Genomic DNA, 57671 nt, shown 5'->3' on the forward strand with positions numbered 1-57671 from the left:
GGCCAATATGGACGTGTTTGCCAACCATCTTGTTCTGGGTGAACGTAAAGCGGGTTTGACGAATATTCGGGTTATTAATCAGAAAACAAAGGTCGATGAATACCTCGATTTTGGCGAACCCGCCTATGTCGCTGGTATTAGCTATAATCCTGATTTCAACACGAATATCCTACGGTATAGCTACTCGTCGCTGACAACTCCCAACTCGACCTTCGACTATAACATGGATACGAAGGAGAAAACCCTGAAGAAACAGCAGGAAGTGCTGGGGGGCTTTGATAAGAACAACTATGTGTCGGAACGGGTGTATGCAACCGCTCGCGATGGGGTAAAAGTGCCGGTTTCATTAGTGTATCGGAAGGGCACGAAGAAGGATGGTTCTTCGCCCTTGCTGCAATACTCCTATGGCTCTTATGGCTACTCAACCGATCCGGGCTTTAGCTCGACGCGCCTGAGTTTGCTGGATCGGGGCTTTATTTTTGCCATTGCGCACATTCGGGGTGGGCAGGAAATGGGCCGCCGATGGTACGAAGACGGTAAGATGCTCAAGAAGAAAAATACATTTAACGACTTCGTGGATGTGTCGGAGTACCTCATCAAAAACAACTACACCAGTGCCGATAAGCTTTTTGCTATGGGCGGTAGCGCAGGTGGTTTGCTCATGGGGGCAATTATTAATCAGGCACCTCAACTGTACCGGGGTGTTGTTGCGGCTGTACCTTTTGTGGATGTAGTTACGACGATGCTCGACGAAAGTATTCCGCTCACAACTGGCGAATTTGAAGAATGGGGCAACCCGAAAAATAAGGAGTATTACGACTACATGCTGTCGTATTCGCCTTACGACAATGTTGAGAAGAAAGCCTATCCCAATATGCTGGTAACCACCGGACTGCATGATTCGCAGGTGCAGTACTGGGAGCCAGCCAAATGGGTAGCCAAGCTTCGGGCCATGAAAACGGACACCAATCAGTTGTTGCTTCATACCAATATGGAAGCCGGACATGGTGGTGCATCGGGGCGTTTCCAGGCATTAAAAGAGATCGCCCTGGAGTATGCATTTATGCTGAATTTAGTAGGGGAGCGGCAGTAGTTAGATATCTGTAGAACGCTGATTTTTATGATCAATATGATACTGTTATGATTTTAAAATCATAACAGTATCATATTGATCATAAAAATCAGCGTTCTATTTTTTGCGAAATTTATTTTTGCTGCGATAATGATCTTTACAAACCGATCTCTTTCTCAATATTATAGCTGGTTTCTGCCCGTTGCGGCCATTGGCATAATCGTCGGTAGTTGCCAATCCGGTAATGATGCAGCCCTAAATGACCCTTTACTAGCAGAAGGAAAACGGTTGGCAGAAAGGCATTGTGCCTCATGCCATGCGTTGCCATCGCCCGATTTGCTGGATAAAGGAACCTGGGTAAAGCATGTTCTACCCGCAATGGCGCCAAACCTGGGTCTGGAGGTCTATCCTGGAAATCTGTATTACGTCGGACCAAAAGCGGCTATTTCGCACAACAATTGGGAGAAGTTAATGGCCTATTATCAAGCGCTTGCTCCCAACGTACTGAAACCTATTGATAAGCCTGAAGCCGTTGTGAGCGACTGGGCTGTGTTTTCGGTAGAAAAACCACAAGTCGATACGTCGCAAACGGCTATGACAACGCTGGTGGCTATGGATACCATCGGGCACCAGTTGTACTCAAGTGATGCGTTTCGAAGCGACTTAACCCGTTGGGACCGGCATCTAAAACCGACGTTGTTTAAACAGCTTCATTCCGCAACTGTCGATGCGCGATTTTTTCGCGATGCAACCGGCAACGAACGCGGGCTGTTCACTACGTTAGGTACGATGCGGGCCGCCGACATCTCGAAAGGGGAACTGATTACCCTCGAACTGTCTGGCCGGAAGGGTGTTGATTCATTAACGGTTGCTACGGATTTGCCCCGACCGCTCCAATCGATACCCGCCGATTTTAACAAAGATGGGTTGACCGACTGGCTGGTTTGCGGATTTGGGCATTTGAAAGGTGGTCTGTATTGGCTGAAGCAGCAGCCGAATCACCAGTTTACGAAACTGCCAATTAAGGAAGTGCCCGGAGCCAGTCAGGCGGTGGTCAGGGATTTTAATGCCGATGGCTGGCCCGATCTGATGGTTTTATTTGCTCATGCCGACGAGGGTGTCTGGCTGTTTCTAAATGACAAAAAAGGGGGATTCACCGAACGAAATCTGCTTCGGTTCCCGTCGGTGTATGGGTCAACCAGTTTCCAGTTGGTCGATTTTAACAAAGATGGTCGTCTGGATATTTTGTACACCTGTGGTGATAACAGCGATTATTCGAAAGTCCTGAAGCCCTATCACGGTGTATATATTTACATCAACCAGGGTGATTTTCATTATAAGCAGGCTTATTTCTACCCTATCAATGGCTGTACCAAAGCCGTCGCTACTGATTTCGATCAGGATGGCGATTTGGATATTGCAACGATTGCTTTCTTCGCTGATTTTAAGAATAATCCGTCTGAAAGTTGTCTGATTTTTGACCAGCAAAAGCCGTTACAATTTCGTCCGCATGCCATGCCAGTTAGTGCCTACGGGCGTTGGATTTGCATGGATGTAAACGACGTCGATCAGGATGGCGATGCAGATGTAGTGCTCGGCAACTTCTCGAAGACATTTATCATTCAGGAAGGTTTGAAACCAACCTGGGATACGCATTTGCCGTTGATTGTGTTGAGGAATAAGACGCGGTTGAACTAGAAACGTTTTTGTCATGCTGACAATAGGAAGCATCTTCGGTAGGAGACCTTAAGATGCTTCCTATCGTCAGCATGACAAAAACGTTTCTAGTTCAACCAACCACCCGTAAACCCAGCGCGTTGCAATCCTTTACGAATGTGTGGGTTACGCTTCATCAGGTTCCAGACGAAGTTTGTTCGGGCGTTTTCGGCCATTAACAAAATCGGACCCTGGTCGATGCCAAGGTAATCTATGTCAAACCATCCTTTAGCTGTAGACCCATTCGCGTAGGCCGATGGATAGCGATAGGTTGGATTGAAGGCATCTCGAAAACCATATTGACCATATAGCTTACTACCATACTTTGTTTTCATCGCTTTAAGGGCAGGCAGACAAATTTCAGGAGCGAAGGCGACCGAACCTCCGGCCGCCGTAGGCGCAATAGTGCCATCATCGACAATTTGCTGAATAGCAGCTCCCCGCGCTCGATAGGAGAAGAAATTTCGGCCAGATACGGTCGTATCTTTTGGACCATCGCAGGCGGTCAGGCCCCAGATGGTCGGGCCGTAGTCTTGCCACCTGGCTGGATTGGCTATACAATAAGCGCGGTTGGCGTAGGTGGCCCGACGGGAGTTTTCGGCATAATCGATCCCTTTCGTTTGCATGTATTTATCCTTAATACCCCGGAAATCAATCCAGACGTGAGAGTACTGGTGGCCAAACAAAGGGTCGAAATTTACGTGGGCTTGCCCTTGGAAGTTGGCCCAATTGTAGCTTTTAGTCCAGGCGGTCCATACATCGTTGCCAACCGGGTGCGTAGGCGACCCCAACGCCAGCACGTAAAGCAACATGGCTTCGTTATAGCCTTTCCAGTCAGCCTGAATGAAGCCTTTTTCGGGATGCCACCCCATTGATACAAACGGTGGGCGCGCCTGAATCCAGGTCCAGTCTACGCGTCCATAAATCTGTTCGGCCAATTGACGGATCTCGATTTCAACGGGTGTATTCTTGTCGAAATAGGTTTGACTGCTTAAAATGCCGCCCAACAAGAGGGCTGTATCAATGGTGGACAATTCGACCTGCTTGAAACGCTCTCCAGTTTTCATATCCAGAAAATGGTAGAAAAAGCCTTTATAGCCTGTTACGCCCGTTGCTTTGTCGGATTGTGGAGCTTTTGCAAAAAAACGAAGTGTTTTTAGTGTTCGTTCGGCAGCCTGTGCACGGGTGATATAGCCGCGTTCGACACCCACCAGGTATGATGTCAGGCCGAAGCCCACAGCGGCAATGCTGGCAAATGAGGGAGTGGGAGCACGGTCAGGAATCAGCCCATTTTCGGGATTGGTGGTGTCCCAGAAATACCGGAATGTGTCATGTTCCAGACTGTCTAAAAACGCATTATCTGTTGCCGTTAACCGGTAAGGCGGTTTCGATTGGGCAAAGGCAATGCTAAGGGTCAAGAAAAAGAGAAAGAATGTTTTCATAGGTCGTTTTTGGGTAAACACAGAGATACAGAGGGTTTTACGGAGAAAACAGAGATACTTTATGCGCTCTGTGAAATCCTCTGTATCTCTGTGTTTAAACTAATCAGTTCAGGTTTGGGCTTTGGAACCCCAAGCCTTTCATTCCCTTTTTGACTTCGGGGCAGCTCATGAATAATTTCCAGAGCAGTTGCGAACGCTGGTTTTCGATCATCACAATAATTGGCCCCTGATCGATGGCTAGATAGGAGTTAGCAAACCAGATATTGGTCAGGTTGAAGGCGTCAACGAAGCCCTGGTCTTTCCAGATTTTATCGCCCAGTTTGTAATAGAAAAACCGGAGTGCCTGCATAGACTCGGTAGGCGTGTACGGCATGGACGACAAGGCTGCCGTTGGGGCAATGGTACCGTTGTCGTTTGTTGGGTCACGGGCTGAGTAACCATCCTGTTGATCGCTGGCGGTTAGCCCCCAGCAATCCTGACTATAGCCACTATATTGTTTTGGGTTGGTTTTGCAATACGTGTAGTTAATCTGCGAATGGGCGGTGTTTTGTTGCCAGTAATCGGCATAAGTATCCGTCAGGTCATGCGGATTGATCCCTAAAAAAGAATACTGCGAGAAGAACAACGGGCCACCATAAGCGGGCCCCAGCGGGAGTTTAATGCCGTAGTAGCTATTGCCATTGGCTATCTTCCCGTTCTGCGCCCAACTGATATCGTAAACGGTTTTCGGGATTGGCGAGGTGTTCGATGAAGCCGCCAGTACATAGGTAATCAGGGCTTCGTTCCAGCCGCGAATGGGCAAATTCATATCCCAATTATAGTTAGGTGACCAATGCCAGTACAGGTTGGTTTCGGTACCACTCTTGGTAAACCAATTCCATTCGACGCCATCCCAGAGCGCGTTTATAGTTTTTCGTAAGGCAATTTCATCTGCATTCGTCGAACTGTTGAAATACTGCCGGGCGGTCAATAAGCCCTGCATCAGATATGACGTTTCGACCAGATCGGCTCCGTCGTCTTTGGCACTAAAGGGAACCGTTGCGCCCGTTGCGCCATTAAGCCAGTGTGGAAAAGCCCCATGATACCGTTTCGCATTGTTGGTCAGGAAATTCGTGATTGTTGTCAGTCGGGTTAGTCCCTGCTGGCGAGTGATAAAATTCCGATTTACACCAACCAGAATCGCCATAATTCCGAAACCACTCCCGCCCGACGTGACCACATCGCCCGACGAATTCCGCTCACGAGCCAACCCTGAAACGGGATGCCCAAAATCCCAGAAGTATTTAAACGTCTGTTTTTGAACCAGATCAAGCAGGAGGGAATCGCTGATGCGGGGGAATTTGTCGGTGTTATCGAAGGAGGTTGTCAGGCTGGCGTTTACCGTTGAATTCAGAACCGAATTTCGGACTGATTTCAGGGTTGGCTGTACTGTAAACTGATAGGCTGTCAGTGCGCTAAGCGAATTTTGAGGAGTTACCGTTACAATTGTATCGCCACTGGACACGGTATAGTTCAGCGGGATAGAGACCCCCGTTGATTTTTGTGTTAGTTGAATAGCTGAAGAAACGGATTCTTTCTGAACAGGTGCCGAAAAAGACACCGTTATCACTGGATTTGTACTACTATTCTGAAAGTTCGCACTAGCCGATGATTGGCCATCTACCTGAATGGTGTGGTAGTAAAATGATTCGGGCGGCTCAATATCCTGCGTTTTTTTACAGGATAGGCTCGTAGCTACCAGGAGCAGCACGATTAATTTAGTCGTATTCATATCGGCGTTTTTCAGAACGTTAGTAATAAGGGCTGTTCTCCAGAAGAAAACAGCCCCTGATGGTACTTTTATTGGGATTAGCGTCCTGCAGATTCGAGTTGATATAAATAGCCGATATCAGTACCTGACAAGGCTTTGTTATAGACACGAATTTCGTCTATTGACCCATTAAATAAACCCTGCCATGCCTGAGCTGCAGATTGGGTATAGCCAGCATTTGCGTTGGGCCACGCACCGATTACAACTTGAGTAGGCGTTGCTAACGTGATAGGTCCAATACCTACACCATTTACAGTCCTGTTTCTATACGTACTGTTCGATACCAACTGGCCATTGGCATATAAATCAATATTAGAGCTTGAACCATCATACACCATGACGTAATGAACCCATTTATTAGCTCCTTTTACAATCTGGTAGGTTTTTCCTGCATCTGCAAGCCCAAAACCAGTAACATTATCACCTCCAGTGCTATAGTTGCCATTTAAAAATGTATGGAAAGCACTGTGTAGCTGTAAAGTATCACTGGCAGCCTTGTATGCACCTGTTTCAACATACATATTTAGGGGTCCCTGGTTCCAGTCTCCTTGTGCAGATAACGCCTGCGTTAAGGCAAATACAGAAGAAGCGGTAGTTCCATTATTAGCTACTTTAACCCACGAACTTACCGTTACACTTGGTATAGCACTCGCACTACTCAAAGCTGTTATAGTAGGATACAGCAGATAGCCAGAATTTAGTTGAAGAGCCTGGCCTTTAGTTCCTGTTGTAAATGAAGCATTGCTACTGTTCGATGGAGCAGTTCCCGAAATCGTTTCATTATTGGTTCCATCAAACGTCCAGTGAGCTTTCAGGTTGGATGCCGCTACATCATTTGATGTGTTATACCCACCAATAGGAGGCAAGGTAGCCACATCATCGTCTTTTTTGCAGGAGGTAAAAGCCGCACTCATTACCAGCCCTGCCATCACCCACGCTGAGATTTGTCTCGTTTTCATGATAAATTGGTTTTAATTGTACTTGGAAATTGGGATTGTATTGTGCTTGGAAAATTCTTGTTAAGATTGTCATCTCTATTTTTTTGTCCTGCTGACGAAGGAAGCATGACAAAACCAAAATCAATAGCCTGGATTTTGGTCTAGTTTGCCACCACTTAATTGGATTTGCAGACTCGGTACGGGCAATAATTCGTTTTTGCCCGCGACGAAATTCTTTCCAGCCGCCTGCATCACCTGAGCGGCCCGCCCTGTTCGAACTAAGTCGAAGAAGCGGTCGTGTTCCATAGCCAGCTCGATCCGGCGCTCTTGCCAGATGGCCGTACGTAGGTCGGTTTGTGAAGCGGCTTTGGTGGCGGCTAATCCGGCGCGGGTTCGTATCTGGTTCAGGTAAGTAATAGCGGTTCCCGATTGGCCTAGCTCGTTATTGGCTTCGGCGTTCATCAACAGCACATCCGCATAGCGCAACAAACGCACATTTTTCTGCTTTTTGTCGCGGTTGCCCAGATAGGGTTCAATACTTGGATTCTCGCTGGCGTAGGCTTTGTAGTTGTAGTAGAGGTTCTGTACTGAATCGGCACTGGGAATGCGGAAACCATCATACAGTACCGTTCCAACGTGTTTTCCACTGTTATCAATGGTGATAATGGTAGAGGCTCTGCGCTTGTCACCCGCTTCATAAGCATTTACCAAATTCTGGCTCGGCGTATCAAAGCCAAAGCCTAAATCAGTCCAACCACCTTTGCCACCTACGCGTGGGCCCTGCCAGGTGGCATAACCACCAACAGCTATATCGCCATTGTTGAACGTGCCACTCTGGGTTTCGAAAATCGACTCGCTGCTGTTATTGCCTACGTATCGCCAGATGATCGTATAATCCGGTACCAGCGAATACTGGCCAGAATTAATCACCTCCTGGGTTAGAGCCTGTACTTGCTGCCAGTTCTTACGATACAGATAGGTTTTGGCCAAAAGCGCCTGAGCTGCCCCTTTATTGGCATGACCTACACCTGCCTGTGCCCGCAAGGGTAAATTATTGATGGCGAATTGGAGATCCTGCGTGATAACAGAATAGATCGTATCGACTGGGGCGCGGGTCTGAAAAGCGGGATCTGTGTTAGCGTCCTGCGCATCTTTTGGCACCCGAACAACTTTGGGCACTTTGCCGAAAAAGCGAACCAGATTGAAGTAGTAATAACCGCGAATAAACCGGACTTCGCCAATGAGTCGGGTTTTTGTCGCTTGGTCGATTGAGGCTGTTTCTAAAGCAGCCAGTGCCTGATTGGCACGGGAAATACCGCTGTAATAGCCATTCCATAAAGCGGCCACGAAATTATTGGTTGGCGTCGTCGTGAAATTGTCGATGTCCTTCAGGCTCGGCTGGTCACTATCGAAGCTGCCTTTGTCGGCGTCATCGGAAATAATATTCGTCGCGGCAATGAAGCTGATACCGTGGACATCGCCCCCATCGCCCCCAAATGCCTCGCTGTTATAGAGGCTATTATATACGCCCGTTACTAGGTTGATTGCCAGATTAGGGTCGGTAGCGGTCGTGGCCTGCCCTTGTACGGGCACATCCAGAAAACTTTTCTGGCAGGAAGCCGTCAGAAATAAGGCTGCAAAGCCCGTGCTTATATAAAGGAATGGATTGCGTTTCATGTTTGTCGAGTCAGTTAAAAGCCAATGTTTAGCCCAGCGACAAGCGTACTGGGCATTGGATAGGCGTTTAATTCAATGCCCTGGGTGGTTGGGCTACCTGTTGTTACAATACCGGCGCTGCTGGTGGCATTAAAGCCGGGCAGTTCTGCCGTGAAGCCGCTGTATTTTTTGAGTGTGAATAAATTCTGCCCCGTTACAAAGACACGCACGTTGCTAGCACCTATTTTTTTCAACACCGCATCAGGTATGCGATACCCCAGCGTCAGGTTGTTGATCCGCGCGAAATTTCCCGATTCAATGAAGTAAGTAGAAGGAGGAAGGTTGCCGCTGTTGGCTGCTGGTTCGGTCTGGATACCACTACCCGCCGACCAGCGCTTATACGCAACGGATTTTTCGACATTGTCCAGTGCGCCCTGACGGAATGCGCGTTTGCCATTGTAAATCTGGTTGCCCACGTTGCCGTAGAAATCAACACTGAGATCGAAGCTTTTGTAAGTCAGCCCCAGATTTAGGCCGAAATACGCTTTTGGCTGGTACGATCCGGCAAATACCCGGTCGTTATCATCGATCTTGCCGTCACCGTTGGTATCCTGGTATTTGAAATCACCCGCATTGGCCGAGGGTTGAATGACCTGGCCCGTTGCGTTTTTGTAATTGGCTATTTCATCGGCATTCTGGAAAACACCCAGTACCTGCAATACATAAAAGCTACCTACAGGTTGGCCGTTATCGGTTCGGGTGGTGTACTGCTGATTGGCTCCAATTCCCCCGTCGAGAATCGGTTGTCCGCCGTTCAGGCCAATCACTTTGTTTTGATTCAGGGTGGCATTACCCCCGATACGGTAGGAGAGATCATTCGTGATTTTTCCCCGCCAATTCAGCGTAAATTCAAATCCCTGATTCTGAATCGAGGCCGCATTTGTCAGAACCACACCATCGGCATCCCCCGATACGGAGGGGACTTTGACGTTGATCAGCAAATCTCTGGACTTCTTATTGTAATAGTTGACTTCGCCGGTAAGTTTACCGTTCAGGGCCGTGAATTCAACGCCTAAGTCAGCTTCTTCGGTGGTTTCCCACTTCACATTCGGGTCTTTAATTTGCGTAATGGCGCTTCCGGGCGTTGCAATGCCACCACCAAAGGGATAGGCCAGATTGGGCGCTACGGTTACGGTGTAAGCATCGGTTGGAATCCGATCGTTGCCCACTTTACCCCAACTGGCCCGCACTTTAAGCAGGTCGAAAATCTGCTGACTAGCCATGAAGCTTTCGTTGCTGATTACCCAGCCCGCGCCTACCGACGGGAAATATCCCCAGCGATTCTGGGCCGGGAAACGGGATGATCCATCGGCCCGAATCGTTGCCGTGAACAGATATCGGTCGTTGTAATTGTAATTCACCCGACCGATGTACGAATTGCGATTGTATTGATCGCCCGATCCATCGTTGGTCGATGTGTTGGCGTTTCCGGTGTTGATATACCACAGATTCTGCGCAGCTGGAACATCTTTCCGGAAGGCTGTAAAGCTGGTAAGCGTGTATTTCTCCGCGGTTGTACCAACCAGCACGGTCAACGCATGTTTATCAAACTTCTTGTTGAAGGTGATCAGGTTATCCCATGTCCAGTGGAAGGTTCGGGTATTGATGAACTTCAGGTTGCTGTTGGGATTCCGCTGATTACCACCGGGATTGATAAAGGTGGTTGTATCGTTGTTGAACTGGTAATTGTACTCGCGCGTATTCAGGTTAACCCAGTCGCCCCCAATGTTGGTGCGGTATGTAATCCAGTCAACAGGCTTGATTTCGAGGTAAGCCGATCCTAACAACCGGTTGTCTGTGGCGTGGTTGTTATTTTTCTCGATGTCCAGTAGTGGGTTGCCTACATTCTGATAAACCGAGGTGTTACCATACTTACCATTTTCCTTCGATTGAATGAGCGGGGCAGCCCGGTAGGCATCATTGTAAGCCGTTCCGAGGTTGGCAATCTGGTTATCGCCGTTAGCGTAGGAGGCCGATATGCCTATTTTGACGTATTTGTTGAACGTGAAATCGTTGTTGGCCCGAATCGAGAACCGTTTGTATTGATTGTCGATCACAAGTCCCTGATCGGTGTAGTAACCAGCGCTCAGGAAGTAGGTCGATTTGTCGGTGCCGCCGTTTATGGAAATGCCATGATTTTGCTGAAAGCCGTTTCTCAGGATCTGTTTGTACCAATCGGTAGAAGTCGTACCTGGACTAACGATGTTGCCCGTGGCCGCACTAACGTAGTTGGCATACTCCGTGGAGTTGGCCATCGGGACCAAGTACGAAGGTATCCGAAAACCCGCATTGCCCGAATAATTCACGGTCATTTTGCCAACCGTGCCGCGCTTGGTAGTAATGATCACTACCCCGTTTGCCCCGCGTGAGCCATAAATAGCGGTGGCCGATGCATCTTTCAGAACGTCAACATTCACAATGTCGGCCGTATTGATATTCGAAATGTCATCAGTTAACACACCGTCGACAACGAACAGCGCAGCGGTACCACCCAGAGCACTGCCCGTACCCCGAATCCGAACAACGGGCGAACTGCCCGGTTGGCCACTACTAATGATCTGGACCCCAGCGGCCTTACCCTGAAGGGCCTGGGTAGCCGTCAGTACGGGTTGCTTTATCAATTCCTCGCCTTTTATAGTGACCGTTGCCCCCGTCACATCCGATTTGCGTTGCGTGCCATAACCGACCACAACTACTTCGTTCAATGATTTAGTGTCTTCTACTAAAGGGACATTGATCGTTGTTCGGCCACCGATAGCGATTTCTATTTTCTGATAGCCAATGCTGGAAAAGACTAACGTTGCGTTGTCATCTGCCTGAATGATATATGTTCCGGTGCCGTCAGTGACTGTACCGGTTGTGGTTCCTTTTACCTGTATGGTAACGCCTGGCAATCCTACACTTGAAGTGCCGTCTGTAACTTTTCCTGTTATTCGAATAGGGGCAACTCCAGCCAGAGCGGAGTTAATTGTTAACAAGAACAGTAGCTCTGCAAGCAATAGCGGAAGCACTGTTGATTTCCTATAAAGTGAACGTTTTTTCATAACTGATCTGAGTAAAGCCGTTGCCAATGCAGATTCAATACTTGATTTTGTTACTTAGGTACCTTTGCCTACTTAACAAAAAATAGCACTAACTTTCCTATATTTTTTTGCACAAAAGTAGGGTGATCATGATTCGGCTCCTAAAATAAGCCTACATCATTACCACATCATAATGCCCTTTTTAAGCTAATTTTGATGCTTTTGATCACATCATACCTTTATTTCCGTGTTTGCCATGAGTGGATTTAAGGGCCGTTCCATAGTGCCTGGTTTTATACGAATTATTATTTGTTCTCTGCTGGTTTTTGGAGGTCGATCTGTGCAGGCTCAATCGCCGTATAGTTTTTGTCGGCCAGAGTTAATTCAGTATACCAAGCAGGTGTATGGAGCCTATAATCAGAATTGGGGGGTGGCTCAATATCGGAAAACCCGGTTTTTATATTTTGCCAATTCAAAGGGATTGCTTGAATTTGATGGGAGTAACTGGCAGGTTTATGAATTGCCCCGGAAACAACGCGTTCGGTCAGTAGCCGTTGACGAAGAGGGGCGAATTTACACGGGCGCTCTTGGCGAGTTTGGATATTGGTTTCCTAATGAACAAGGTGAGTTAGTGTATCACTCGTTAGTCTCGCTAATTCGGGAGCAGGCTTTTCGGAATGAAGAGATCTGGAACATTCTGGTTACTCCCCAAGGGGTTATTTTTCAATCGTTTGCCTTTATCTATCGGTATCAGCAGGGGAAGGTAACGTTACTGCAACCTCCTGCAACGGTTCTGTTTGTACATCAGGTTCGTAATCGACTATTACTGGAAGTACTAAAGCAGGGCCTTTATGAATTACAAGGTGATCAGTATACGCTGGTGAAAGGAAGTGAATTTTTGGGTGCTGAAACGGTCAATTCTATCTTACCCATCGGTGATCGGGATATTTTAATCGGTACGGAACGGACTATTTATCGGTATGACGGCAATCAGTTTAGGCCTTTTAACGCTCAAATAAACGCCTTCATGCAGCAAAACCGCCTTAATCGTGGACTGCTGATTGGGCCTGACCTCTATGCATTTGGGACGCTATTGAATGGCGTACTCATTGCTACTGCTGATGGGCAGATACGCTATCATTTCAATCAGAAGAACGGGTTGCAAAATGGCACTGTCCTATCAATGTGCCAGGATGTCGATCATAATTTATGGGTTGGTTTAGATAAAGGGATTGACCTGATCAACCTCAGTTCGCCCATTCGCTATTTTATCGATCATGAAGATGACCTGGGGACTGTATATGATATGGCCCGATACCGAGATAATTTGTACTTGGGCACCAATCAAGGTGTTTATTATAAGTCGCTGAAGCAGGCTGATGGGCTGTTTCAATTGATTCCGGGCACGCAGGGACAGATATGGGACTTGACAGTAGTGGATGATCAGCTCCTGTGTGGGCACAATAAAGGCACGTTTCGAATTGAAGGAGCCCAGGCTCAGTTGCTATCGGGTATTACGGGTGGCTGGGTGTTGGCACGCCTGAAACACCATCCGGATAAACTCGTTCAAGGAACGTATACCAATCTGTGCATCTATCAGAAAGATGCGTATGGAAAATGGGTTTTTTCGCATACTGTCGAAGGGTTTTCGGCTCCGGTTCGACAATTGGATGAAGATGGGGAGGGCAATATTTGGGTCAACAAAGCAGCGAATCAGGGCTTACAGCGCCTGCAATTATCGGCCGATTTACGCCGGGTAGATGTGAGTAAGACGTATGCAGATGCGGAATTTCATAGCCCTGTTCTTAATTTATGCCGGGTTCAGAATCGGGTGGTTGTTACATCAACCAAAGGCTTACGCGTATACGATCCGCAACATGATCGGTTTGTTCCTGCGCAAACGAGTTACCCATGGGCTGAATCGAGTATCCGAAAAATTTTTCCGATGCCTGATTCCACTTTGTTCCTGCTACGCCAGGATGGGTCGGTGGCCTGGACACAGCCTCAGGGACGTGTATCCAATGATATTGCTGTTAAGACTAATCAATGGGTTGAGGACTTTGAAAAAATTGTGCCGCTTGATACAGGTTACATTGCGTTTTGTCGCGAAAATGGCTTTGCCCTACTGCCCCGTACCGAATTTAGTCATCTGAGTGGCTCAGTTCCTAAGCCGGTTATCCGAACCATTATACCCGTAGATGATCCTGGTATAAGCTACACGTTTCGGGGAATTTCGGTGCTACCTCTACTGTCTTTTTCACATGCACAGTCAAACCTGCTTATCAGTTTCTGTACACCATATTACACGCAGCCCGTCAAGTACAGTTACTGGCTTGAGAACAGCATGAAAGCCTGGTCTTCGTATGCAGTTCTGCAGCAAAAAGAGTTTAACAATCTGCCGCCAGGGAACTATGTGTTTCACCTGAAATCGAATCTGAGCGCCCATGAAAGTGTACTGGCATTTGAGATCAGACCCCCCTGGTACTGGAATAACTGGAGTCGGTTACTCTATCTGTTGTTCCTGGGCTGCCTGTGCTGGTTCCTGTATCAATTGCACCTAAGACGCGTTGCGGTACAGCAGAATCGAATCCAGAAAAAACTGGAACGAAAGCTGCGCCAGCAGGAGGAGCGAAGCCAGCAGAAAATTATTTTGCTTCAGAAGGAGCAGCTAGAGCAGGGCCTTATTCAAAAATCGGAAGAGCTGGCCAACTCAACAATGGCGCTCATTCAGAAAAACGAGTTACTGGTTCAGTTAAAAGAAGAGCTGAATCGCGTGAAAAACCGCTCGGGAAGCCGGTTGCCAGGCGATGATTTTCAGCGCATCAATACGTTGATCGATACTAATATTTCGAGTGAGCAGGACTGGAAACTGTTTGAGTCGAATTTCAATAAAGTGCACGAGCAGTTTCTGAAGCACCTGTTGGAGAAGTACCCTGATCTTGGGCAGGGCGATCTGAAACTTGCGGCTTATTTGCGGATGAACCTGTCTACCAAAGAGATTGCGCAGCTGCTGAATATCACCTCGCGCAGTGTTGAATTAAAACGGTATCGACTCCGAAAAAAACTTAATCTGGAGGCCGATATGAACCTGAGTGAATTTATGATTAAGTACTAGCTTGTCGTTTGACGTTTTTAGTCTGAGGTTCGAAGTTTCCGTACAGGCTAACTTCGAACCTCAGACTAAAAACGTCAAACGACAGCTATATCAAATCCCAGCCTTTTCGGTACTCACGCGACAGGAGTGCATTGGCAGCGGAATTATGCCTGAATTTCTCTTTTCGGGCGTTCCACTCTAAGGGTTGTCCGAGCCGGTACGAAATCAGGCCAAGGTGCATAGGCATGGTCATTTGCCGGGCGTAGGCTAAATTCGATTCGGGCTGTTTACGGGATTTGACGGAGTTAATAAAGTTTTGCTGATGCCCCGGTGATCGCTCGATTGTGATCGGAATTTCGGGTATATCATTCATTACAATTCCATTAATTGTAATTTCCCTCGTATTGTAGTCGCATAGAAGCGTCCCCTTATCACCTTCAAAATAGGCACCAATCCCTTTTTTCTCCGCACCTGGCACATTGGGCGGTGTGCTGGTCCAGTGTAACGACAGATTCTCGAACTCGTAATCAATATCGATCCACTTAGGGGCATCACCAATACCTTCGGGAGCTTCCCCTTTTGCGCTTATGCTTTTCAGGCCGGTAGGATTAATAGCCCACCAGACTACATCGGCAATGTGGCACCAGAAGTCCTGAAACACGCCACCTGAGTAATCTAGAAAATAGCGGTACGTAAAATGGCAGCGTTCTGGTGTATAGAGGGACACGGGTGCGGGCCCCTGCCACATATCCCAATTCAGGGTAGACGGGGGCGTCTGGTAATTTGCCGGACCAAGCACGGGTGGAAATCCTGTTTTCCAAAGCCGTACGGTTTTTACGTTACCTATAGCACCAGATTTAATGATTTCTACAACTCGATGGTAATTGTCGCCCGCATGAATTTGGGTACCCAATTGAAAAATTCGATCGTAGCGATTTAGGGCTTTTAGCATCTTCTGCCCTTCCCGAACACTGTAGGAGAGCGGTTTTTCACCATATACGTCTTTCCCGGCCTGAAACGCCATAATGGCTACCTGAGCATGCCAATGATCGGGGGTGGCGCAGGTAATAGCGTCGATGTCATTGCGGTCGAGCAGATAACGGAAATCGGAGTACGTTTTGGCGACGGTATTGGGCTGAAGAGTTTGTAAGGTAGCCAACGCTTTGTTCAGATGAGTTTCATCCACATCACATAAACCGACTACCTCTACATCTGGCAATTTGGCAAACCAGTTCAGGTGATTCGTCCCCATTCCGTTAAGGCCAATGTGGGCCACACGAACGCGGTCGCTGGGAGCAACTTTACGTTTCAGGCTCGGAAATAGGGTCATACTAAGGGCAGCCGCGCTCCCCTGCTTCAGAAACTCACGGCGATTGGGTTGGTGGGTCATAGGATAAGGACAGAGCCAATATAGTCGTTGTCAATTACTTGCTACATCAAATACCAGAGAGGAGAATAATCTACTGATTAAGGCTTATTAGCTATAAATAGGATTATGTGTTGATACATTTAAAGTGGTTACACTTAGGTTGCCGAATAATATGTTTTTTTTCTTTGGGGTAACAGTAATCTACTTTTATGGCACTGAACAATCTAATTAGTAAATTAAATCAAGATTTAGTTTATGGATTAATTGATCTAGTTACCGTTTCCACAAAACTCATCTCTTTTAAATGACTAACGTTTATGAAACAAATTTTCACTTCCTTACTCAAGGAGCGCTTTTTTTACTGCCTCACCTGGGTTGCTCTCCCTTTATTACTATGTCTGGGTTTTCAGGTTAAGGCCCAGCAAAGTAGCTTAGGCGCGCCCAATTCGTTAACATCAACACCTTTTGTTAATACGCCTTTCTCCGTTACCCAAGCGCATGCCAGTACGCTTGCCAGCTGTTGGGAGGGAGACGTAGGCCTTTGTGTTCTAGGCCCCAATGTTCCAGACAGGGCGATAGACAATGACTTAACCAACTTTGCGAGGACAAACATCGCTGTTAGTGCAATTTCCTCTCTTACAGTTGGTGATAACAATCCGGCAACTATTTATAATGCCAAAAACTTTGCTGGCTTTGTTATAAGCAACTCGTCCCTTTTGGAAGCTACTTTATTTGGCTCAGTAACTATAAGAACGTATAAAAATGGCGTGTTCCGTGAAGCAAGCACTAGTGCTAATCTGTTGGGAGTAAGTTCGAGTTTAATTTCTGGCGCTTATGAAGTAGGCTTCTATACAACACTGGATTTCAATCAGATATCCATAACATTTACTAACCCGTTAACAGTGGTTACTTCGTATGATGTATACTATGCGGTTATGAGGAGGTATGGTCCTGACAATACACCACTAGCCTGTAATACGTCTACCCCGATGAATAGTCCAACCTTCCCCGCTATTGTCAATCCTGACAACACCGGTTTTGGCGGGTTATTAAGCGTTGGGACTATAATCAATCCAGACAATGCAGTTAGTCCCAGTACCAATGATGCCGCATCACTGGCAATAACGGCATCTGCTTTAGGGACTGGTTATTTCTCTATAAAGCTTCAGGATCAGGTCTTCAACTCAACAACAAATGCGCTTGATGATGGCTACCCAGCAGGTACATTTGCGGGTATTGACCTTAGTAATCCGTCATTGCTAGAACTTGGCGTAGGAAGTGGCTTCATTGTACAGACTTACTATCATGGAACACCTACCGCTGATATTGCTGCTAGTGGTGGCCTTTTTGTAGCAGGCAATACGGCATTACTAACGGGTACAGGGCGTCGAACGCTTGGGTTAGTAACAACAACGAAATTTGATGAAATAAAATTAACTGTAACAGGAACAGGTGCTAACGTTGGTACTGTGCTTATTTATGGAGCCGTTGTTAAACGTTTGTGTGATGCGCAACCACTTGTGTGTAACACAACATACCCATTGAGTAATACCGCCTTTCCGACAATTATTGATCCGGCAAGAACCGGCTTAACGGGGGTACTTGGGGTGGGGGCATCCATTCAAGATGAGGGAAATGTAATCAGCACTAGTACAACCGATTTTGCCACAATTACCAATACCGCATCAGTTGCAACGGTTGCTTCAATAGCCGTCCTAAATCCAATTAGTTCATATCCCGCGGGTACGTTTGCTGGTTTTACCGTCAACAAAGTCGCCGGAGTACTTGCTCTCGAATTATTTGATCGGTTAACCATTACTACCTATAGAAGTGGGACACTCGTTGAATCCAGAAGCGCGGGCAACTTACTTGATTTAGCTGTAACGTTGTTTGGCCCAACCAACAACTTTTTCAATGTAGGTTTTGTAACCACACAACCATTCGACGAAATACAGTTAAGTGTGGCTCCGTTGGTAGGTGCAGGTGTGGGCACCAGCTTGGCAAATCTGTCGGGTTCGCTACGAGTATACGGCGCATTTATTGATACGCGCACATCGGTAGGTGGTGGTTTGGTTTGTGCACTAAACACGAATCCAGACTTTGCCGTTACCAACAAGAACATACCTGTCACGAGCAGTGTCAAAACTAACGATAAGGTACCCGCTGGCACTACGTATGGCACCAGCCCTACACTGACAAGCTCGCCTGGTGGCTCTGTACCATCACTGGTAATGAGCAGTAATGGTACGTATACATTCAGTAGCGCAACACCAGGCGTATATGTTTACTCGGTTCCCGTTTGTTTGAGTGCTATTTGCATTTCGCAAACACTAACCATCACGGTTCTTGACCCAACGGTAAACACCAACAATCCAGTCGCGAATCCAGATATTGCCTCTACCGCCGGAGCATCTACGAACCCTGCATCGTTGACAGTCAATGTTAGAGTAAATGATGGGCCTGGCAATCCGGGTGGTACGCTGGCAAACCCAACTATTGTTGTTAATCCAACCAATGGGTCAGCCAGTGTAAATGGTAGTGGCAATGTGGTTTACACACCGAATGCTGGTTTTTATGGAACTGATATATTGACCTATCAGGTCTGCGAAACACCTAGTACACCTGCTTGCGGTACAGCTACGGTAACCATCACCGTTGTAGCACCAGGTAGCAACAATAGTACGGTAGCTGCCGATGATTACATTAGTACCTATCAGGGTGCGGCTGTTTCTGGTAATGTTAAAACCAATGACACTGATCCTGAAGGGAATACCCAGACGATAACTACCCAGAATACAACTATTCCAGGTGTAGGTACGTTGGTTGTAGCGGCTGATGGTGCATACACATTCACGCCAGTAGCTGGTGCTACGGGGCCGGTTGACTTTTCGTATACCACTACCGACAATGGCTCCCCGTCAGCCTCTGCGAATGGAACATTACACATACTAATCAATCCGTTTAATCCGAATCCGGACTTCAACGTTACTGATATTAATGTACCAGTTCCGGGTAATGTTAAAACAAACGATGTAGTACCTGTAGGAACTACCTACGGTACGGCTACCCTGACCAGCTCGCCTGGTAGCGCAACGCTGACGCTAACACCAACGGGCAGCTATACCTTCACTGCCAGCACACCAGGCGTATACACATACAATGTGCCTGTCTGCGTTACGGGAACACCCCCTGTCTGTACAACGCAGACATTGGCGATCACAGTGCTTGATCCGGCTGTGAATACGAACAACCCAGTAGCAAATCCAGACTTTGCAACGACCACCGGCGCGCCTATCAGCCCAACGGCATTGACAGTTAACATAAAGGTTAACGATGGACCAGGAAATCCAGGAGGTGCGTTACAAAATCCAACGATTCCTACTCAGCCTGCTCATGGTACTGCCAGTATTAATGGAAGTGGAAATCTGGTTTACACGCCAACGGCAGGGTATTATGGAACAGATGTTGTGACTTATCAAATCTGTGAAACACCTAGTACACCTGCATGTGCTACCGCCACCGTAACCATCACGGTTAAAGCGCCAGGTAGCCCAGCGGCTGTATCCGCCAACGATGACTATATATCTACATCAGGAGGAAGCCCTGCCAGTGGTAATGTACTCGACAACGATCTGGGAACTGGCCTGTCCGTATCAAATGCGGGAACAACAGTAACCTCATCGGGTACACTCGTATTGACTTCCTCAGGTAGCTATACATTTACTCCTGCGCCGGGTGCTACGGGTCCTGTTGACTTTACTTATACCGCCTGCGATAATAATACACCGTCGACCTGCGCCAGTGCAACGTTGCATGTGCTGATTAATCAGGGTACTCCTGATTTAACGCCAGTCATTGATTTGCCTCAGGCCAACTTTGCCGCAACGAGCCCGGATAATACGAGAAGCTTTGTGGTAAATATATTTGAAGTTGGTGGGCAACCTACCTCTAGTGGAAATGTAGCTATCACGCTCTCAGCGCCAGCTGGTTATACAATTGCTTTCTCAAGTTCGATCACCAGTATTAGCGTTTCCGGAGGTACTACTACCCCAGTAGATAATACAAAGTGGACTGAGACTAGTAATAATGGGTTACAGATTTCACTAACGATTAAGGCTGGACAATTTATAGCTGCTAATGCCACTGCCAAGCTGGGTTTCACGATAACCCGCACAACGGCTAATTCTGGAAGCGCGTCAAATATCACAGTAAATGTAAACGACGACGCTACACATACGTATGATGGAAATCCATTAAATAACGTTTACGCCAGAATTATCACTGGTTTGTAAAGTTTTTCTTGCCCCAAATATCTTTTTATAGATATTTGGGGCAAATTAGTAGTCCACAGTTGAATTTTCTAAACTTTGTATTCACGATTATGACCAGAAAACTTTTACTTATGCTTTTGACGGTCTTGTGCAGCAGCTATGCCGCCTTCGCCCAGGATCCCTCCGTGGGAGGAATCGTCATTAGCCCCAACCCCATCCAGGTTGGACAAGCCGCTAGTCTCACCGCCAGCTTTGGCAATGGTAGCTCCACCGATATCCCTCAATCCGCTACCGCTACCTATACCGTTAACCTGCCCCCCAATATTGGCGTAACCGGCTCCTCAGTCGTGGTTATCTCGCCTGTGGCGGGCACCACGGCCAACCTGTCGGTTACCGTGGGCGCTTATGATGGAACCAATGGCACCATTGTTACTGTCCGCAGCAATAACGGGCCCGTGCCCGGTAATGCCATCTATGATCTGCGCTTAGCCATCGTTGGCGTACGCGTAACGGGAGGCTTGCCGCCCAATGTGCTGAGCAATGCCCTCTCCAGTGGTATCGGTACCAACAACCCCAACAACGACAATGCCAGCACGCCCGTGGCGGTAACGGCGGGTGCTTTACCCGTAGCCCTGGTTTCCTTCACGGCCAAAGCCCAGGAGGATCGCACGGTTGCCCTGGCCTGGACCACCTCGCTGGAAACCAACAACAAGGGCTTTCTGATCGAGCGCAGCAAGGATCTGAAAGGTTTTGAGAAAGTGGGCGAAGTAACGGAGTTGGGTGCCAACAGCAATTCGCTGAAGAATTACCACCTGATTGACCAAACGCCTTACGCGGGTACGAGCTACTATCGGCTGACCCAGATGGATCTGGATGGCAAGTCGACGGTATTCCCGGTGGTGTCGGTGGTGCTGCGGGAAGGTGCCTATGGCGTGTTCCCCAATCCGGTGCTCAATGATCAGCAGTTCCGGTTGAGTCTGGATGAGCCCGAGACGGCACAGATCAATTTTTATGGCGCAGATGGTCGTTTGATGCCGGTTCAGAAGATGGGTGTCGAGTCGGGGAATCTGTTGTTAAAGGTGACGGGTAAGCTCTCGACGGGGGTGTACATTCTGACGGTGGATGAACGTGGTCAGACTCGTAAGCATCGCTTAATTGTCGAATAGATTTGTTACGATGCTTGCCTCAGCTCGCAGAGTTGAGTGGCGACCGTAAGGTTGCAGAATCGGCACCTGATTTCACAACAGTTAAATTCCTTGGCACATGAAAACAAAGTCCAACCATATATCGAATACAGCGTCGAAAAGGACGTATCAAACCCCCCGTGTTAAATCGCTGGGTAATGTAAAGAAACTGACGCTGAAGACGGGCTCGAACGTCGATGGCTTTGGCGGTACGTTCACGTTTAGTTCTTAAATTATAAGGCTCTTTTCGCCTGATATGTACTAGCTTGGTTCGTCTTCTTAGAAGATGAACCAAGCTTTTTTTTGTCCATCCAGGTCGATTTAACTCAAATAAGAGTTGACCACCCCAGAGAAAAAGGCTACCTTAGTCAAGTCGTACGCTACATAAATCATCCTAATTTTATTTATTTCTCTTTTCTTAAATGACTATCACATCTGATACCCGAATTCAACTGGTACCAAATCAATCTTCATCTGTTCTTGGAAAGGAAACGGTATTATTAAATTATGAACTGGGTAATTATTATGAACTGAATGAAGTTGGGGGCTTTATCTGGTCTCTTTTACAGAATCATAAAGAAATGTCCGTTGGCGAAATTCAGGAAAGCATACTCAATGAGTTTGATGTAGAACCCGCTGTTTGTAACGAAGAATTAAGGCTATTTATCGAAAATCTATTGCGAGAGAAGTTGATCGAGGCAACCCCCTAGTGTGGTGAAAATTATATAGGTGTCATCAAACGGATTTTGCGCAGATAGTCATAGTTTAGTTATCCGTACTAAATCGAGTTATCCTTGCTGAGCAAGCTACTCAGGTATTCGAGCTGATTTTATAATGGAATTGACCAGATATTATTATACTGCGTACGGGCTTACTATTGGTTCTGAGATTCAGCTCCCTCCCCTCAAAGAAATAACTCCTAAGCCAGTTGATGTAGTTATTAGACGGGGAGCATTACCCGAAAGCCCACCGTTGCAGCCTACAAAAATTTATCGTGCTGGATTGCAAGCCAAATTTGCCCAAAATGGGCCACAGCAGTTATGGCTCAACTGGGCACCCATCCTATCATTTATGGTCGTAAACGGCCAGGAACTCGTTCTGGATACAACTCAAACCGATGAGGATCTGCTCTCTCTGTTTACGTTAAGTGAAGCGCTTGGTCTTATCCTGTTTCAACGGGGTTACTTTTTGTTACATGGCAGTGCTATTCACCTCAATGGGAAAGGGGTTGTATTCCTGGGGGAACCAGGGGCTGGCAAATCAACCACAGTAGCAGCTTTTGCGCAAGGAGGGGTTAGCGTGATTAGTGATGATATGGTATGTATCCAAGTCAATGCAACAGGGCCGTCTTTAGTACTACCCGCCTTTCCACAAATCAAAATCTGGGAAAATAGCGTGACTGGCTTACAGATTAAGAAAGATGGACTCACGGCAGTGCGAGAGGGGGTTAACAAATTTTCCTGGCATGATTCAATCGTCTTTAATGAAAACCCTGTGACGTTAGACCAGATTTTTGTTCTAACAGCGCCCAACGAATTAGCTGGTACGAGCTTCCAAGTCCCTAAACACCAGATACCAATTGAATTGATTAGCTATTTTCCCCTGGCCGATTCACTACTACAAGGCACACCATTGAAAGATTATTTTGAAAAAAGCACTACCCTAGCTCACAGTGTTCCAGTTATTAAGCTAAGCCGCCCAGCTGACTTTAGTCGACTACACGCATTTGTTGACGATCTAAAAACGACATTTTAGATGAAGCACTCACCCGAAATTTCGTTGTTGCTGATGGCCTGTGCGGTTGAGCCAACGGAGAACAAAAGAGCGCAGATTACCCTGTTTTTAGAACAGCATCAAGTAGACTGGGATCGACTTTATAAACTGGCGGCTCGCCATAAGGTAACGCCGTTTTTGTACCGAACCCTTCAGGCCATTCCCTTCGTTGCTGAATCGTTTTTGACTACCCTACAGAACGATTGCCGGACAATAGCTACTGATAATTTACTGAAGCTACATCAATATAAGTTGTTAGATAAACGATTTGCTGATAATGAAATTGACTATGTTCCACTCAAAGGAATTTATCTGGCAGCTAACTGCTATCCTGATAGTAGCCTTCGGACTATTGGAGACCTGGATGTTTTAGTAGCAAAAGAAGATATTTTTAAAACGATACGCCTTTTAGAAGCCGATAGTTATCTAGTAGATCAAAAATCGACGCTTTACATGAAGTATGAGCAGAAAGTTATTTTTTCTGATTTGTATGAGGTTAGCCTAATGAAGCCATTTTTTAACAATAGCTATTTTGATCTTGATCTACACTGGGAATTTGTATGTTTTAATAAGCAGTATAAAGTTTATAGCGTACAGGAAGTTCTTTCCAGTCCAACCTTATATACAGAATACCAGATTGTTTTACTTGTAGCTCACCATGGTATAACGGCCATTTGGCAAACAATTAATTATATCAACGATCTCTATTTCTTAATAAATGATAAGGTAATTGACTGGGCGTGGCTATTGCAGGAGCTAGGTCAGAATGGCCTTGAACGAGTTTTTCTTTCGGGCTTGCTCTGGTGTCAACAGATTTGGAATTTATCGTTGCCTTCCACTATTCAGGAAATGTTGGTGACTCAGCGTATCCAATTAGTAGCCAATGCGTATGAGAAAAACTGGGAAACCAGCGAGCCGCTTTCGTCCAGTTCCCTAATTTTTAGTCAATTAATGTTTTTCTTTAAAGCGCAAACGCAACTAAGCAAGAAGTTGAAAATCATAGTTACGTTTTGCACCAGCCGGATCATTCGTTACAGCACGTTTAAGGTTGGGAAACGCATTGTATACGTGCCGAAACAATTTGGCATCATCACGTTTTTTATTCGGGGGCTTCGCTCGCTGCTACGCTTTATTCCTGCTTTACGTGAGCCGCTACGTTAGCTGTACTGTTTGAGTGAATTAAGCCAGAGCGCCAGATAGATAATTCGGCTTACAAGCCAATTATAACGGGTTTTTTTCTTGATGGGGAAACGTGGGTTAAAAACAATAGCAACAATCCTGGAAAATAGTTGCCGGTCAATGACCTCCCAGATCGGATGACCGGGTGTACTGAACTGCTCGTGAGTGGCCTGATACAGTTGTTGCGCTGATAATGTGCTGTATTCAACGAAGTTGGCTTTTGTCAGTCGAGATACAATCGAGGACGGCAGTATATCCTGTAGTCCGTTGCGGATCAATCCTCGCCCACGCCCTTTGTTAAAATGGACCTCTAAAGGTGTTGCTAACCCTAACTCAACAATAGTCTTGTCGAAGAACGGGAACGAATACTGATGCCCATAATAGGCACCGATGTGGTTCATCTGCTCGTTACAAATGACATTGGTTGTATGAACAATTTGGTTGATTGGCGCCTTATGTTCTGCTGATAGATTCCTAATCAGTTCGTTTGTCGATTGTTGCTGTCGTTGGAGTATTCGTTGTTTAAAATCAGTACTCAGTGCATTATTGAGTAAATCTCGATGAGCCAGTTTATCCTGAACTCGTTTGACCAAATAGGCGACGATGGCCGTAGTGGAGAGCCCGAAAATTCGTTTCTGATCGCGCAGCATGCTAAGAAAAGAAACGCCTGATTGTTTACTAAGCCGTTTTTTTAGATCGCTCCCAATAATGTATAGAACGTATTTTTCGTACTTAGCCTGATCGCTGAGCTGTTGCCAGTCGGCACTTAAAAAGCTCATGTTACGCTCACGAAACGAAACCATTTGCTGACAGGCTATTTGTAATTGCTCCCAGTCGTTAGCGTCGAGGAGCTGGTCCAGAAAATCAAATCCGGTGGGAATGGTACTGTCGCCGTCATGCCCGGTTAAGAGGATATCGCAACCCATCTGCTGGGCTTCCAATGATACGCTGAGGTGAAAACTGGAAGGAATAATGAAATGCTCAGGCCGGTCGAACTGATGGTTTATTGTTAATACGGAGTCGAGCACATCGGCTACCGGACGGACCCGGTGATGCTGCGAATGCCATTGGTCAACCAACGCCTGTACATACGCCTGCTCATCGGCCGAAGGCTGTTCTGTATCGATATTAAAGGTGTGTAAAGAAGGCCGATGCTGCTGGAGTAATAACGATTGGGCAACGCCACTGATCGATGACGAATCCAGCCCGCCAGACAAATGGGCACCTACAAGCTTTTTGCCCTGTATCCGTCTATCTACCGCTTCAATAAAGTAGTCGTGAAATAAGGAGGCATATTCATCTGGATTGGTCAATCCGCTAAACTGGTTTAAGTCGGGTTGCCAGTATGGCTGTATGTGCACATCCTGCGAAGTCACCCGGAGGTAGTGGCCCGGTAAAACGCTGTAAATGGTTTCGTAGAATGTTTCGGCACTATAAGGAACGTAAGCCGTGGTCCAGGTCAGGTACTCTCTGTATTTATGCTGGTTTGGTTTTACGTTGACTTCGTTAAGAGCCAGCAATGCTTTGATTTCGGAGGCAAAGGCAAAAAAGCGATCCGGCTGATGTACGTAATAAAGCGGTTTTATGCCCAAAGGATCTCGCGCACAGTAAAGTTGTTGCTGATGGCTATCCCAGATAGCTACCGCAAAATCGGCGTTCAGGGTATTAAAGGAGGCAGGACCTTGCAGTCCGTAGTTTGTGACGAAAGGCTGTTGCGGGGTAGATTTGGAAAATACATCAGCATCGACAGCAGCATAGAGCTGATTCGCTGAGTTGATCTCCACTGGGCCGTCAAAGGACATCAAAATTCCCTGGTTAATGGCCTGACTTGAAATGGCTCCCCGGTGTTTTAATCGTTCTATCACGTTTTGCTGATCAGTAGAAGATACCTCCTGTCCGTCAAATCGAATCATTCCTGCAATTCCACTCATACTTGGTCAATTTCTAAAGCGTTAACAAACTGGTCTATTTCGTATCTTCGCTTTTGGTGATCTGTGATCGACAAATTCAGGATTTATAAAGCTACTCAACACCTTCGCGAACGCCGTCAAATGCTCAAAAAAAGCAGCTCTTACATAATCAACCTACTGATTTTACTGGGTATGGGCATTGGTTGTAAACAAACGTCAACCGATCCTGTCCCCGATGATTCAGCTTATTTCCCGCTGCAAACCGGCGATTACTGGATTTATCAGGTAACTCAGGAAACCTACTCGCTCACCAATCCAGCTACTAAACGGATTTACCAGCTACAGGAAAAAGTTGGCAACTCATTCACTCAAAATGGACAGTTGTTTTTTCTTGTTGAAGAGTCGATAAAACCATCGTCCCAATCCGATTGGCAAATCAACGCTATTCATACCGTATATAAAAACCTATCGGAAGTGGTTAGTCAGGAAAGTAATGTGCCTACACTTCGACTGGTTTTTCCTATATCGTCGGCAACTTCCTGGAACGTTAATACGTACAACGCCAACCCCGATACGCTGTTGAGCTATCAGAACGACGGACGTCCATTTATACTAGGTAATCAAACATTTGACCGTACGGTTTCAGTTGTTGGTAAGAACGATTCAACGTTAATAAATCAACAGAAATACCAACGGGTTTACGCGCAGAACGTGGGCTTGATTTATCGGGAGGATGCATCGCTGGCGTTTTGTCAATCGACACCAGATTGTATTGGTAAAGGCATAATTTCATCAGGCAACCGACTAAAATGGGAATTAGTGGCCAGTAATCGGTTGAAATGAGCCATAACTAGGGTTGCCAGATCACCCTACCTGTATGTGTCTCTGTTCGACCGTCTTTCCAGATTAATTGGAGCGAGTACGGGTAAAGACCCGGATTAACGCCTTGCCAGAGCAGTGAATTTTTTCCGGTTGATACAGAAAAGCTATCGGCAAAAACCTGAATACCGGCCTGATTGTAAATAGTCAGCCGCGACTCAACGGGCAGCTCCTGCACATTCAGGCTGAGGTCAAACTTTACATATGTACTGGCCGGGTTAGGATACGTACGCAACGTAATGGTCTCGTCATTGGCCAGCGTGATGATATCGAGCGTATACGGTGGTTGGGTTCGATTGCCTGCCGCATCTTTTCCGAATACAATAAGCTGGTAGGCTCCCCCCGCTTTAAGTGACAGATTTGTGATGACCTGGAGCTGGTTGGCCGAAACCGCCGAAACAGAAAATGACTGCGACGATAGCTTTTGGGGATTACAGGTTGTGCAGCTTTTTAAGTATACGTCAACGGCCGTGGTATCCTTTGGTGAAAGCGGATTTTCGTCCTGAATGAAAATCTCTACCTGTGGATTCATCCGAACAACGGCCTGATTTTCTTTAATGGCTCCATCAATAAATACATTGATTTGAGGGCTAATGCGGTCCAGGAGCGCTTGAATGGGGTAGCTTGTGCCGTTTTGAGCCTTTGCCCAGTCAATCGTTAAACTAGCTGTATTATTCGTTTTGCTGAGTTCGGTTAGCTGATTGGTTGGGTCAATGGCTACTTCGATCTTCTGGAGCGTTTCGTCTTTAAGCATCGTGTATACCAGCGTGTCGCGGTAGCGAAAGGCGTTGAGCCCTAAGGTACTGGTCGTGGCAGCCGCACTAGTCGTTTTTTTGAGTGATACCGATACCGACTGACCTGCAATGTACTTGCCTAAGTTCGCCAGCGGAATCACGACCCGAATCGAATCACTGTTTTTGAGTGAACTCCCCACCACCGACGATTGAATATAGATGCCCTTTGGATCAACCTTAAAATCGGGGTTGGGCAAGGGGTAGAGGACAACCGCCGGATCGCCCTGTAAAATCATTTCCAGAGATACCGATACATTATACGGATCGGCACTCTCTTTTTCGAGGGCTAAATTTACCTGTTGCTGCACCTTGCCAAACGACATTCCCAGCGATGTAGGATCTGTATACAGAATCGAATAGAGTTTTTTCAGGTACAGCGTTGTTGGTTCCTCGAAACTCCAGTAGGAGTGTGCCAGAACAACGGCGGCTCCTTTATTAGGGGTCAGCAACCAATCGGTAGATAGTGTGTTGAAATTAGAAAAAATCTCGCCGACACCGCAGCCGTTAAAAATCATAAATGGGTACCGCTTATTGCTGAATCCGTTTTCGGGCGGTGAGGCAAATCCAAAATTCATGTCGGTAACGGCCGGTCCGGCATGGCCAAAAAACGTAATTAAGCTCACACCGTCATTAACTTGCGGAGTAATGTTTGTCGGCTCTACTTCATTGGTTGTGCTTTTACTGAACGCACTAATTTCACCCCCCAGTTGGCCATTGGTGTAAATGGTACCAATTGTAGTCAGCGCAGAACGCAGGCTTTGGGCTTCGTCCAGTGTTTTACCCCCACTGATATGAATGATATGTTTTCGCCAGAGGTCATTCGGCGTAGCGCCTTCCAGTTGCTTTACTTTATCCAGATAAGCGAGCACCTGATCATTTGTCGTCACGTTTAAGCGACCGGTCGGCAGTGCTGGTGTATTTATCGGGTAGCCGCTTAGGCCTGCTGTTAATAGAATATCCGATCCTGGATAGCCAATCGTTGGTACCAGATCGTCGGGTGTTGTTTTGACGAAGTAGGGGTAACTACACGCCCGGCCAACTAATAGCAGGTGTTTTACTGCCGAATTCGCCAGCATATAATCCGCAAACCGCCGAAGTGCCAGCGGGCTTCGTTCGCCGTAATTAAACTGATCGTACAGGGAGTCGGCCTCAACAATAAATGGCTTATGGCTGCCTCCAGCCTCCGATGCCCGGTAAGCCGCATACGTTTGCGCCGACTGTTTGAGTGATGCATGGGTAATAATCAGATACGTGGCCGACTGCGGAAACGTAGTCGGAAAACGGGCAGCCTGAATAGCCAGGGGTTTAAGCGTACGGCTGGTTACGAAAATATCCCGCTTTACGGTTGTTCCATCCACGACAACCAGTGTTTGACCGCCCGACGGTTGGGCGGCTACGTATTGGCAATTGGTTTTATCTGTAATGTCATAGGCAATGGATGCCTGAGGTGCATTTTTTATAGATAGTAAGGCTGTCTGACGTGGGTTTATCGGCACGTGAAATACCTTATCTGACTGGCCTGCCATATCCAGCGCTTGTGGATAAGAAACCTTTACGTAGGTAATGGAGAAGTTGTTTGTGTAGTAAATCTTTTCGGGAGAGAATCGTAGGCTAAGTTGTTCGTTCTGAAGCGTTGCCGGGCTAATTGTTGCCTGAAAGGTTTGTGACGCGAATCCGAATATGTTCAGGGTGGCTATAGCTGTTGTGGGAGAGGCATCTACCTGTATTCGATGGGTATTATTATCGCGGCCATTTACCATGCCCTCCAGTGCAATAGGTTGGGAGGACGTGGTTACCCGATTCGTTAAATTTACCCGGACTGTACCAATCGAATCTTTCGTGAGCATTGGCCCCGACCAGCCTTCTCCCGGTTCGAAGTAACTTTGCTGGAGAGCGGGTTCGATGCCTTTTAAGTTGTTAAACGTATAGTCGCTGGTAAAGGCCTGTACCGTTTCTTCGATATGGAATGCTTCTGGTGTAAGGCCCTGGGCAGATTTGTTCAGTTCTGGCATCCGTTTTCCAGAAAGCGCCGGGCTGCTAGTCAGGAAATAGGCGGTCTTATCTGAAAATAGCGTTTGATAGGGATGTAATCGCTTTTGCGGGCGGTATAGTAGTGAATCCTGACTGCCATCATTGCCTTGTCCATAGAATTCAACATAATCCTGTGCATCGAACACACCATCCTGCTGGCCTACTACCCGAATAGCTAGTTCTTTTCCTCTAAAAAACAACTGCCAGTTTGCCGGATTTGTCTGGAGGAACGAAGGGTCAGTGGCTTTAATGTCCTCATAATTTACCCTATAGACGCCCGTCTGGTTTACGGAGAATTTCAGGTATTTCTGGTTCGATTTAATCCATTCATTGCCGAATACAGACTGAGCCTGCACGGCCAGGCAATTCATGATGAACCCAATGAGCAGTAATCCTTTTTTCATCCGAAGCGTTTATTTCCTAACGTTTAGTCTGGTACAGTAGGTATGATTAAGTAATCATGACTACTTCAATAAGTCGTCTTTTCTATAGTGTATCTATAGAATGGCCTTGTCAAAGATAAGTAATCCTTTAGTAGCGTAAAATAGCGATGTTCTCTGGAAGATTAGTTTACGAATTCGTGCTGATGTATAGCTATTGTGTAAATCTTGGTAACTAATTAAGCTGATAAAATTTTAAGGTAGTCTTTAGCCTCATCTAGAGACGTAATGATACAGGTACGAATGATGGTAAAGCGCCCTCGCTGCAGGGCTACCGACAAGCGGTACGGGGTGTCGATTTTGCAGTGAGGAAAGGCTTCTGGGCGAACCGGGCCAGCGTTACGTTTTCGGTCAATGACATGTTCAACTCCCGCCGATTTATCAGTATCTATGACCAACCAGGTGCCTACCAGGTATCAATGAACCGCCGGGAAGTACGCTTCTATAAACTGTCAGTTCAATTGCCGCTCGGTAGTGATTCGTCTAAACGCAGTCAGCGTAAAATGGAGCGGCCAGACGTAGATTTCAGCAACTAGCGTTTCTGTAAGTTCAGCGTCAATGATGTAGCTCAATTCTGACTGCTGTTGCTAGTAAATAGGCGAGCAGCAGTCAGAATTGAGCTACAGAGGGTATTAGATATACTGATTAATGATACTTTCCAGCCATTCCTGCTTGCCGCTGCGGAGTTGTGGTTCGCCGTTTTCCAGCGTGTAGCTGCGTAGGTCTTCCAGCGTTAGTTTGCCTTCTTCAAACGCTTTACCCTGACCACTATCGAACGATGCGTAACGCTCTGTGCGGAATTTGAGGTAATCAGACTCTTTCAGAATAGCGTCGGCTACGATAAACGAACGGGCAAAGGCGTCCATCCCGCTGATGTGCGCTACGAACAAATCTTCGAGATCCGTTGAGTTACGACGTACTTTGGCGTCGAAGTTGATACCGCCGGGCTTAATGCCACCTGCCTGATGGATCACCAGAGCAGCTTCTACTAATTCATACAGATTGATCGGAAACTGGTCGGTATCCCAGCCATTCTGGTTATCGCCCCGGTTGGCGTCGATGCTGCCTAACATGCCCGCATCAGCGGCTACCTGCAATTCGTGATCGAAGGTATGACCCGCCAGGGTTGCGTGGTTTACTTCAATATTTAACTGAAAATCTTTGTCCAGACCGTACTGACGCAGGAAGCCAATAACTGTAGCGGCATCGTAATCATATTGGTGCTTGGTTGGTTCCATCGGTTTGGGTTCGATGAAGAACGTTCCTTTAAAGCCCTGCTTACGCGCATAATCGCGGGCGATGGTCAGGAACTTCGCCAGATGTTCGACTTCCCGACTCATATTGGTGTTCAGCAGCGACATGTAGCCTTCACGACCACCCCAGAACACGTAGTTTTCGCCACCCAGCGCAATCGTTGCATCGATTGAATTTTTCACCTGTGTTCCTGCATAGGCTAATACGGCAAAATCAGGATTGGTCGATGCCCCGTTCATGTAGCGAGGATTGGAGAACACATTGGCGGTTCCCCACAGCAACTTCACGCCACTGGCTTTCTGTTTCTGCTGACCGTATTCGACAATAGCCTGCAACCGTTTTTCGTATTCGGTAGCCGTTGGTGCTTCATCGACCAGATCGACATCGTGGAAACAGTAGTAGGGTGCGCCAATTTTGGTGATAAACTCAAAGGCGGCATCCATCTTCAATTTAGCCCGGATGTTCGCGTCATTGTCCTGATCCCAGGCGAAAACACGAGTGCCCGGACCAAAGGGATCACCACCCGTTCCGGTGAATGTATGCCAGTAGCTAATGGCGAATCGCAACTGCTCACGCAGGGTTTTGCCGTTAACGACTAGATCAGGATTGTACCATTTAAAGGCTAATGGATTTTTTGATTTTGGCCCTTCGTAAGCGATGGTGCCGATACCTTTGAAAAATTCCTGGTCGCCCAGCGTGATTGTTGACATGAGTTTAGACTTGATAAATTGAGCGTAAAAGCTACCTGATTGTTTAGTAGTGTAAAACTGACACTTATTAATTAAACGTCAAAACGACACGTAAAATTATTTTTAAGAATATATTGCCTGAAAACGTATTTTTCTGTGGTGTCAGTTTCTAAAAACTGACATTGTGAGGTTTCTTAAAACCTCCTTTGCGAGCCAGTAACGAGGTTTTAAGAAACCTCGCTGTGTCAGATGTAAGCATCTGACACCACAAAAGAGGACAAGTTTTCTGATAATAGGCTGAATTCAAGAGTTTACAAAATGCTATCCGAATTCGGAATGAAATTCAGGAAGGAAGACGTAAGCTGTTGATATTTAGCAGAATCGACCTGATAGTAATAAGCGCCTTTTCGGGAGAACCCCTTCTGTTTCTCCTCTAATTTGATGAGCAGGTTCGTCGACAGGATTTTCCGGCTGAAGTTTCGTTTGTCAAAATCAGTGTTATAAATGGCATCATACAACTTCTTGAGTTGAGGGAGCGTAAACTTTTCGGGGAGTAGCTCAAACCCAATGGGGTGCTGGGCTGCTTTATAGCGAAGTCGCTTGATGGCTAAGTCCACCATATCACCGTGGTCGAACAGCAACGGAGGAAGGTCATAGATAGAGAACCATCGGGCCTGGAATGTCTCCGAAATTTTTGATTCATAATCAGCCACTTTGACCAGCGAAAAGTAGGCCACTGAAATCGTGCGAACAATGGGATCTCGGTGGGGCTCTCCAAAGGCATACAACTGTTCAAGGTATACATTGGTCAATCCCGTCAGATCAAACAGAATTCGGGCGGCTGCCTGTTCCAGACTTTCATCGGGCTGAAGCCACCCACCCATTAATGACCAGGTCTTCTCTTCAAGACCTCGTTTAACCAGCAATACTTTTAAGCTCTCCCCATCGAAACCGAAAATGATGGAATCTAGGGCCAGCAAATACGGATGCTGTTGTTTATACTGTTCAACCATTGACAATTGCCTGCAAAATACGACGGTAAAATCGTATGCAAGCTACATAATTCAGTTGCTTAGTTCGTCAATTTCAGAAACCAATCTGAATTAAAAGTACCCATACGTATAGGTTACGTAAAAAACGGAACCCTATAGCTCTATAAAAACAATCCTCCTGCCAGATAGCAGGAGGCTGTAGCGTCAAACCTATGATAAAGAGAAAAAGAGGGGCTTCGCTTGATGAACAAAACAGTGCTTGTGGATGCATATACCGTCAGCCGGTGCCATCTTAAACCTCACAACGTCGGTTAAAGTAACCAACGCCACGTCCATTTGCTGTAACAGCTCCCTCCTGGAAGGGAGCTTGTATAGGACTAAATTCAGACAAGACTAGGTTTATCAGTATTATCGGTATAAAGTTCCTCATTATTTTAATAGTTGCAACCGATTGCAGAAATTTTCAAAAAAAATCTAGATTTGTAATACGATTACACGGGTATTTTACGGTACGTTCTTAGTTAGAGAGTATTAGACTATCTCAATCTTTAGGGCCAACCTAGATTTAGGTAAAACATCCTGATTGGCAGTGCAATCGGGCTTATAGATCTTGATGAGATAATGTATTGATTAGTAATATGTTATTTTCTTGTAAGCGGTTGTTGGTAAGTTTAGTTACTTCATGATTCAACCGATTGCAAAGAAGAGAAAAACGAATAGTAGGAGTACCTGACAATATATGCCCGCTGTATAGCTCACTATGGAAAGAGAAACAACCATTTACGATATAGCCCGATTATTAAATCTATCTGCTGCAACGGTAAGTAGAGCGTTGAATGACCACCCGGCCATTAACAGCAATACAAAACAGTTGATCAACAGTAAGGCGGTGGAAATGGGTTATCGCTCAAACACCTTTGCGAGCAACCTAAGGCGGCAGCAAACCAGAACGATTGGCGTTATCGTGCCCCGGCTGGACAGTTCGTTTATGTCGACTGTACTGGCCGGTATGGAAAAAGTAGCTAACGAGGCTAATTACAACCTGATTATCAGTCAGTCGCTTGAATCATCCAAAAAGGAAATGACCAATGCGAAAACGATGTTTAATAGTCGGGTCGATGGATTGCTCGTTTCACTAGCGTCTGATACCGATAACCTGGACCATTTCAATACGTTTTTTCGCAAAGGCATCCCCATGATTTTGTTTGATCGGGTGATGCAGCAGAAAAACTGCACCAACATTGTGATCGACAACCTGAAGGCAGGCTATGAAGCTACCACCCATTTACTGGAACAAGGTTGCAAACGGATCATGCACGTAACGGGAGGCATCAAACGAAATGTGTATGCCGATCGGCTCAAGGGCTATAAAATGGCGTTGCTCGAACATGGGCTTCCGGTTGATGATGAGCTGATTAAGTTGACAAACTTTACCCGGCAGGATGGGCTTGATGTGGCCAGCGACATCGCCAAAATGCCTTCGCCCCCCGACGGTCTTTTTGTCGCCAGTGATTTGTGTGCGGCCAGTTGCATGGGCGGCTTACGGAAACATGGCTTTTCGATTCCGAAGGATATTGCCGTAGTGGGTTTCAACAACGACCCCATTGCCCAATTAGTGGAGCCCAACATGACCACGATTCACTACCCCGGTCAGGAAATGGGTGAAATCGCGGCCCAAAGCTTAATCAACCACCTGAACGGGCTATTGCGAATCAGCACGACCAATACCATTCTCTTAAACTACGAATTGATCGTCAGGGAATCATCCCGGCGGATTTAAATACATCTAGTTAAACAAAAATTTTAACCACAGAGGCACGGAGAACACAGAGATATAAAAGAGTGATTTTTAGTTGTTTAATCTCTGTGTTCTCCGTGCCTCTGTGGTTAAAATCTATTTTTGATCAAGCACTCGTATTTGTTATGAAATTCTATTTATCTGTCCGGTTACGAGTTGCATATGTTGTGATTTTCCTCTTGGCTTGTCAGACAGGCTTTGCCCAGATTCGACTTCCCAAATTGATCAGCGATGGCATGGTGCTGCAACGTGATGCTAAGCTAAAGGTATGGGGATGGGCCAAAGCTGGTGAAAAAATTACGGTACAGTTTAAAAACAAGAACTATAAAGCCGTAACGGATGCCAACGACAAGTGGCAGGTTGAGTTACCCGCCATGCCAACAGGTGGTCCCTTTACCATGGATATTATTGGGAACTCCCGGATTCAACTACGTGATATCCTGATTGGGGATGTCTGGTTTTGCAGTGGACAGAGCAACATGGTTCACCAGCTCAATATTCATGATGTGACGTATGCGAAAGAAATTGAAGCGGCTAACTATCCACACATACGACAATTCTGGGTACCCACCACGGCCAATCTGCAATCACCCCAACCTGATCTTCCGAATGGTCAGTGGAAATCGGCTGTTGGCCAGGACGTTCGGCCTTTTTCTGCCGTGGCTTATTTCTTTGCCAAAAAGCTTTACGCAACCTATAAAGTACCCATCGGGATTATCAATGCGAGTGTGGGTGGTACGCCCATAGAAGCCTGGATAAGTGAAGAAGGATTGGCTGATTTTTCTGACCTCAAAACCATCGTTTCGACCAACAAAGACACCGCCTACGTCAATAGTGTAAACCGGAAGCAGCCAATTCGGCCAACGCAGCCCGCAGATCTAGGGTTAGTGGGCAATACAAAATGGTTCGATGGCTCGTACACGCCTAAAGGCTGGCGTACGATCAATATTCCGGGTTATTGGGAAGACCAGGGCCTAAAGGATCTGAACGGCATAGTCTGGTATCGGAAAGAAACTGAGGTGCCCGCTTCAATGATGGGCAAGCCCGCCAACGTTTTCCTGGGACGGATTGTGGATGCCGATGAGCTCTATATCAACGGGAAACAGGTCGGAAAGACTACCTATCAATACCCACAACGTCGGTATAAAGTGCCTGCTGATGTCTTGAAAGCCGGTAAAAATGTGTTTGTGATCCGGGTTACCAATACCTCGGGCAAAGGTGGATTTGTCCCCGACAAACCCTATTGTCTGTTCGCGGGCGCCGACACCCTTGATCTGAAAGGAACCTGGCAGTATAAAGTGGGTACGGCCTACCGGCCATTCTCAGCAGAAGGCTTGGCTGGGGGCAACCCTGCCGGGGGAATCAATGCCCAGAATCAGCCAACGGCGTTGTACAATGCCATGGTAGCCCCGGAAATAAACTATGCCATCAAAGGGGTGTGCTGGTACCAGGGAGAAAGTAATGCGGGTAAACCCCAGGAATATCAAACGCTGCTGCCTGCGCTAATTAACGACTGGCGACGCCTTTGGAAACAGGAATCGCTGCCTTTCCTGTATGTGCAACTGCCCGGATTTATGGAGTACAACTACCAACCGTCAGAAAGTAGTTGGGCCATCTTGCGGGAAGCGCAGCTCAATGCCTTGAAAATACCCAATACGGCTATGGTCGTGGCAATTGACCTGGGCGAATGGAATGATATCCACCCCGACAATAAAAAAGATGTGGGCGAGCGACTGGCCCTGACCGCATTAAAGACGGCTTACCATGAAAACCTCGTTTCGTCGGGGCCGATCGTTCAATCGGTAACCATTGACGGAGGCAAAATTGTGGTCCGATTTACGAACGTCGGTGGTGGGTTGATCACGAATGATGGGGAAGACCTGAGTGAATTTGCCATTGCCGGTAGCGATAAAAAATTCGTTTGGGCAAAGGCGAAGATAGAAGGCGATAACGTGGTGGTGTGGAGCGATGAAGTGCCTACACCCCTCTACGTCCGATACGCCTGGGCCGATAATCCCGTTAACCCGAATCTCTATAATAAGGAGAAACTACCCGCATCGCCATTCCGAACAGATAACTAAGTAAATGAACAATGAACAATGAACAATGAATAATGATAAGTTGTTGATTACCAGTATGATGACTGTGAATTTTACATTATTCATTATCCATTATTAATTGTGCATTTATTTAACTACATTCCTAACCCCCAGCTTATATGCAGAAGTATCTGACGTTTGTGCTGCTCATGTTCCTTTCCTTCGGGGCTGTAGCACAACAAGCCGCCATCGACAGCAGCAAGTATCCTCCGCTTAAAACGTGGACGGCCCAGCAGGATCAGGCTAACATGATGCAGCAACTGGGTATCAAAAAATTAAGGCCCGGCCCAAGTCCCAATGAGTCAGAACCGAACCATGCCAATTACGATGAGGCACTGGCCGATCCCTGCCCACAACTCCCCGATGTACTGACTACCCGAAACGGGAAGAAAGTGACGACGCCCGATCTGTGGTGGAATCAACGCCGTCCTGAACTCATCGAGGATTTTGAAAAAGAAATGTATGGTCGGGTGCCTAAACATGTTCCCAAAGTAAACTGGACCATAAAAGTTACCGATAACGAAATTGTCGGTCGGATTCCGGTGGTGGCGAAGCAGTTGATTGGCCGGGTCGATAACAGCGACTACCCGTTGATAAGCGTGAATATCAACATGGTGCTGGTATTGCCGCAAAATGTAAAAGGCCCGGTGCCGGTTATGGTGATGTTTGGCTTTCTCCCCCCGGCGTTGCCGGCCCCAGCGCAACCTTCGCTCGCCGACATGGAAAAAATCAATACAGTGTTCAAGGAAATGATGATCAAACAAAATCCGGAAATGAAGACCATTTTCGACCGGTATCCGGCTTATTCTCCTATCACAAGGCTGCCTGGTCCCAATTTCTTTGCCCCCGCCCCAAACGGCGATTCACCGCCTACCGAGCAACTGTTGGCAGCAGGATGGGGATATTGCACTTTGGAGACGAGCAGTATTCAGGCCGATAACGGTGCCGGTCTTACCCGAGGTATTATCGGGCTGGTGAACAAAGGACAAGCCCGAAAACCGGACGACTGGGGTGCGTTGAGAGCCTGGGCCTGGGGCGCATCTCGTGCATTAGATTATTTAGAAACAGAACCACAGGTAAACGCCAAACAGGTTGGTATCGAAGGAGTTTCCCGATATGGGAAAGCAGCCCTGGTAACGATGGCCTTCGACCAGCGTTTCGGGATGGCTCTGATTGGTTCATCGGGAAAAGGGGGCACAACGCTGCAACGGCGCGTTTTTGGCGAAGCCGTAGAAAGTCTGGCTAATAGCGGAGGCTATCACTGGATGGCGGGTAATTACTTGAAATATGCTGCCGATGAATCGTCATTTGGCCGCAAAACCGGTTGCGATCTTCCTGTCGATTCGCATGAGTTGCTGGCGCTGTGTGCGCCACGTCCCACGTTCGTCAGCTATGGCATACCGGAAAAAGGCGATGCCAAGTGGCTCGACCAAACGGGGAGTTACAAGGCTACGGTGGCCGCCGGGCCAGTATTCAGGTTGCTGGGAGCCCGCGATCTGGGCGTGAGTGCCGATTACAACACAGAGAAAATGCCACCTGTACTCACAGGGTTGATGGAAGGCGATCTGGCCTGGCGACAGCACAATGGAGGTCATACCGATGCGCCCAATTTCCAATACGTCATACCCTGGGCAAACAAACTGCTGAAGTATGAACGGGTTGCCAAATAACGCTCAGACAAGTTTTTTCTGGACAGGATTACAGGATTAACAGGATTGCGATTGCTAATAATCCTGTTAATCCTGTAATCCTGTCCAGAAATAAGCACAATCTGTGTCCATAATTAACCCAATTAAACTTGTCCTATACACTAAAGTCCCCTATTTAAATAACCCCTGTTTTATGTTTATCTCGACTAAAAGAACCCTTGTTGCCATCGCGTTGGTTGGTGTTGGCATCAACGCTGGTATTTGCCAGACAACAGCCCCAGCTAAGCCCAAACCGCTCGTTACCGATATCTACACGGCTGATCCCTCAGCGCACGTGTTTAACGGGAAGATTTACATTTATCCATCGCACGACATTGAAGCTAATGTGCCGCAGGACGACGAAGGGGGGCATTTCAACATGCGCGACTACCACGTTTTTTCGATGGATAACATCAATGGCAAGGTAACCGATCACGGCGTTGCACTGGATCTTAAGGATGTGCCCTGGGCGGGTCGGCAGATGTGGGCACCCGATGCGGCTTATAAAAATGGAACCTACTATCTCTATTTTCCCGTAAAGGATAAAGAGGACGTGTTCCGCATGGGTGTAGCAACGAGCAAATCGCCGACAGGGCCCTTCAAAGCCGAACCGGCTCCCATTCCCGGCAGCTATAGTATCGATCCTGCCGTTTTTACGGATAGCGATGGCAAAACGTACATGTATTTTGGTGGTATCTGGGGTGGGCAGCTTCAACGCTGGTATACAGGCAAGTATGACAAAAGCCTGAAGACCGATTTAGGGAAAGACAAGGACAATGAACCCGCGCTGAGCGCTAAGGTTGTGCGGATGAGCAAGGATATGCTCAAATTCGACGAGCCGGTTAAAGATGTAAAAATCATTGACAAGAACGGGAAACCACTGCTGGCGGGCGACCATGACCGGCGTTTCTTTGAAGGGGCCTGGATGCACAAGTACAACGGGAAATATTACTTCTCGTACTCAACCGGCGACACGCACTTTCTGGCCTATGCCACCAGTACGTCACCCTATGGCCCCTTTACTTATCAGGGTACATTCATGAAACCCGTAACGGGCTGGACGACTCACCATTCCATTGTTGAATTTAAGGGGAAATGGTACATCTTTTACCACGACGTCGAGTTATCGGGACAAACGCACTTGCGGAATATTAAAGTACGCGAGCTGAAACGGAAGGCCGATGGATCGATTGAGATGATTACACCCTAACGGCATTTACTTTTGTCATACTGACGAAGGATGCAACTTAAAGCAGACTGATTGCCTAGCTAGGACATGAGTATTTCAATTTAACCGCAGAGAACGCTAAGGCAACTCCGCAAAGAGCGCGAAGAGGTTGCGTGAATTTATTTGAGACCTTTGCGGAGATGCCTTAGCGTTCTTTGCGGTTAAGCTAAAGCTATAAAAAATAAGTTTAAACAGATTCCATATTGAGTTGCTTCCTTCGTCAGCATGACAAAAAATAAACTACTTGAGTTAGGCTCAAATCTACCCCTTACTTCCCCGTAACAAACTGGGCTTTCTCAGCGATCTCAATATCCTTCGCTACCTCAGGGCGAAGTTTCTCCCAGTGAAAGCGGAGTTTATTGTTCTCCGCCCAGGTGTGGCCTTTCTGTTCCGTCAGATGCACCAGCGGCATATCGTTATATAGCGGTCGGGTGATGGTAACCACTTCATCCCAATAGCGGAGAGCAGCTTTCAAGTGCTGAATAGCCGCCTGTTTTTGAGCTTCCTGCCCCGAGGTACGGTACGTTTGCAAGGCTACAGCTGCCTGTAATTTTTCGGCAACATGCAGACCCAGATTTGACCAGACCTTAACATCGGCAACTTCATACTGCAAGGATCGATTCGCTGAGGTGTTTATTGGTTTTACAAGTTGCAGCGCCTTCTGACAATCGCGTTCCAGCATCCTGGCCAGAATGGGTGGCGTAATTTTGTCCGCCCCAAATGAACCCCCAGCCGTTGTCGTTTTGACGTAATCACTGACGGACACATAGGTTGGGTCAAGTGTGGGCTGTGTGATCTGCTGATTGACAGAGATGTAAGAAACGTTCTTTTGCGCATCAAACGCCATCATCCCTTCGCTGTAAAGCGAAAAGTCCCAGGTGAAGTCGATTGCAGACGCCAGCCGTAGCGGGGTTGCAGAGGCCAGGGCGTAAGCTTCCAGTAACGAAGCTGCCGATGCACCGTAACGACGAATAAATTCGGCGTTGAATAGCGCGTTGGGTGTGGCGGGATTATAGAGCAAACGTCCCCATAATTTGTAAAACAGCCATTGCCGTTCAAACGCGTATTTCCAGTTAACGGGAGCGCTGGGCGTGGTAAAATAGTCTTTGGCCGGAATGTAGGTTTCCGAACCCAGAAAATAGCCACCCACATACGACTGGTTGTTGGCGGCAATATGCGCCCGGACAAAATCGGGGACACCCCAGCGCAGGCAAAAGAAATCTTCGTTACGAACTGTCCAGGTAATTTTGTAGGCGGTTGGGTCTGGTTTAAAATACGTATCATACAGTTTCCCGCCATGTACTTTCACTAGTGTGGGCGTCGAGTGCGCGTGCGACCAGTTATACTTTAAATCCGCCCAGATTGGCCCTTCAATGAAGTCTAAATTCCCTTCCCTCTCAATGGATTTTCGGGTTAGTTTTTCGGTCTCAATACTCGTAACGCCTAACGAACCGGTTGTACTGGAAAACGGAATCCGGTGAATGAGCTTGGTTTTCCTACCTGCCTGCCGCATTCCGTCAAGGATCGTTGCCTTCATCCAGTCTTCGCGTTGTTGTGGCGACATACCGCCCATAGCCTCCCCCAATGTCAATCCAAATCCAGTCAGTTCTGGGTATTCCCGAAGCACCTGCGTGACGCATTCCCGTGTGTACTGCTTGACAATGGCCGAGGTGTCGCCGTCGATAAAGTGATGATGATCCAGGTTATTTAGTCTGGGATTTACGTTGTAGGCTTTCGAAAATTCGGGGCTGGTGAAAATATTAAACGGAACCAGATACGTGTCAATAGCCCGCTCGTGCGCCATCCGAAAAATCGCATGGAACAACGTCTGCCATTCCTTCATCTGCTGCTCGTTGAACGGCGTGGCCTTCGGGAAATTCGTTGGCCTGATCATGAATGTATATGGATGCAGATTCCATAAACTCAGCGCATTGAATCGATTGGCGACCATCATATCCAGAAACGCTTTCCAATAGAGGGTGTCCCGACAGGTTTCGTAATGTAGATCGAGGGCGTCACTATGGCGGTATGTATCCCAGGGTAAATCGAACTTAATGGCGCGTAGCGGTAAATGCGGTTGTTCGGTTCGGGAGCTAATCGCGTTCAGCGAAACGCCATTCTGCACATCCTCGGCTACCGAAAGCGCTCCATAAATCAACCCCCGAACATCACCACCGGTAACCGTGATGCGGTCATTTTTCCGTTCGAGCGTGTATGATTCCGGACCTACGTTTACCTTAACGGAAGCTAGCTGAATGGTATATGTAGCTGTGCCCGCATCGTTGGTTATAATGAATTTGCGCGCACGAAAGGCTTTGGTAAGCTGCTCGGCTGCATACCTGCTTTGCGGAGACGGTTCCGTTTGCTGAATGAATACGCGCTGGGCAACACTGTGGAGCGTAACGCTGATTGACAGGAGAAGCATGGTAAGGAGCTTGATTTTCATGGCCAGGGTAGGATAGTACGAACGTAGACGTTTGCGCCATCCTATTTCTGTTTTGATTGATGAGCCTTGGTGTATTGGGCTACGTCCATGAATGGCGCTACCCAGATAGTCGAAGCGTTCTGTTTGAGATACCCTACCAGCTTGTTGTGCTCGGCCAGTGCGACATTCAACGAGTGCCCACCACCCACGCCGTGAAACAGAAAAACAAGCAGCGAATTGCTGGCTTGTGCCTGTTTCACTAACTCAATCATCTGCTCACCGGTCTGGCCATTAATACCGTACGCCCCAATGTCTGCCAAATTGATTTCGGTTATTTTCTTCATCTCGCTTTTGGTCCCTCGGGCGGCCACAAAATCGCCCTCTACGGTTTTGTAGTAATCAACGTCGCCAATTTTGGTGTCGCCACAGGGGTAGGCAAAGGTTCGGGTGCTTTGGCCATCGAGGGTTTTAAGCAGGATGTTGGTCATCCTCATTTCGTCGGTCATTCGCTGAACCGTGTACTTGCTCAAATCATTGGCGGGCTTCACCCACTCGCGGCCAGGGGTATTGCCTATGCACGGATGAAATAGCGTATGATTCGCTAACTCATGACCGTTAACGGCCGCTGCTTTCCAGCGGGCTATGTTGTTGGCAAAGCCGGGGAAATAGCCTGATAAATAGAAGGTTCCTTTCAGTCCTAACGAGTCCAGAACCGGAATGACATTATCCAGGTGCACTTCTAAGGCATCGTCGTAGGTAAGCACTATGGCACATTTTTTACCGTTCCAGACGGCTGAGTTTTGTGCGAATGTTAGCGTGTATGCAAAGATGAAAGAGCAGAGTAAGATTGTTTTTTTCATAGGTCGTAAAGTTTTTTCTGACAGGATTTACAGGATTTCTTCTGTCTCCCGACGTTCCGACGTTCTCGCTTGGCTTTGCCGAGTGAGGGCTATTGGTTCAAGGGCCTCTGGCCGGTCGAGGTAATAAACTAAAACGGGCCAGAGGCCCTTGAACCAATAGCCCTCACTCGGCAAAGCCAAGCGAGAACGGGGGTATGTTTTTGACAGGATATTAAATCCCTCTGTGATGTCAGGTGCTAATACCTGACACCTTAGGTTTCTCAAAACCTACTATTCTCCGACGTTCTCGCTTGGCTTTGCCGAGTGAGGGGTATTTTTTTAACGGCCTCTGGCCGGTCAATGCAATGCACTAAAACGGGCCAGAGGCCCTTGAACCAATAGCCCTCACTCGGCGTAGCCAAGTGAGAACGGGGAACGGGAGCTTGTCGGCTTTAAGAAGCCGACACAACCGAAAAAATCCTGTTAATCCTGTCAAAAAAAATCATTTTCTCCTTGGCAACAGGCATTTATTTAACCGTAATCCCTGCGAGTTGACTACTGTTACAAGTAACATTTCCTTGTTTTTACTCTTCATTAACACCGACGACCGGGCATCTCCCCGAATCAACAGGCCGCTTTCGGCTGGATTTAGGGGTTTGAAATGACCGTGACCGTCGCCCAGCAGCACCGCACCCACCGACGCATCTTCGCGACCCATGTTCACTTCGTTGGGATAGAAATTGCCTGTTAACACGGCATCCAAATGGCCGTCCTGGTTAAAGTCATGCACCACAACGCCAAAAACGGGTGATTCTTGAACGATTTGCGGTAAGGCATGAACGACGAATTTACCATTACCCTGATTCTCAATATAGGCACTTTGCAGATAGGTCGCCTGTGCCTGATAAGCATCCTGCCGATCATCGTCAGACAGCAGTTCATCAAACGTTACGGCTGCGTACTCTGCGAACCGCTGGTATTTTCGTCTGAACTGGATAACCTGCTGATTCAGCGCATCGCGCGGTACGGCTGGATACGAGACTCCATTGATGTAATAACCCATCAGTGGGTCCATGGTCCCGTCTTTATTGAAATCTTTGGCGATGATGTTAACGGGTTCGTCCGCTGAAGCATGATAAAGCGTGTTCAGTCCTTCGTTGCCAGCGATGTAATCCATATCGCCATCGTGGTCAAAATCACCTTGTGCCAGACTGTTCCACCAACCCGCGGTGTTTGGAATTTGGAGGAGCGATGAGGTCGCCTTAAAGCTGCCTTTCGTGTTTTTGTAGATAGTTAGGGGCATCCATTCGCCTGCCAGCATGAGGTCAGCCCAACCGTCGTTGTCGTAATCGGACCAGAGTGCTGAACAAACCAGACCTGCCTGCATTAGCGATGGGCAAAGCTGTTGGGTCACATCGGTAAAGTGAGCGCCTTGTGGAGATGAGTCGTTGCGCAATAAGTAGCTCCGGGCGGGTAGGGGATACTGGCCGGGAATCTGGCGACCGCCTACGAACAGATCGAGATCATTGTCGTGGTCGAAATCATAGGCAACTACACAGGAACCACTGCCGGAAACATCGGGTAACGTAGTTGTGGGGGCCAGGCTAAAATCGCCCTTGCCATTGTTCAGGTATAGCTCATCCTGATAAACTGCTTTCTCAGTGACCGGTCGTTCGTTGCTGCCATATACCACATATAAATCAAGGTCTTTGTCGCCGTCGGCATCGAAAAACAGCGCACTTGTGGCTTCCTGGGTAGCCTGAGCCGGAAACGGTCGTTTAACAAAACCACCGTTCGCAGTTTGCGCGAACAGGCAAGCCGGACTTCCCCGATACGATCCACCTACGAAGCAATCATCCAGCCCATCACCATTGACATCACCAACGGCCAGCGCAAAACCCGAACGCGACAGCATTTTATGCATGGCCGCCGTTTGCTTAAAATCGACGAAGTCCGATTCCCGATGCACAAAGTCGATTGGGTACGAAGCTGTTACGTCCGAAAAAAGCGTTGATTGCGGAGCAGCCGGAGTTGGGTTTGTCGTTGCTGTTGCCTGCTGATAAAAAAATGTAAGTGTCTGATTAGTTGTAAGCTGGCGTCTGGTTTCGGTACGCCCACCCGGCCAGTCAATTTGTAGGGAATCAATCTTGTCCTGCTTACCTAGCCCAAAATGGAGCGCAGGTTCTACTGAAGACAGGTATCCGCGCACCACCGATAATTCCTGGTATTGCATCTGACCCGCTCGCCAAAGGGTAATTTTGGCCCCTATGCCCTGACGATTGGCCGAATTGCCCTGGAGGTTGATGGTCAAATAATGCTGAGAGGGTGACTGCTCACGACTTCGGTTTCGATAGATAAGCGCTTCGGCATCTACGTTGTTGATTACGAGATCCAGGTCGCCATCGTTGTCGAAATCGGCGTAGGCAGCCCCGTTTGCAAATGATTCGGTATTGAGGCCCCACTGCTTAGAGACATCGGCGAACGAGCCATCCCCTTTGTTGCGGAAGGCGTAATGCGCGAGCGGAATCTCGGGTACTTTTTCTAGTAAATCGAGTCGTTTTTTCGTGTTGTATTCGGTGGTGCCGAAGCCGGAGAAGTCTTCGGTAAAGTTGATGAAATCGCGGTCGGTGACGTTTTTGCGATAGCCGTTGGTGATATACATATCGTTCCAGCCATCGTTGTCGTAGTCGGCCAGGAGGGCCGCCCAGCTCCAGTCGGTTTGTGCCACGCCCGCCATCAAGCCAACCTCACTGAACAGGGGTGTGTTAGGACCGGCCAGATTGCCCAAATTGAGTTGGAGGGAATTGCGCATGTACTGCATCTGATTGCCGTAGGGTGCAGAAACGCTCATTTCTTTGCGGTCAAAATCCTGCCCGTTCAGCATCATTTTGAGTCGTTTATTTTCTTTCGGCAGCATGTCCAACTGCATCAGATCGGGTCGGCCGTCGTTGTTAAGATCGGCCGCATCCACGCCCATGCCATACATACTGGTGTGAGCCGTAGCCTGTTTGATAACGTTGGTGAAATGGCCGTTTCCGTCGTTCTGGTACAGAATATCGCTGCTGGTAAAATCGTTGGAGCAGTAAATGTCCGGGTAGCCATCTTTGTTGAAATCGCTGATAACCAGGCCTAATCCAAGTTCGTCGTAGGTGATGCCTGCCTGCTGCGAAACGTCGCGAAAAATGGGATGTCGGGCTGGGCCAATACCTTCGTTCCGATAGAGTTTTCCGGTACTCGGATGTGTTCCGTCTGAAACAACCGGGCGAAGGTGAGCGGGATTTTGATAATCGGGAGCGGTGTTGAGCAGGAAGACGTCTAAATCGCCATCGAGGTCGTAATCGAAAAAAGCCGATTGTGTGGTGAAGGATGGATCGGCCAGGCCGTATTCAGCCGCTAGTTCTTTAAAAACAGGTTTGCCATTCGTAAGCCCCTGATTAACAAATAATAGATTCTTCGTTTGTTTCAGTGCCGGATGGCTTGCCACCGAAATATACAGATCCAGCCAGCCATCCTGATTAATATCCGTAACCACCACGCCCGAACACCACCGATCGGTAGTTAACCCAGCCGATTCGGTAATGTCGGCAAACTCAAAACTGTCTTTAGATTGTTTTCTCTGATTCAGATACAGGCGGGAACTGACCTGATTGCCGGTGAAGAACACATCGGGGAAACCATCGTTATTAAAATCCCCAATGCCAACGCCCCCACCATTGTAGAAATTGGTGAACGTAAAGCCGTTTAGCTGTTCGGTTGGGGTCAGCGAATTTGCAAACGTTATATGCGTCTGGGTACTGGGAAGCTGCTCAAAGAGGGTAGGAGCGGACTGCTGACAGGCCGTGAATACGCTGCTGAGACTGCCAATCCAGATAACCTGTAACCACATCTTTTGCATAAAACGGCTTGTTGGGTTGTGGGGTCAGTTTCTCAAAACCGACACTGCGAGGTTTCTTAAAACCTCATTTATACTAACTAGAGAGGTTTTAAGAAACCTCACAGTGTCAGATGTTAGCATCTGACACCACAGACGCAAAAATGAATAATGGATAATGTACAATGAATAAGTAGCATCGTAGCGTTATCCATTGCACATTATCCATTATTCATTAATTACTTAATAACCAGGATTTTGTCCTTTCAGGCCGATGTTCGGGTTATTGTCAATTTCCTGTTGGGGAATCGGCAGTAACTCGTGTTTGCCCTTCTGGAAATAAGCAATGGGTTCGGTTTTGAGCTTGCCCAGTTTCCGCCAGCGCAAAATGTCCCGGTTCCGGATTTCCTCGCCGTTTAACTCAACCCGGCGTTCGTGCATAACAGCAGCCAATACCTGATCTTTTGTTGTAACCGGGTAGTTCGCTGTTGGGTAAGCGGGCATCGCCACGCTGGGGCGGCTCCGAACCATATTCAGGTACGTAACCGCGCTGGCTGTATTGCCTAACTCGTTTTCACATTCAGCCATCGACAGGAGCGTTTCAGCATACCGCATAATGCGCTGGTTAATGCCCCCGGTTGTTGAAACTCCCGCTTTGTACATCAGCGTAAACTTCCGCCAGCTTATTTTTTGCACTTTGCCATCAACTGTCGAGCTAAAGCCGTTTTGCACATCATCCGTCAATGTACTCTGACCATTGTTGAATTTATCGCCCGTTGTGTACACCGACTTAGCATAACGCGGGTCAGTTTTCGCATCGCCCTTGCTGGTTTTTTCGAACTCAGCCAGCAGGCTATTCGACGGAATGATGTTACGCCAGCCGATACCCGAATACTCCTGGGTCCGAACAGTTTCTTCACCCGCCGAAGCCCCATCGGCGTCGGTGTTCCAGTTGAACGTGCCACCCGACGGCAGGAAGTTGACTTCCCAGATCGACTCTTTGTTGAACTCGGTTTCCTCAATGAAATTATCGTTATACTCATCCACCAGTTGATAGGTGCCCGAGCTGATTATTTTCTGTAGCTCCGTTTTGGCGTTGGCATAATCGCCCTGTTGCATATACACGCGAGCCAGCAACATCGTAGCCGCGCCCTTCGTAGCCCGGCCCTGATTGGCTGCATCATACGTAGCCGGAAGCGCATCCTGAGCTGCTTTCAAATCAGCGATAATAAAGGCGTATACATCAGCCTCTGGCGAACGGGCCGCCGAACCTGACAGTGAGGTAACGTAGTTTTTGTAGAGTGGAACGGCACCCCACAGACTCACCAACTCGAAATAGGACCAGGCGCGTAAAAATTTGGCCTCGCCGGTTGCCTGAGCAGCTACGCTGGCCGTTAGCGTAGACGCCGAAGCCGCGGCCTTATCAACGACCACATTGGCCCGGTGAATAACCCGGTAAGCGCCCGTCCAAACGGAACTCACCAACGAGTTTCCTGTGTCGTGAACACCCGTCAACAACTGGTTCCGGGGCGTTTCGAGTTGGCCACCGCCCGCCGATACATCGTCGGAACGAAGGTCTTCGGTAAAGAACCACTCACGCGCTATCAGATTAGTCGATTGAAGAGCCGCGTAGATACCATTCGTGGCGCTTTTTATCTGCACGTCGGTTTTAAAGTAACTATCGGTAGTAACGGCGTTGGGGTTGAGCTGATCCAAGCTCTTGTCGTTACACCCAACCGTCATACCCAGGAGTAAAGCGCTGATTAAAAAATACTGTCTTTTCATGGAAATAATAAGATTTGAGGTCGTCGAAAAACCAATTAGAACGTGAGCTGAAGACCAGCCAGAAAGGTGCGTGCCTGTGGGTAGTTGGCATAGTCGATGCCGCTCCGTAGCAGCGTTCCATTACGCGAACCAATTTCTGGGTCGTAGCCTGTATACTTGGTCAGTGTCAGCAGGTTCTGGCTAGAAACATACACCCGAACTTTGCTGACGACACCACTGGTTAAGCTGCCCAGCGTTTTGACGGGTATCGTATACCCAATCGTCAGGTTCTTGATCCGCATATACGAACCATCTTCAATGAAGCGGTCCGATGTACGGCTGTTGTTGTTCGGATCTCCGCTTACTGCCCGTGGTACATCAGTATTGGTGTTGGTGGGTGTCCAGGCATTCAGGACAGCCGTGCCCGCATTAAACAAGCGAAGCATGCCTTGCGTAACCACTTTTGTGCCGTTATAAATCTTATTGCCCTGAACGCCTTGCAGATAGAGCGTAAAGTCGAAGTTTTTATAAGAGCCCGTGAAATTAGCGCCGTAGTTGAATTTCGGTAGGTAGCTGCCTAAGTACGTCCGGTCGTTGGCGTCAATTTTACCGTCACCGTTGAGGTCTTTAAACTTGATATCGCCCGGTGCCGCCTTATCCTGGTACAAGGTCTGGTCATTTCCATCGATGCCATTTGCCGCATTGATAGCGGCCTGACTCTGGAAAATACCATCGACCTGCCAGCCATAGAACGACTGAATGGGTTGCCCAACTTCGGTCTTGGTAATATCGAATCCGCCGTAGTCCGCATTCTGGCCTGCGTAAATGGATGCCGTTGGCGTGGCCAGACTCAGCACCCGGTTGCGGGTAATCCCTACGTTGGCCGATACATTCCCCCGGAAATCACCCTTCGCGTAATTATAACCTGCCTGAAATTCGTAGCCCCAGTTTTTCATGCTACCAATATTGGCAACGGGCGCATTGGTGTACCCAATGGAGTTCGGAATTGGAACAGCCAGAATCAAACCATCGGTAAAGCGGTTGTAGATTTCGCCGGTGAACGTAATGCGGTTATTGAACAAGCCCACATCCAGGCCTACATTGACCATGTCGGTAGTTTCCCATTTCAGTTCGGTATTGCCCAGCGAGTTGAAATAGGAGCCTAACCCATTGGCGCTACCAAATGGATAAGCCGTGGCATCGGCCTGTACCAGCGATTGCCAGGCATAGTTGTTTATGCCATTGAAACCGGTCCGGCCGTAGCTGGCCCGCAGTTTTAACTCAGAGAGTTGCGGCATGCCTTTCATGAAGCTCTCCTGATTGATACGCCAGCCTACCGATGCCGATGGGAAGTTCCCCCACTTATTACCGGGGGCAAACAACGAGGACCCGTCCCGGCGAATCGAAGCACTCAGCAGGTACTTACCTTCGTAATCGTAATTGATACGACCTACATACGAAATTAAGTCTGTTTCGGCACGAGTGCTGGTGATGGACGGGTTGCTAACACCTTGAATGACATCGAGATCGTTGTTGGGTCGGGTACCTGAACCGGTCAGACCCGTAGACAGTACCTTCTGCGTTTCGGCCACTGCCAGCACGCTGAGGGAGTGTTTTCCAAACGTTTTATCAAACGAAAGCTGATTCGTAATTGTCTGGGCGATGTTTGTATTGCGTACCTGCTGCACAGTGGCGGACGTACGCTGCACGTAGCCATCGTTGTAAATTGGATTAAACGTGCTACCGTTTGAAAAACCTAAATCGACCCCGTAATTAAAGCGGTATTTCAGAAAGCTGGTAAACCGGACATCGGCGTAGACCGTAGCAAAAGCTTTCAGGAATTTAGTTCGGGTAACGTCCATGGCTGGGGCGCGGAGCGGGTTTTCCGGGTCAGAACCGTCAAGGGCCGTTGGCGCACTATATCCACCTACTTTCGTAGGGTCCATTGTCGGCCAGTAAGGCATCATCCGAATGGCATGCATTAACTGTGACCGATCGCCTGTAGTTTCGTTACGCTGGTTGCTATAGGCAGCGGTCAGTGTCTGGCCAATCGTCAAAAACTTGGCTACCTGGTGATCGGAATTCAGGCGTAAAGAGCCTCGTTCAAAATCGCTCCCCCTCATAATACCGTCCTGTTTGAAGTAACTCCCCGACGCGAAGAAACGGGAAACCGTGTTGCCGCCAGACAGCGAAATCTGATGTTGGGCGATGGGGGCATTCCGGAAAAGCTCGTTCTGCCAGTTCGTTTCGGTTTGGGCAAATGTCTGCGTTGCCCCAGCGTAAATAGGCTGATTCAAATCACTCAAACGACCCGGCGTTGGGATTCCGGCGTTCGAGGTGAGCGCTTTAGCATATTGCACATACTGGTCACGGTTGAGCACATCCACTTTATGCCAGGCACTTTGTGTACCCACGTAGGAGTCGAGGGTAATGCGTACTTTGCTGTCCCGGCCACCTTTTTTGGTTGTAATCAGGATAACACCATTCGATGCCCGTGAGCCGTAAATGGCCGCCGAACTGGCATCTTTAAGTACTTCCAGCGACTCAATGTCGTTGGTATTGAAGCTGTTGAGATCGCCCGTAGGTACGCCGTCGATGACGTAGAGAGGCCCCGATGCGTAGTTAATCGAACCGACTCCCCGAATCTGTACAATAGGCGACGTTCCCGGTCCTCCGTTGTTAACAACCGATACACCCGGCACCCGTCCCTGCAAAGCGGATGACACGTTCGGTACGGGCAAAGCTGTTAACTCTTTAGGTGTTACGGTCGAAACGGCTCCCGTTAGTGACGACCGCCGTTGGGTACCATAACCCACCACAACGACCTCTTCCAGTGAACCCGCATCAGCCTCCAGCGATACATTGATCGTGCTCCGATTGTTAACGGGAACTTCCTGTTTTTTATAGCCAATGTAGCTGAATACCAGGACCGAGCTTCCATTTGGAACATCAATCCGGAAAGCACCACCTGCATCACTGGCAGTGCCCCGCGTAGTGCCTTTAATCTGGATATTTACCCCGGCTAAGGGGCTTCCTTTTTCGTCGAGAACGGTACCCGTAACGAGTTGGTCGGCAGTAAGTGGCTTGTGGGCCCACGCGCTTGGTATAAGTGTCGCTATAAGTACGAATTGGTAGAGTCCGTGACGCAAAAAAATGCGTAATAGACTACGTAACTGTAGTTGATTTGACATAAATTTGAAGGTTTGTCGGTTAAGAAACGGCAAAAAAATCCCTGCATCCGAACCGGATGAATTTTTCGCAGGAGAAATGGGGAAAGTTTGGAAGTCAGTGATGTTGGCCCATCACTGGCTTTTTTTATGCGGTTACGTGTTTTGTCATAGGCTTAGGGAAAGGGTGGTTGGAAGAAATTGGTTTGGTTATGGATGTATAGTGAGTTAATAAGGTTAGCTTATAAGTCCACTTTTATAGGTGAATCGTATGCTACTATTTTTCGGTTTGATCCTTCAAGTCAGAATCAGTTGGCCATAAATTGATGGCTATTGGCACCCGAGTGCTTAAAAGTGTTTTTCGAACACGATCTACTCAATAATACTATTATTACTTACATTAGTACAAATATCATAAATAGTGTTTTGATTTGCAATCGGTTGCATTATTTTCATAATAAATTGTGTGAATATAAATAACGAGCCGAATTTAGCTACCAGAGCAGCCCCTAATATCGATACAGCGTCAGCTTCTGAATCCCAAACTCCCCGGTTGGAATCCGGATATGACGGCCCTGGTGATCCTGATCGCCGTTCAGTCGCCGACCCGGTTTCCACTTCCTGTCGATGTACGTTCCTTCGTCTAGTTGCAAAATTCCCGCATTGGGTGCTTCGGGCTTATCGGACGTACAGGTAATGACTATACCTGTTCCCGACACCGTAAACTCGTCAGGCCCTGTTTGAATAATCAGGCCGCCCGTCATTGGCCATTCTTCTTCCTTTGCTTTCGGCGACCAGCCCAGGGTGTAATCGTGTTTGCAGATAAACGTATAGCCACCTAGCCGGATGGTATCAATAGCCGTCTTTCTGTCAAACAACATTCCGTTCATGACACCTTTACCCTGATTGGCTTGAATAAGGGGAGTGAGTTGAGACAGAATAGTATAGCTTTTTGCAATCGGCTCCTCGGCGGGCTTCTCTGTCGATTCAATCGAGAACGGGGAGAAACCCAGAGCTTCATAATGCCCAATGGCGTAAAAAACTTTAGCGGCATCGGACGGTTCAAAGCGAATCTCCGGAATAAACAGCGGATTGTCTTTACGGGTATACAGATCGTTCCAGTACTTAAAATCGGGATTATAAAAGTCGGGAGAGAGAAAATCAAGTGCGGGTGCGCCTGCTTTCCAGACGTCGATAACGTGGGGTAGGGGCCCACCGCTGGGATAATCGCCGGGCTTGACATTCGGGCGATTCAGGGCCGCATTCACAAACATCGGTAACGGATAAATGGCCTTGCCCGCTTTTGTTACCTGATTGGTGTACACGGCAAAGTACCACGCGATAAACAGTTCGTCGGTGGCCAGACTCTTGCCGAATACCGATTCCCAGGTACCGCTGGTTTTTGATCCGTTGGCTTGCCAGGCGGTTCGGATGGCGGGTGCCAGTGATGCTTTGTTCGTTTGTACATACTGCATCAGTGCTGCCGGGACGGGTTTTTCAAAAGCAGCGTTTGCCAACGGCGAGTGATCCCGGGCTTCGGGCAGCATCCCGATCTCATTTTCAACCTGAATCATGATGACAGTCTGTTGCCGCTCGTCGGTTTCACGAATGTGACGCATGAGCGCACTAAATGCGCTTACATCTGCGTCAAGGGTATTTTTGTCAAATGGCGTCAGAATTTCAACGGCCTTTCCGCTCTTCGTCTGAACTCTGGGGAACCGTTTCGTATTGGTTTTGACCCAGGCTGGCGCATAGCAGGACATACTGTTTTTCCAGGCTCCGAACCACAGAAAGACCAGCTTGATCTGATGTTGCCGAGCCTCTTTAATCAACTCATCGACCAGCGTAAAGTCAAACTTTCCTTCCTGAGGCTCCAGCAATTCCCAATAGATGGGTGCCAGTACCGTGTTGACGTGCATTTGCTGCATCTTCGGCCAGATCGGTTGCATATACGCCATATCCGATGCGCTCGAATTACCGAGTTCACCACCCAGTATCAGGAAGGGTTTTCCCGAAACGATTAGTTGCGTTGCCGTTCCCTGTTTTTGCAGATGGGGAGGCTGGGCAAAAGCCGATAGTGTCAGGAAAAGGAAGATGAATTGGAAACAACGGTGGATCATCGGTGGGGGAGAGAACGGATTGACTTTGAAACGGCTTATATTTTTCTATTTCGGTCAAAAATGAGCATTTTTTTGTCATTCCGACGTCAGGAGGAATCTCAAGCTTGACTATTAATCCACTTGAGATTCCTCCTTCGTCGGAATGACAAAACACCATCAAAATAATTAAGTTAATATGCTTAATTCGCTTGCCCTTTCAATCCCTGCAACACACCCGAATAGGCTGGTTTCTTTGTGTAATCGGCATTGAACAAAAGGGGGGTGTCGATCTTTTTCTGCTGAAGAACAATCCAGCTATCCGCATCCGTGACGCCCCAGATCGTGATACCCGCCCGCTGAGCTGCCGGAACATAGCGTAGGTAGGAGTCGATCACATACTTGTACATAGCGGCCTGATACGCAAAAGCCTGTGGGTTTCGCTTTGGATCGAAATCTGCCTTGTCCAGCGGATTTGCGCGAACGTCCAGTTCCGAAACCCGAACCTTCAGTCCGGTAGCCGCCAGTTTCTGAAACGCATTGTCAATGCCCGCATAGGATGTATTGGTACTGATGTGCATCTGGGTACCAATGCCCGAGATTTTAGCGCCTTTGCCTTTCAACTCGTTTACATAGGCAATCAGCGAATCGAGTTTGGTACCGCTCGCTTCGAGATTGTATTCATTGATATACAACTCCGCTGCTGGATCGGCTGCGGCTGCGTACTGGAACGCTTTCAACGCCCAGTTGCGCCCCAGGTACTGCGACCAGAAAAAGTAATCGGTGGCACCGTTGGGTAGAGTAGTATTGGTGTTGGTCCGCAAGGCACCGGAACCATCGATCATCGGTTCATTGACCACGTCCCAGGCTTTTACTTTGCCTTTGTAATGGGTTACGGTTTTGGTAATGAAGTCGTTCAGCGCATTATCGACCCGCGTTGCAATCTCAGCACCTGTTGCCGGGACAGAAACGCTCGGATCAGTGATGGTTATATCGTCAATGTAATACGTGTTGGCTGTGCTGCCGACATCCAGGACCAGTTGGGTAGCAGGTGCATTCGCCGTAATTGTCCAGCTATACTGCGCCCAATCTGTACCAATACCGGTATAATCAGCACTGTACTGCGCGTTGGGTGCTGTTGACAGACGCATCTTTCCACCGGCAGCCTGCGCCTTGATCCAGAACGAAATTTTATAGGAACTACCTACGGTAGACGTGAATGCGGTACTAGCCAGTTGAACGCTATAGGGTTGCCCGCTCGCCGTAACCGTTGCCTTGAACGACCGGGTCCCACCGTGCACCTCAGCCCCCGAACCCGCCGACATGGACGATCCACCATTGTAGGCCGACCAGCCCGTGAAACTGCTGCCACTTCCCTGCTCAAAATCGCCATTGGTTAACAGGTTAGGCGCACCCGCCGAACTGGCACCCGCCGTGAGCGTCTTCAGATAAGTGGCATTTTGGTTCGTATGCCAACCCAGTGTATGACCAAATACCTCAAGCCCGGAAGCCGTTGCCAGATCGTAGAGTTGATCGGCTTGGCTGAAGTTTATCGTCCCGTTGTTCTGCACCAGCGCACCGTGTTTCATCTGGTAGCCGAAAGTGACAGTTTTGGCCTCGCGGGCTATGGTGCCCCGATACTTGGCATCGTTCACAAAGGGTGTATAATCAATAGCGATACCAATGGGGACACTGGTCGCGCTTTTTAAGGTCCCGCTGGTATCGGAAAAGCTACCCAGATTCAGGGTGCCTACGGCATCGGGTTTGCTACAGGAAATCAGTCCCGCACTCAATCCAAGTGCCAGTATATGAAGGAGATATGTCTTTTGCATGAATATTTAAAATTGAATGAATAATGGATAATGAATAATGTAAAATGGATGACATACCGATTATGAGCATGTTAATTATTGTGCATTTTACATTATTCATTATCCATTAATTTAATACCCCGGATTCTGATATTGTGCTTTGTTGGCGTCCTGCAAGGCGTCGAGCTGACTTTGGGGGATGGGCCGGAGCATGTGGAACGGCTGTACTTTGGGAGCGGCATCTGGGTTGCGGGTTTTCAGCCGATCCACCAGAATACCCCGTACCGCCAGATCAGGCCAGCGCAGACTTTCGCCACAGAGTTCGCGGGTGCGTTCGTCCATGATGTAGTCGAGCGTTATCTGCGAGGCTGAGTTTACTTTGATCTGAGCATAGCGTGCATCCACCTGCGCTGTCGTAAGGCCCGGTCGGTAAGCCGCGCGTTTTTTCAATACGTTAATCAGATCCACGGCCTCGGTCGATTTTCCCGTTTGCATAGCCGCTTCTGCCGCCAGCAAATACGTTTCCGATAACTTGCTCACCGGGAAGGGACGGCCCGATGCGTCCTGGAAGTTGGCGCGCTGTTTGGAATCATACTTTTTCAGATTCGGATACACGTTCAGCGTCCGGTTCGAAGGCAGGAAAAACTGCGAGGGGCCAACGACGAAATACTTCTTTTGCTGGGCACCCGCTAAGGCTTTCAGCGAATCCGCTTTTTTATCTGTGTTAGTTAGATAAATCGCGGTATCGCCAATGGCCAGACCATAGCTGTTGATGGTCGATACGTACGATTTATACGCATCGGTACCGGCGGCATCGTAGGTATCAGCTTTCCAGACCATGCGGAATGAGTTGTCGAAACGGCTATCGTTCCCCCGATCAGCAAAGGCGGTTTCGAGCAGCCATTTGGTGGGCGCGAAGTGGCGCAATGGCCGACCGTATTGCAGTACGCGACTGGTGAAAATAGTCTTTCCGGCAAGCGGTACATACGGGTAATTGCCGGGGACTGCCTGTTGGTAGTTCATGTTGAACAGATTGTTGGCCAGGTTTACTTTGTTGGCAAAATCAGTACTCGGGCTGGGCGATTCATTGGCTGCGTTGTTGAGTGGCATCCGTTCTACCGAAAACATGATTTCGGAATTATAATCATTACCTTCTTCCATCACCTTGCCAAAATCCTGCTGCAAGGCTGTTCCATAGGTCGACTGTCCATTGATCAGTTTTTTCGCCGTGTCATACGCATTCTGAAAATCACTGCCCTGTTTTACCGTCGAATAGCCCCGAAACAGATAGACTTTCGCCAGCATATGG

33 protein-coding genes (2 of these 33 cut by a window edge) are annotated in these 57671 nt (G+C 47.9%); 15 read left to right on the plus strand and 18 right to left on the minus strand.

The genetic code is table 11. The annotated features are described in order from the left end of the window. Nucleotides 1-1093, plus strand: partial view of a S9 family peptidase gene (locus EXU85_RS03285; protein ID WP_246859414.1) — the 3' portion only. It extends 983 nt beyond the left edge of the window; 1093 of the gene's 2076 nt are visible here — the last part of the coding sequence; its start codon lies beyond the left edge, outside the window; it ends in the stop codon at nt 1091-1093. A 129-nt stretch (nt 1094-1222) separates the two neighbouring features. Then, nucleotides 1223-2770, plus strand: coding sequence for a VCBS repeat-containing protein (locus tag EXU85_RS03290; protein WP_142770701.1), 1548 nt, complete (start codon nt 1223-1225; stop codon nt 2768-2770). An 86-nt stretch (nt 2771-2856) separates the two neighbouring features. Here the strand turns inward: EXU85_RS03290 and EXU85_RS03295 are convergent, their stop codons facing one another. The 5 genes from EXU85_RS03295 to EXU85_RS03315 all read right to left on the minus strand — a co-directional run bounded on the left by EXU85_RS03295 (nt 2857) and on the right by EXU85_RS03315 (nt 11738). Next, nucleotides 2857-4230: a glucoamylase family protein gene (locus tag EXU85_RS03295; RefSeq protein ID WP_142770702.1), complete on the minus strand. Its 1374-nt coding sequence runs from the start codon at nt 4228-4230 to the stop codon at nt 2857-2859. Nucleotides 4231-4333: 103 nt separating this feature from the next. After that, entirely contained in the window at nt 4334-6001 is a 1668-nt protein-coding gene (locus tag EXU85_RS03300; protein WP_142770703.1) for a glucoamylase family protein, read from the minus strand. A 77-nt stretch (nt 6002-6078) separates the two neighbouring features. Further along, nucleotides 6079-6999 carry a LamG-like jellyroll fold domain-containing protein gene (locus EXU85_RS03305; RefSeq protein ID WP_142770704.1) on the minus strand — a complete coding sequence of 307 codons (921 nt, stop codon included), beginning with the start codon at nt 6997-6999 and terminating at the stop codon, nt 6079-6081. Between the two features lie 120 nt (nt 7000-7119). Continuing rightward, on the minus strand, nt 7120-8655 hold the full coding sequence (locus EXU85_RS03310) for a RagB/SusD family nutrient uptake outer membrane protein (RefSeq protein WP_142770705.1): 1536 nt from the start codon (nt 8653-8655) through the stop codon (nt 7120-7122). Nucleotides 8656-8669: 14 nt separating this feature from the next. After that, nucleotides 8670-11738, minus strand: coding sequence for a TonB-dependent receptor (locus EXU85_RS03315; protein ID WP_142770706.1), 3069 nt, complete (start codon nt 11736-11738; stop codon nt 8670-8672). Nucleotides 11739-11973: 235 nt separating this feature from the next. On the opposite strand from EXU85_RS03315, the gene EXU85_RS03320 reads away from it, so the two are divergent. Then, on the plus strand, nt 11974-14832 hold the full coding sequence (locus tag EXU85_RS03320; protein WP_142770707.1) for a hypothetical protein: 2859 nt from the start codon (nt 11974-11976) through the stop codon (nt 14830-14832). 85 nt (nt 14833-14917) lie between these two features. Here the strand turns inward: EXU85_RS03320 and EXU85_RS03325 are convergent, their stop codons facing one another. Then, on the minus strand, nt 14918-16201 hold the full coding sequence (locus EXU85_RS03325; RefSeq protein ID WP_142770708.1) for a Gfo/Idh/MocA family protein: 1284 nt from the start codon (nt 16199-16201) through the stop codon (nt 14918-14920). Nucleotides 16202-16497: 296 nt separating this feature from the next. Here EXU85_RS03325 and EXU85_RS03330 point away from each other — a divergent pair, with 296 nt between their 5' ends. From EXU85_RS03330 to EXU85_RS03350, 6 genes are all read left to right on the plus strand, one after another. After that, entirely contained in the window at nt 16498-20472 is a 3975-nt protein-coding gene (locus tag EXU85_RS03330; protein ID WP_142770709.1) for an Ig-like domain-containing protein, read from the plus strand. An 89-nt stretch (nt 20473-20561) separates the two neighbouring features. Then, nucleotides 20562-21617: a T9SS type A sorting domain-containing protein gene (locus tag EXU85_RS03335; protein ID WP_142770710.1), complete on the plus strand. Its 1056-nt coding sequence runs from the start codon at nt 20562-20564 to the stop codon at nt 21615-21617. 97 nt (nt 21618-21714) lie between these two features. Further along, nucleotides 21715-21867 (plus strand): hypothetical protein, encoded by a 153-nt coding sequence (locus EXU85_RS35245; protein ID WP_168207730.1) that lies wholly within the window; start codon nt 21715-21717, stop codon nt 21865-21867. Nucleotides 21868-22057: 190 nt separating this feature from the next. Further along, entirely contained in the window at nt 22058-22345 is a 288-nt protein-coding gene (locus EXU85_RS03340) for a PqqD family peptide modification chaperone (RefSeq protein WP_142770711.1), read from the plus strand. Nucleotides 22346-22607: 262 nt separating this feature from the next. Beyond that, on the plus strand, nt 22608-23390 hold the full coding sequence (locus EXU85_RS03345; RefSeq protein WP_246859415.1) for a serine kinase: 783 nt from the start codon (nt 22608-22610) through the stop codon (nt 23388-23390). Continuing rightward, nucleotides 23391-24569, plus strand: coding sequence for a nucleotidyltransferase family protein (locus EXU85_RS03350; RefSeq protein ID WP_142770713.1), 1179 nt, complete (start codon nt 23391-23393; stop codon nt 24567-24569). Here EXU85_RS03350 and EXU85_RS03355 read toward each other — a convergent pair. Continuing rightward, nucleotides 24566-26518 (minus strand): asparagine synthase-related protein, encoded by a 1953-nt coding sequence (locus EXU85_RS03355; RefSeq protein WP_142770714.1) that lies wholly within the window; start codon nt 26516-26518, stop codon nt 24566-24568. The genes EXU85_RS03350 and EXU85_RS03355 overlap by 4 nt on opposite strands. Nucleotides 26519-26581: 63 nt before the next feature. On the opposite strand from EXU85_RS03355, the gene EXU85_RS03360 reads away from it, so the two are divergent. Next, nucleotides 26582-27340, plus strand: coding sequence for a hypothetical protein (locus tag EXU85_RS03360; protein ID WP_246859416.1), 759 nt, complete (start codon nt 26582-26584; stop codon nt 27338-27340). 7 nt (nt 27341-27347) lie between these two features. On the opposite strand, the gene EXU85_RS03365 is transcribed toward EXU85_RS03360, so the two are convergent. Further along, nucleotides 27348-30605 carry a C25 family cysteine peptidase gene (locus EXU85_RS03365; RefSeq protein WP_142770716.1) on the minus strand — a complete coding sequence of 1086 codons (3258 nt, stop codon included), beginning with the start codon at nt 30603-30605 and terminating at the stop codon, nt 27348-27350. A gap of 341 nt (nt 30606-30946) precedes the next feature. On the opposite strand from EXU85_RS03365, the gene EXU85_RS03370 reads away from it, so the two are divergent. Continuing rightward, nucleotides 30947-31177, plus strand: coding sequence for an outer membrane beta-barrel protein (locus EXU85_RS03370; protein ID WP_246859417.1), 231 nt, complete (start codon nt 30947-30949; stop codon nt 31175-31177). Nucleotides 31178-31273: 96 nt separating this feature from the next. Here the strand turns inward: EXU85_RS03370 and xylA are convergent, their stop codons facing one another. After that, nucleotides 31274-32605, minus strand: coding sequence for a xylose isomerase (xylA, locus tag EXU85_RS03375; protein ID WP_142770717.1), 1332 nt, complete (start codon nt 32603-32605; stop codon nt 31274-31276). A gap of 290 nt (nt 32606-32895) precedes the next feature. After that, complete coding sequence (locus EXU85_RS03380; protein ID WP_142770718.1) at nt 32896-33597, minus strand: NUDIX domain-containing protein; 702 nt, start codon at nt 33595-33597, stop codon at nt 32896-32898. Between the two features lie 739 nt (nt 33598-34336). Here EXU85_RS03380 and EXU85_RS03385 point away from each other — a divergent pair. From EXU85_RS03385 to EXU85_RS03400, 4 genes are all read left to right on the plus strand, one after another. After that, complete coding sequence (locus EXU85_RS03385; protein ID WP_142770719.1) at nt 34337-35356, plus strand: LacI family DNA-binding transcriptional regulator; 1020 nt, start codon at nt 34337-34339, stop codon at nt 35354-35356. Nucleotides 35357-35499: 143 nt separating this feature from the next. Next, nucleotides 35500-37455 carry a sialate O-acetylesterase gene (locus EXU85_RS03390; protein ID WP_142770720.1) on the plus strand — a complete coding sequence of 652 codons (1956 nt, stop codon included), beginning with the start codon at nt 35500-35502 and terminating at the stop codon, nt 37453-37455. A 137-nt stretch (nt 37456-37592) separates the two neighbouring features. Then, nucleotides 37593-39143 (plus strand): acetylxylan esterase, encoded by a 1551-nt coding sequence (locus tag EXU85_RS03395; RefSeq protein WP_142770721.1) that lies wholly within the window; start codon nt 37593-37595, stop codon nt 39141-39143. Between the two features lie 172 nt (nt 39144-39315). Further along, on the plus strand, nt 39316-40371 hold the full coding sequence (locus tag EXU85_RS03400; protein WP_142770722.1) for a glycoside hydrolase family 43 protein: 1056 nt from the start codon (nt 39316-39318) through the stop codon (nt 40369-40371). A 286-nt stretch (nt 40372-40657) separates the two neighbouring features. On the opposite strand, the gene EXU85_RS03405 is transcribed toward EXU85_RS03400, so the two are convergent. The 8 genes from EXU85_RS03405 to EXU85_RS03440 all read right to left on the minus strand — a co-directional run. Next, on the minus strand, nt 40658-42835 hold the full coding sequence (locus EXU85_RS03405) for a glycoside hydrolase family 20 zincin-like fold domain-containing protein (protein ID WP_142770723.1): 2178 nt from the start codon (nt 42833-42835) through the stop codon (nt 40658-40660). A 41-nt stretch (nt 42836-42876) separates the two neighbouring features. Next, on the minus strand, nt 42877-43674 hold the full coding sequence (locus tag EXU85_RS03410; RefSeq protein ID WP_142770724.1) for a polysaccharide deacetylase family protein: 798 nt from the start codon (nt 43672-43674) through the stop codon (nt 42877-42879). A 481-nt stretch (nt 43675-44155) separates the two neighbouring features. Continuing rightward, complete coding sequence (locus tag EXU85_RS03415) at nt 44156-47548, minus strand: VCBS repeat-containing protein (RefSeq protein ID WP_142770725.1); 3393 nt, start codon at nt 47546-47548, stop codon at nt 44156-44158. 219 nt (nt 47549-47767) lie between these two features. After that, a complete protein-coding gene (locus tag EXU85_RS03420; protein WP_142770726.1) occupies nt 47768-49309 on the minus strand; it encodes a RagB/SusD family nutrient uptake outer membrane protein in 1542 nt (513 codons plus the stop codon). 35 nt (nt 49310-49344) lie between these two features. Then, complete coding sequence (locus EXU85_RS03425; RefSeq protein ID WP_142770727.1) at nt 49345-52479, minus strand: TonB-dependent receptor; 3135 nt, start codon at nt 52477-52479, stop codon at nt 49345-49347. A gap of 485 nt (nt 52480-52964) precedes the next feature. After that, nucleotides 52965-54575, minus strand: coding sequence for a DUF5597 domain-containing protein (locus EXU85_RS03430; protein ID WP_142770728.1), 1611 nt, complete (start codon nt 54573-54575; stop codon nt 52965-52967). Between the two features lie 179 nt (nt 54576-54754). Continuing rightward, nucleotides 54755-56383, minus strand: a complete 1629-nt coding sequence (locus tag EXU85_RS03435; RefSeq protein WP_142770729.1) for an endo-1,4-beta-xylanase — start codon at nt 56381-56383, stop codon at nt 54755-54757. Nucleotides 56384-56494: 111 nt separating this feature from the next. After that, on the minus strand, nt 56495-57671 hold the 3' portion of the coding sequence (locus tag EXU85_RS03440) for a RagB/SusD family nutrient uptake outer membrane protein (RefSeq protein WP_142770730.1). It continues 671 nt past the right edge of the window; the window shows 1177 of its 1848 coding nt (coding positions 672-1848); its start codon lies beyond the right edge, outside the window — the gene reads right to left on this strand; the stop codon is at nt 56495-56497.

The sequence above is a fragment of the Spirosoma sp. KCTC 42546 genome (genome assembly GCF_006965485.1).
In the GTDB taxonomy this organism is placed as follows: Bacteria; Bacteroidota; Bacteroidia; order Cytophagales; family Spirosomataceae; genus Spirosoma.

Coding starts and splice junctions, on each gene's coding strand:
- EXU85_RS03350 (WP_142770713.1), top strand. CDS start 23,391: ATGAAGCACTCACCCGAAATTTCGTTGTTGCTGATGGCCTGTGCGGTT.
- EXU85_RS03400 (WP_142770722.1), top strand. CDS start 39,316: ATGTTTATCTCGACTAAAAGAACCCTTGTTGCCATCGCGTTGGTTGGT.
- EXU85_RS03340 (WP_142770711.1), top strand. CDS start 22,058: ATGACTATCACATCTGATACCCGAATTCAACTGGTACCAAATCAATCT.
- EXU85_RS03380 (WP_142770718.1), bottom strand. CDS start 33,597: ATGGTTGAACAGTATAAACAACAGCATCCGTATTTGCTGGCCCTAGAT.
- EXU85_RS03290 (WP_142770701.1), top strand. CDS start 1,223: ATGATCTTTACAAACCGATCTCTTTCTCAATATTATAGCTGGTTTCTG.
- EXU85_RS03430 (WP_142770728.1), bottom strand. CDS start 54,575: ATGATCCACCGTTGTTTCCAATTCATCTTCCTTTTCCTGACACTATCG.
- EXU85_RS03435 (WP_142770729.1), bottom strand. CDS start 56,383: ATGCAAAAGACATATCTCCTTCATATACTGGCACTTGGATTGAGTGCG.
- EXU85_RS03365 (WP_142770716.1), bottom strand. CDS start 30,605: ATGAAAAAAGGATTACTGCTCATTGGGTTCATCATGAATTGCCTGGCC.
- xylA (WP_142770717.1), bottom strand. CDS start 32,605: ATGTCAACAATCACGCTGGGCGACCAGGAATTTTTCAAAGGTATCGGC.
- EXU85_RS03405 (WP_142770723.1), bottom strand. CDS start 42,835: ATGAAAATCAAGCTCCTTACCATGCTTCTCCTGTCAATCAGCGTTACG.
- EXU85_RS03385 (WP_142770719.1), top strand. CDS start 34,337: ATGGAAAGAGAAACAACCATTTACGATATAGCCCGATTATTAAATCTA.
- EXU85_RS03410 (WP_142770724.1), bottom strand. CDS start 43,674: ATGAAAAAAACAATCTTACTCTGCTCTTTCATCTTTGCATACACGCTA.
- EXU85_RS03415 (WP_142770725.1), bottom strand. CDS start 47,548: ATGCAAAAGATGTGGTTACAGGTTATCTGGATTGGCAGTCTCAGCAGC.
- EXU85_RS03390 (WP_142770720.1), top strand. CDS start 35,500: ATGAAATTCTATTTATCTGTCCGGTTACGAGTTGCATATGTTGTGATT.
- EXU85_RS03325 (WP_142770708.1), bottom strand. CDS start 16,201: ATGACCCACCAACCCAATCGCCGTGAGTTTCTGAAGCAGGGGAGCGCG.
- EXU85_RS03355 (WP_142770714.1), bottom strand. CDS start 26,518: ATGAGTGGAATTGCAGGAATGATTCGATTTGACGGACAGGAGGTATCT.
- EXU85_RS03320 (WP_142770707.1), top strand. CDS start 11,974: ATGAGTGGATTTAAGGGCCGTTCCATAGTGCCTGGTTTTATACGAATT.
- EXU85_RS03395 (WP_142770721.1), top strand. CDS start 37,593: ATGCAGAAGTATCTGACGTTTGTGCTGCTCATGTTCCTTTCCTTCGGG.
- EXU85_RS03295 (WP_142770702.1), bottom strand. CDS start 4,230: ATGAAAACATTCTTTCTCTTTTTCTTGACCCTTAGCATTGCCTTTGCC.
- EXU85_RS03335 (WP_142770710.1), top strand. CDS start 20,562: ATGACCAGAAAACTTTTACTTATGCTTTTGACGGTCTTGTGCAGCAGC.
- EXU85_RS03310 (WP_142770705.1), bottom strand. CDS start 8,655: ATGAAACGCAATCCATTCCTTTATATAAGCACGGGCTTTGCAGCCTTA.
- EXU85_RS03420 (WP_142770726.1), bottom strand. CDS start 49,309: ATGAAAAGACAGTATTTTTTAATCAGCGCTTTACTCCTGGGTATGACG.
- EXU85_RS03305 (WP_142770704.1), bottom strand. CDS start 6,999: ATGAAAACGAGACAAATCTCAGCGTGGGTGATGGCAGGGCTGGTAATG.
- EXU85_RS03425 (WP_142770727.1), bottom strand. CDS start 52,479: ATGTCAAATCAACTACAGTTACGTAGTCTATTACGCATTTTTTTGCGT.
- EXU85_RS03330 (WP_142770709.1), top strand. CDS start 16,498: ATGAAACAAATTTTCACTTCCTTACTCAAGGAGCGCTTTTTTTACTGC.
- EXU85_RS35245 (WP_168207730.1), top strand. CDS start 21,715: ATGAAAACAAAGTCCAACCATATATCGAATACAGCGTCGAAAAGGACG.
- EXU85_RS03300 (WP_142770703.1), bottom strand. CDS start 6,001: ATGAATACGACTAAATTAATCGTGCTGCTCCTGGTAGCTACGAGCCTA.
- EXU85_RS03315 (WP_142770706.1), bottom strand. CDS start 11,738: ATGAAAAAACGTTCACTTTATAGGAAATCAACAGTGCTTCCGCTATTG.